Below are 57,671 nucleotides of genomic sequence, written 5' to 3' on the forward strand. Positions count from 1 at the left end.
TGCACTTGCCGCAACGCCACAATTTGATCTCGCAGTTGCGCAGCTTTTTCAAAATCTAATGCTGCACTCGCATTCTCCATGCTTGCAACAAGCGTATTAATTACCTCATGGTTTTTGCCGCGCAAAAAGAGTTTTGCCAATTGCACTTGCTGTTGGTATTCCGTATCACTAGGAATCGCCACACATGGTGCTAAGCAACGCTTTAACTGATGCTGCAAACATGGCCTACTGCGCGCACGATAATAGCTATCTTCACATTGTCGCACTGGAAATAGCTTCTGTAATAAACGCAAGCTCTCGCGCACTGCACTACCATTTGGAAATGGCCCAAAGTACTCCCCTTTTTCTCGGCGGGTACCACGATGATAAGCAATACGCGGATGCTCATGCGCAGAGATAAAAATATAAGGATATGATTTGTCGTCGCGCAGCAACACGTTGTATCGTGGACGATGCTTCTTAATAAAGGAGTTTTCTAGAATGAGCGCTTCAGCTTCAGAATTAGTAACCGTAACATCCATCTTAGCAATATGTTTTACCAATGCTTGAGTTTTTACTGAATCCACATTAGTACGAAAGTAGCTGCCAACTCGTTTCCGGAGGTCTTTAGCTTTACCCACGTAAATAACCTCACCGGCAGCATCAAACATGCGATAAACACCGGGCTGGTGAGTTAAATTATTGAGAAAATCTTGATAATTAAATACTGATTTCGCGCTCATATACCGGTAATTCTAGTAACCTAATTCGGCTGTTTCTGTTGCACTGCATAGCATGTTATTTGCTATTCATCAGTTCTACAACACGACTGCAATTAGGTTACCAGAAGCACGCAGTTTTGTCTGTTTGCTTTGCAAGCAAAACTTGAGAGTTATTGTTTAGTATGAGCTTGGATATTACTTGGTTTTATCGCCACCGATATCAGTACAGGCATTACCAACGCTAGCATCTGCAATGGTGATATAGTTACCTTGATTGGCGGCACTACTAGGCTGTGAGCCTAACTGATGTAGTGGGTTATTATGGATGTCATGGTTTAACAAGCCATATTTGTAGGCCAAGTGCGTAAGTTGAACATCGTTATCCACTTGTAACTTGCGATACAGACGGTAACGAAAAGTATTTACGGTTTTACGCGAAATAAATAACCGCGCGGCTATCGATGCCACAGTTAGCCCCGTACACACCAATTGAAAAATCTGCTGTTCACGGCGGCTTAAAGCACTTAATAATGGATGCTTTAATAGCGGCCCTTGATATCGCTTGGCAATATTCCGCAGCACTGGTGGCGTATAACTTTGGCCAAGTTGAATAAGCTTACAACCATGATTAACCTCTTCAATAGCTGCCTCATTCAACAAATAACCAGAAATGCTCGGTTCATTCATCTTATAGTCTAGAGCGTGATTTATTTTTTCACACCACAGCATAATACGTAATGCTGGATGCGATTTTTGGAGCTTTTTAATCAACGCCCGTGTTCCAGAGCCGCAAAAATCTTCCGCGAGAACCATGATTTTTGCTGTTTTTTGCTCAACCAATTTTTCTAGTTGGTTACGGCTATTCGCGCTATGCACGTGCCACTGCAGTAAACTCAACTCCTTCTCTAAACCCGCTTGGCGAATCCCTCTTGGTAACGCCACGATTACATCACTCATTTCCCGTGTCCTTTTGGTGAAATTATCATTATTTCAAATAGCTACATCCTAGAGCTATTCAATTGTGGTATTGAAAATGCCATCTTTTTTTAGCGGTTTTTCAAAGTAACGTCAATTCTAAATGGCAGAAAAATATAACAATTATGTAACTTTCATGCCGCTTACGTAATATTTAGCTATTACTATTGGTATATAATATAGAGCATAACCGCCACCTACCTATCGCCCTCGCCACACGAACGTAAGCAATAACGTAAAAAGGCCAACACAGTGATAATGTGTTGACCTTTGTTGAAATATTCCGCGCACGATTCAGCTGAGCAAGTATCAATAAATCCGCATTACCTGCGGCGTTACAATTAATGCGCTACTGCTGCTCTATCTTTTGCAAGATAGAGGTATACCGCGGGTAACACGAACAAGGTAAACAGCGTACCTATGGTCATGCCAGATGCGATAATAAGCCCCATTGCGTAGCGAGAAGCACCACCCGGGCCACTAGCGATTAACAATGGCAACATAGCCAGTACAGTAGCCGCTGTGGTCATTAAGATAGGGCGTAAGCGAATAGCAGCTGCGCTTTCAATTGCTTCGCGTTTACTTTTCCCCTCTTCCTGCAATTTATTAGCAAACTCTACAATGAGTATGCCATGTTTTGCGATTAGCCCGATCAGGGTTACCAAGCCAACTTGGGTGTATATATTCAACGAAGTAAATCCTAAACTTACGAAGATTAATGCGCCACAAATACTCATGGGCACCGTTACTAACACAATTAAAGAATCACGGAACGATTCAAATTGCGCGGCAAGCACAAGAAATATAACCACTAAGGCAAAGAAGAAGGTAATCACTAATTGCTGCCCTTCACTTTTAAACTGTCGTGATTGGCCGGCATAATCCACCACTACTTCCGGCGGTAAACGTTGTGCCGCTATTGAATCTAATACCGCTAACGCGTCACCAAGTGCTACGCCTGGGCGTGGGATACCAGAGATCTTAATCGCATTTAATTGCTGAAAGCGATTTAACTGCTGTGGTTGCACCGATTCCGTTAAGCTTACCAATGCAGCCAAAGGAACCAACTCGCCAGTTTGGTTGCGAGTATAAAAGTTTTCGAGTTGCTCAGCGCTAATTCGTTCGCTGCGTTGCACTTGCGGGATTACTCGATAAGAACGATTTTCAAGCGCAAACCTACCGGCATAAGCGCCCGCCAACATACTCGCTAAATCAGCAGAAACTTGGGCCATATCAACCCCCATTAATGCCGCTTTTTCACGATCGATATTTACCGATTGGCGTGGGCGATCTACGCGTAGATCTGAATCCAACATGATAAACCGGCCACTTGCCATACCTTCCCCAATAATTTCATCAGCTAGCTCCGCAAGCACCTGCATGGGCTGTGTGGAACTGATAATAAACTCCACGGGCAAGCCGCCGCCGGGGCTTGGCAAAGATGGTGGTATTAGCGCAAAGATATTAAGTCCTGGAATCTGTGAAATAAAGGGTTGGATATCCTCATCCAATACCTGCTGCGTAGTTCGAGTACGTTGATCCCACGGCGCAAAACCTATTCCCGTTCCTGCGCTGCCCGGGCCAAGCATACCGTTAATCACAAACGCCATATCAATTTCATCAACATCGCGCTGCAAATCAGCCATTTTTGCAGTGTTTTGTTCAATATAATCAAGTGTTGCATAACTATCGGCTTGGCTAATCATAAATACAAAGCCAAGATCTTCTTGCGGCTCTAATTCCGAGTTGCTGGTTATAAATAAGAAATAGCAGGATACCAATACTATAATGCCGAATACGGCAAATACCGATTTGGTTTCTAGGGCTCCGTGTAAGCGTCGTTGATAGCGATCGCGTAAGCCATTAAAGCGAGCATCCAACCATTGCTCTAAGCGCGGCCGTGCGCTGCCATCACGGCGCGATTGCAGCATGCGGGAACACATCATTGGCGATAAGGTAAGCGCTACTACTCCAGAAAGAATTACGGTACCAGCCAAGGTGAAGGCGAACTCAACAAATAGTGTGCCAGTGAGGCCCCCGATAAACCCAATCGGAATGAATACTGCCACCAGAGTGGTCGACATCACAATAATAGGCCCAGTGAGCTGCCGTGCACCCAGTAATGATGCCTCCATACGGCTCATCCCATCTTCGAGATGACGCTGAATGTTCTCGAGCATAATAATGGCATCGTCAACAACAATACCAATTGCCAGCACCATCGCCAGTAGGGTTAATAAATTAATCGAGAACCCTAACATCAGCATCATAACAAAGGTGCCGATTAACGATAGTGGAACTGCCACAGCAGGAATGATTACCGAGCGTAATGAGCCCAAAAATGCATAAATAACCGCAAGTACAATCACCAAAGCGAGTACGATGGTCATGATTACTTCATCGATGGCGTTCTCAATGTACTCGGTTGAATCATACGAGATGCTAGCACTTAAGCCATTCGGCAACTGCGGAATGATATCTTGATGCCAAACATCACGAACCTCTTGGATAACATCTAGTGCATTCGCATCAGGAGCTATTTCAACACCTATAAACGTGGCTTGATCACCGTTGTAGAACGCTGAATTATCATAGGATTCAGCACCAAGTTCTACCGTTGCAATATCTTCTAAACGTACCACTGCACCATTATCGGCGCGCACAATTAGAGAGCTAAACTCCTCTAAACTGCGCAGATCGGTGTCGGCGGTTAAATCAATAGCCACCCTACTCCCTTTAGTTCGCCCTACCGCAGAGAGCACATTATTAGCGCGCAAAGATCGCATTACATCCGAGCCAGTAAGGCCAAGTGCGGCCATACGCTCGGAATCCAGCCAGATTCGCATTGCGAAGGTTTGTGCGCCCAGAATTTCCGCGCGTTGCACACCTGCTATCGTAGAAAGCTGAGGCTCAACCACACGCACCAAATAATCGGTGATTTGATTGGCATCTAAGATTCCACTGTAAAACGACAGGTACATAGCGGCTACATCTGCACCTACCGATAAAGAAACTACTGGATCTTGCGCGTCTTCAGGCAATTCCGAGCGCAGCTTATTCACTTGGGCTGCTATTTGTGTGAGCGCATCATTAGGATCGTAATCTAGGCGCAAATAAGCAGTGATGGTGCTAATGCCAGCTCGCGAGGATGATTCAATATAATCGATGCCTTCGGCCGCAGCTATTTCTCGCTCTAATGGTGTGGTGATAAAACCTTGAATTAAATCCGCATCAGCACCGATATAGGTAGTAGAAACGGTAATAGCCGCGTTCTTAATTTCAGGGAATTGCCGCACATTTAAATCGAATGCGGCCCGAATACCTACCAATAAAATCAGTAAGCTAATTACCGTAGCTAATACCGGTTTGCGAATAAAGATATCGGTAAACTTCATACTACCTCTCCTTATTCGTTCACTGGACGTGGATTACGGTCTGCCGGGGGCTGCAAGCTTGGATCGTCATTGATTTTCACCACGGCGTTATTACGTAGTTTCAATAACCCTGAGCTGGCAACGCGGTCGCCTGCTTGAATGCCATCGGTTACTTCAATTAAATCGCCTTGCACCTGCCCGGTACGGATTAATTGTTGATTAGCAATCAGCTCGCCATCTTTTTCTTCCAGCAAGTACACAACATTACCGAAAGGATTAAACTGCACGGCTGTGCGCGGAATTACCAACACCTCACGCGGCGCATTAATCGCCAATTCAACGCGCGCAAACATACCTGGCTTCAGGCGGTTTTCGCTATTGCTAAAGGTTGCTTGTACCGCAACGGTACGAGTGGTATCGCTGATATCTGGAGAAATAGCGGTAATCTCACCACTAAATTCTTGCTCAGGGTAGGAATCTACCTGTGCTACCAGCGTTTGCTCTAAATTCAGCTGTCCTAAATAACGCTCCGCAAGGCTGAAGTTCAAAAAGATAGGTGCTTTCGATTGTAGGCTCACTAATTGTGTGCCCGGCGCTACGTATTCACCTAAATTTACCCTGCGTATTCCCAATGCTCCTGAGAAAGGCGCGCGAATTGTTTTTTGCTGCAACAATGCTTGTTGTGCTGCTAACGCAGCGCGAACTTGCGCTACTTCACTCTCAGCACGGGCGAGTTCCGAAGCAGATATACTTTCAGATTGCGCCAGCCTTTGTAAACGAGCAGCTTCTAACGTTGCAATATCCAACTGCGCTTGCAACCGCTCTAGCTCAGCAACATCGATATCCGTATCCAAACTAAATAGCACATCACCCTGTTGCACTTCATCGCCATTGGCAAAGTGAATTTCAGTGATCACTCCGGGTACCTGCACCGATAGCATAGTGCCATTTACAGCGGCAAAATTGCCAATGGTAGTAACTGATTCTCGCCAAGTTTGCTGTTCAACCTCAGCTGCAGTAATAGTTACTGTGGGTGCCGGCATATTATCGAAGAAATCGTTCATGAAATAATTGCCAACGGCCTTATAGCCGAAGATTAAGCCGAATACGATAATGCTAACTACGAGCATTAGTATCATTCGTTTAGTAGTAGAAGGTTGAGCTGCCATAAAGAATCCTTTGCAATTACTGCGGCAATCGAGTGCGAACATAGTGAAGGTTTAAATCACTAAAAATAGCTTCGTAGTATTACGATCAAGATATAACGTTGCTTAATTACGTAGCTTGTAAGAATAAGGTTTAATAAAAAGGAAAGATTACTTTCGTTTTCTCATGCTTGCTGTAGAAAGCGAAAAAGCCTGCATCATGCGATGCAGGCTTTTCGAATTTGGCGGAGAGGGAGGGATTCGAACCCCCGGTAGGGATGAACCTACGCCTGATTTCAAGTCAGGTGCATTAAACCGAGCTCTGCCACCTCTCCAAATTGTTTGCTTCAACAATTTACGCGTATGCAACGTTCGTTGCTGAAGACGAGGCGAATAATAAATACCTCACAGCGCCTTGTAAAGTAAAAAGTGGAAGAAATTTGTTTGTTTGCTGTAAAAATAGCCGAAGCGATCTATTTTTCAACAATTCCTTGTTCAATTGCAAATAATTTTCGCTAACAACGGCACTTCAATCCGATTTTAGTTGAAACCCTCCCCCATGAATAAGGTATAGTAGAACTAATTTAGCGGATTAAGCTCTAAGCAATAGAACAAACAACAAGTAACTGGAGAAGTTTAATATGAACAACCCAACTGTGAACACTGCGCGTAATACGGCCTCACTTGAGGTGAACAAAGTTTTACGTAACACATATTCACTACTAGCGCTTACGTTAGCCTTCAGTGCGATTGTTGCGGGTGTAAGTAGCATGCTTAACATGCCCTACCCGGGCATCTTGATTACTTTGGTAGGCTTTTATGGTTTGCTGTTTGCCATCCATAAAACCGCGAACAGCGGCTTAGGTTTAGTATTCACTTTCGCTCTTACCGGCTTCATGGGTTATACCTTGGGCCCCATTTTGAATATGGTTGTGGCAACCGGTGGCGCTGAAATCATTATGTTAGCAATGGGCGGTACAGCAGCGATATTCTTCGCGCTTTCAGCATATGTGTTAACCACTAAGAAAGATATGAGTTTCCTTGGCGGCATGATGATGGCGGGTTTTGTGGTGCTTGTGGTGAGTTTCATCGCCAACTTATTCCTACAGATACCAGCTCTTGGTTTAGCTGTTAGCGCCATGTTTATCTTGTTCTCTTCAGGTGCAATCCTGATGCAAACAAGTGCCATTGTGAATGGTGGTGAACGTAACTACATCTTGGCTACCATCACTATATTCGTTTCGTTGTACAATATCTTCTTGAGCTTAATTAACCTGTTAATGGCATTTACTCGCGATTAATACGTTGCTTTTAGTATCGGTACGCTATTAAGTACCACAGCAAAACGCCTCGCTCATTACTAGCGAGGCGTTTTTCGTTATACTAACGCTAGTTACTGCCATGGTTGTGCAGTGTTTAATTTTCGTGCAAGGTTATTTACCGATGGTTAATGTTGTGATTATGCAGCACGCAGGCCCCGATGATTATGCCAGTGGCCATGCGGCTATAGCAGCCGCTCAGGCACTGGTTGATTCTGGCGCCAAGGTACTACAGATCTTTTTTTATGGCCCTGGTGTGCTCTATGCTAGCCATCATTTGCATTTTCCTAGTGGCGTAAACAACCTGCAACAGCAATGGCTGGAGTTTGCAAGAACACAACATATCCCCCTGGTGGTTTGTAGTACGGTAGCCAACCAGTATGGTATTGAGCCAAGCGCTCCACCTTCGGGAAGTATGGCGGCTGGTTTTTCCAGTGGTGGGCTCACTGAGTTTATGGCAGCAATAAGCACCGCCGATACACTATTGCAGTTTCAGCCTTCATTCACGCAAGAAACAGAAGCGGCTCACGAGCTCTTACAACGCAATAGCCAAACTGCTAAAGACATCGCAAAAGAACCCGCTAGTGGTGCTTACGATGCCCTCTTGCTCTTTGAGTTTAATCATTCTCCATGGCAGGCTATTTCGCGCCATGGGTTAGATATGCTGCTCATGGCAGTAAGTTTGGATATTCCATGCCAAGCAATCTACAACAGCTCCGCATTAAGCCAACTGATATTGCCAACAGAACAAAGTGGGCACGATCCACTAAAGAGGATTGCCATGCTCTGTGATGTATTCGATTTTACCGAGTTTTATAGCGCTGTTAACGATATGGCTGCGGCTGGTATCAAGCAATACCGTGTGCCATTACAAGAAGCCTCTACGGAGCAAATTGCACAAATGAAAGCCAGTGCTAAACATCACATCATATTTTAAGGCCACAACATGATCGAATTTAATGGTGTGCAATACGCAACCGATAAATATGAGTATCTAGCAGATTTCGATGCCTGGAACCGCGAACTCGCAGAGCACATCGCTAGCTTAGAAAATATTGTACTTACCCCTGCCCATTGGGAAGTGGTGCACTTTGTGCGGAATTTCTATCAAGAATACGATACCAGCCCGGCAATGCGGGTATTGGTAAAAGCTGTAGCGAAATCGCTAGGGGAAGATAAGGGTAATAGCCGCTATTTATATACCTTGTTTCCGAAAGGCCCAGCAAAACAAGCTACGCGAATTGCCGGCTTACCAAAGCCTGCGAAATGTATTTAGCAAGAGAAATAAAAACGGCCCGATGTAATTGGGCCGTTATCGATATCTAGGTAGGTTGCAAGTGCTTAACTTTTGCTTGGAGTAAGCACCTCAACACCACCCATGTAAGGGCGTAATACTTCTGGTACCACTACGCTGCCATCGGCTTGTTGATAATTTTCTAATACCGCTACAAGTGTTCTGCCAACCGCTAAACCTGAACCATTTAATGTATGTAACAATTCTGGCTTCTTCGCCGCCTTACGGCGAAATCGTGCTTGCATACGGCGGGCTTGAAAATCGCCCATGTTCGAACAAGAACTAATTTCCCGATAGGTATTCTGCGCCGGCAACCACACTTCTAGATCATAAGTTTTACAGGCACCAAAGCCCATATCGCCTGTACATAGCAACACTTTGCGGTACGGTAAGTTGAGTAGCTGTAATACTTGTTCCGCATGGCCTGTAAGCTCTTCCAGTGCTTGCATTGAATCTTCCGGCTTCACCAATTGCACCAACTCAACTTTATCGAATTGATGTTGGCGAATTAAACCGCGTGTATCTCTACCATGGGAGCCCGCTTCACTGCGAAAACAAGGGGTATGCGCAGTAAGTTTAATTGGCAACTCAGCTTCATCATAAATTTCATCGCGGGCCATATTGGTTAATGGCACCTCTGCTGTTGGAATCAACGACAATGCAACTTGATCTTGGCTCTCACCATCAACGTGGAATAAATCTTTACCAAACTTCGGCAATTGGCCTGTACCGTGCAAACTATCATGATTCACTAAATACGGTACGTAGGTTTCCGCGTAACCATGTTGCTCGCTGTGTAAATCAAGCATAAATTGCGTTAGCGCGCGATGCATACGGGCAATACCGCCTTTCATTACCACAAACCGAGCACCGGTAAGCTTTGCTGCCATCGCAAAATCTAGACCGTTCTGTAGCCTTTCTGCGATATCTACGTGGTCTTTTGCGGTAAATTCAAACTGTGTAGGCTCGCCAAAAGTGCTTACTTCAACATTTTCCGTTTCATCTGCACCCAGCGGTACTTCAGCAACCGGGATATTCGGCACCCCAGCAATTATGGCCTGCAATTCGTGCTGTATCGATTGTAGTTCGCTTTTCGCTACTTCAAGCTGATCACCCAAAGATCCTACTTCAGCACGTAGTGGTTCGATATCTTCACCACGGGCTTTCGCTTGGCCAATCGATTTGGAGCGGGTATTGCGCTCGTTTTGTAGCGTTTCAGTGCGCACTTGCAGCTCTTTGCGGCGCACTTCTAGCGCCTGTAAGCTAGCAACATCTAATGTGAACCCGCGGCGCTCTAGTAAAGCGGCAGTTTCTTCGATTCCTTCACGAAAATGCTTCGCGTCTAACATGAATACATCTCTCTATTATCGAAAATAAAATAGCTAAAGTTTGCTATCACCAGCCCCAACGCAAAGCTACCCACTATATTTACTAATAGTGTTACTAATGGAAACTGCTGTGGTGCAAATAGTTCAGACAATCTTTCTATAGGCTGCAGAATACTACCACTCTCGCCGGCTAAAATCACGGTGATCAAAACTCTTATTACAGTTCCAAGAGCAACACCTGCGGCTACCGCAATAGTGAAGCGCAAGCCAAAAACGAGCTACTGCTCCAAGTACGCCACCGAGTGAGATCATTAGCCAAATCATTCTGATTTGCCCTGCCAACGATGCCAATTGCTTTCTGCATCCAAGGCATCTAGGCGCGCGAGCTTTTCTTTGATTTTGCCTTCCAACCCGCGTTCATGCGGTTGGTAGTAACGTTGCTGGGCAATTGCTTCGGGTAAATAAGATTCACCTGCTACATAGGCATTAGGGAAGTTATGCGCATATTGGTATTCTGCGCCAAAGCCTTCTTGCTCGTGTATTTTGGTAGGTGCATTACGCAAATGCTCAGGCACTGGATAGCTCGGCCCATCTTTAGCCAACGTCAGCATTTCTTTAAACGCGGTATACACGGCATTACTTTTTGCCGCTGATGCACAGTAAATTGCCGCTTGCGCAATTGCCCGTTCGCCCTCTGCTGAGCCAACACGATGGAATGTATCCCATGCATTCAATGCGATTTGCAATGCCCGCGGATCGGCATTGCCTATATCTTCGGAAGCAATCGCCAATAGGCGCCGAGCCACAATCAATGGATCGCCTCCGCCAGCTAGAATTCGGCAATACCAATACAGTGCACCATCGGGTGAAGAGCCTCGCACGGATTTATGAAACGCCGATAGCAAATCGTAATACAAATCACCCTTGTTATCGAATAATACACCCTTTTCGCCTACTGCATCGGCCAGCAGTTCCGCCGTTATAATTGCACCATCACTCACGAAATCTGCAGCAATCTCGATAGAATTCAGTAATCGCCGCGCATCGCCGGCAGCAACTGCTAGTAGATAGGCATGAGCATCTTCACTAAGGGAAAGATTACGCGCCCCTAACCCCCGTTCACTATCAGTTAGCGCTTGCGTTAGCACGGCGCTTAATTCAGCATCGGTGAGGGTTTGTAATCGATAGGTTCGTGCTCGTGAAAGCAGTGCATTATTTAAGGCGAAACCGGGGTTTTCGGTAGTGGCACCTACGAAAATGATGGTGCCATCTTCAATATGCGGTAAAAACGCATCTTGCTGGCTTTTATTAAACCGATGTACCTCATCTACAAACAACAAGGTTTTTTCTTGAAACAAGCTATCCGCTTGGCGTTTCTTTGCCGCATCAATGGCTTCACGAATGTCTTTCACTCCTGAGGTAACGGCGGAAACCCGTTCTACATGGGCATCAGCGATCGTTGCCATCAGCTCTGCTAAAGTTGTTTTGCCGGTACCTGGCGGACCCCAGAGAATCATAGAATGCAAATGCCCCTGCTCAAGGGCTTTGCGCAAGGGCTTCTGAGGTGCCAAAATATGTTGCTGGCCAATATATTCCGTTAATGTGCGCGGCCGCATACGGGCCGCTAAAGGCATCAGCTGGTTCAAGTACTACTCCCGTTGATCGTCTACATCTGTACCCGGGGGTATGTTAAAGGTAAATGTAGTAGCATTTAGCGGTTCATTTTTTTGCTGAATACTCAAATGGAACACGCTAACTTGGCCGTGGCCATCATCTAAGATTAACTGCTGCAATTCATCGTTATGAAAGGCCAAGAACAACTCTGATCCGGCTTGTTGCTGATCGCTAATTTGCCAATAGTGGCGAGCCTTGGCTGCGTTCTCCGCTGCATTCTCTGTTGCATTCTCCGCTGCATTCTCTGTTGCGGTAAGCTCACCCATTGAGAATGCTGAGGTTACATCTTCATGCTTACCCAAATCTGTAATAGTAAACCCTTGCCAATTTGCGGCCGAATCTAGCAATACCAGCAATGGATTGGCTTGCATGGCGTCGGCTTGGTTATATAGGGTTACTTGTTCGATAAACGGATTGTAGTACCAAAGCGTATCACCGTCGGCTATAAGCTCAGAAGCTTCCGGTTCATAAGTTACCCAGCGCAGTTTGGCTGGCCGCTCAAGTACAAAGCTACCGCTTAATTCTTGCAGTAACTCGCCATTATCATAAATTTCCTGAAAGAATGACCCACTCAAGCTTTGCATGCCACTTAATGTAGCCTGCAGTTGAGTTGCTGCATCATCTGCTGCAGATACATAGATGGCAGCGCTGCTGGTAAAACTAAATAGCGTTATACTGGTGGCTAATACAAGTTTCCGATACATCAAAATTCCCTCGGTGGTTTCGCTGCTAAAACTTCTCGGGCACCGTTATGCCCTGCTGAAGATACGACACCACTAAACTCCATTTGTTCTACTATGCGCGCAGCTCGATTGTAGCCAATACGGAATTTCCGCTGCACACTCGAAACCGATACTCGGCGAGTTTCCGTTACGAAGGCAACCGCTTCATCATATAATGGATCAGATTCAGCATCATCATCGCTGGTTTCTCCGGGTAATAACCCATCTTCACCTTGGTCGCCTTTTAGGATCTCTTCAACATAGTTCGGTTTACCGCGTTGCTTCCAATCCGCAACAACAGCATGCACCTCGTGATCATCTACAAATGCACCATGCACCCGTACTGGCACACCAGAGCCTGGGGGCATGTAGAGCATATCGCCCTGCCCCAATAAGTGCTCAGCCCCGCTCTGATCAAGAATTGTGCGGGAATCTATTTTTGAAGATACCTGAAACGAAATTCGGGTAGGTATATTCGCTTTAATTAATCCAGTGATTACGTCTACTGAGGGCCGCTGCGTTGCCAAAATCAAGTGGATTCCAGCCGCACGGGCCTTCTGGGCGATGCGGGCAATAAGCTCTTCTACTTTTTTGCCCACGATCATCATCATGTCGGCAAGTTCGTCTACCACCACCACGATATATGGCAGTTTACCTAGCTCTGGTGGGCGCTCATCCATAGAATCGCCTGGCTTCCAAATAGGATCCCGTAGTGGCTCGCCAGTTGCTATCGCTTCTTCAATCTTCTGGTTATAACCTTTTAGATTCCGCACACCCAGTGCAGACATCAGCTTATACCTACGTTCCATTTCCCCCACACACCAACGCAGCGCATTGGCAGCATCCTTCATGTCGGTAACTACTTCAGTAAGTAAGTGCGGAATACCATCGTAAACGGAAAGCTCAAGCATTTTCGGATCGATCATAATCATTCGCACATCATCGGGCTGCGATTTATATAGCATGCTCAGTATCATCACGTTGATACCTACTGATTTACCGGAGCCTGTAGTACCAGCAACTAATAGGTGCGGCATTTTCGCTAAATCAACGGTAACCGGCTTACCAGCAATATCCTTACCTAATACCATGCTCAACGGTGAGCTCGATTTGGTAAATCCTTCGCTTTCAATTACTTCACTTAAACGTACAATTTCACGACTCTTGTTGGGTAGCTCTAAGCCCACATAAGATTTACCAGGGATCACCTCTACAACGCGAACCGCAATAGCAGAAAGTGAACGCGCGATATCTTTGGCCAAATTGGAAATTTTACTAACTTTCACACCAGGCGCTAAATCGAGTTCAAAGCGCGTTACTACTGGGCCTGGCTGCACACCAGCAACTTGCACATCCACGCCGAAATCTTTTAGTACCGATTCAACCGTGCGGCTCACCTGATCCAACTCTTCTTGGCTAATCGGGTTTTGCGTGCGGTTAGCGCGGTCCAGCAGCCCAATAGCAGGTAACTCACTCACCCACTTCGGCTTGTTCTCATCGTTCTCTGTTACACTAGGTGCTTTCACTTCAGCCACACTTGCCGGATTGCTTTGCGCTGGCTTAGCGGCGGGCTTAGCAGCTACTGGAAACGGGGGATCGTCATTAAACTCATCGGCAGTATCGATATCGGCAAATAGCGCTTCATCCGATAAATCATCACCATGGGAAGAAAAGTTAGGTAAATCGTTTGGCTCATCTAGGCCTAACGCATCAACTCTTGTATCAGCCAAAGGTAAACTATCCCAGCTTTCGGATTCATCTTGCTCAGCACGAGAGTTGCCCGCGTTTGCGCTTTTCTGATCAGGTTTACGGCTGGTGAACAAGCCGCCAATGCGGGCAAAAACACCGGGCTTGCTCTCTTTTACTGTAGCTGGTTGTTCTGCCGATTGTGCTTTGAGTGCAGCTGCCCGTGCAGCTCTCGAATTACTTTTCTGGGTGCTTGCACTCTCATGAGTAGAGAAGCCTGAACGCACTTTATTCCAGCACCACACCACACTTACAATTGCCGACTCACCAATTTTATCAATTAATGCAATCCACGATAGGCCACTTACTAAGGTAATTCCGGTAAGCACAAAGGTAAGTAAAATTAATGAAGTTCCTGCTAAATTAAAGTATGGCAACATGGCACCGGTAATTACATCACCCAGCAGGCCACCCGGTGAGAAATCAAATACCGGCTCAATATTCAAGCTCGCTAAGCCAGTAGCTCCGAGCAAAAACAATAAAATCCCAACTAGGCGAAGCCCAAGGGTTAAATAATCTAAACTAAGTAAGCGGCGTGGGCGGTGAAATACAACATAGCCAAACCCTGCCACCACAAAAGGAATCGTGTAGGCTAGCGCGCCAAGCGCGAATAGCAGAATATCAGCAAACCAAGCGCCGATAGCGCCCGCCGCATTTTGAATATCCTGAGTATGGCCCGATTGTGACCACCCCGGATCTGCAGGACTAAACGTTAATAGCGAGGTAAGCAAGAAAATTGCTAGTGCCCCACACAAAATTAAGCCTGTTTCCAGTAGCCGCCTTACGCCTGTCATAATGCTCCGCTATATCAACTGTATAAATATAATTATTGTTTAAAGTAATCGCTGCCCACATCTGCCATGCAGTGCATTTACTATGCCGTAGCTACACCCAAAAGAGTACCAACTTCAGCCTTTTATAACTACTTTATTCTCTTGCTTTACTGCTTCCATCACAACATAAGTACGAGATTCGTTTACGCCCGGCATGTTTAGCAAGGTTTCCCCAAGCAGCTTTCGGTACGCCGCCATATCGGCAACGCGAGCCTTGAGCAAAAAATCAAAATCTCCAGAAACTAAGTGGCATTCGAGTATTTCATCGGTTCGCCGCGCTGCATCACTGAAATCGGCGAATACATCAGACGATGTTTTACTTAAGGTGATTTCCACAAATACCAGCAAAGGCGTACCCAGTTTATCGGGATCAATGCGAGCATGGTAGCCTCTTATTACGCCATTCTTTTCTAACTTACGAACGCGTTCCAAGCAAGGTGTAGGGCTTAGCCCCACTTCCTTGGCTAATTGTACATTGGAAATTCTGCCACGTTCTTGCAAGATGCGTAAAATTTTCCTATCGAGCCTGTCAATAGTGAGTTTATCGGTAGATTCCATAATTATCAGCACGTTTAACTAAATTTAACCTTAAAAATAGCATAATTATAATATTTTGCATCGTAAAAAAGTAGGTCACGCCGCATTAGGCTGCGCTATACTTTGCCGAAAATTTACTTCTTATTTTTTCTTACCGAGAAAATAAGAATCATCCGAGAGTTGAGGCATTTCATTATGTTGATTGGTGTACCAAAAGAAATTAAAAATCACGAATACCGCATTGGTTTAACCCCTGCTGCAGTTCGCGAATACGTTGAGCATGGCCATAGTGTAATCGTTGAGCGCGATGGTGGTGCTGCAATTGGTTTCACCAACGAGGATTATGAAGCCGCGGGTGCTCGTATTATCGATACCCCTGAAGAAATCTTTGCTAGCGCAGATATGATTGTGAAAGTGAAAGAGCCACAGCCGGGTGAATGCAAGCAGCTTCGTGAAGGGCAAATTTTATATACCTACCTGCATCTAGCACCAGATCCTGAGCAAACACGTTTATTGGCAGAAGCCGGCGTAACCGCTATCGCTTACGAAACCGTAACTGATAACCGCGGTGGTTTACCGCTGCTTGCACCAATGAGTGAAGTAGCGGGCCGCATGGCGGTGCAAGCCGGCGCCCATAACCTCGAGAAAGTAAATGGTGGCAGCGGTACGCTACTCGGCGGTGTGCCGGGCGTTGCTCCAGGCAAAGTACTTATCATTGGTGGCGGTGTAGTAGGTACACAAGCAGCTAAAATGGCTATTGGCCTAGGTGCAGATGTAACGATTCTGGATCGTTCATTACCACGCTTGCGCGAACTCGATGATATTTTCATGGGCCGAGTGAAAACAGTGTACTCCACTGTAGATGCGATAGACGCATACTCTCGTGAAGCTGATTTAGTGGTGGGCGCCGTATTAATTCCAGGTGCAGCAGCACCGAAGTTATTAACACGTGAACACATCAAGAATATGAAGCCAGGTTCAGTATTAGTAGATGTTGCCATCGATCAAGGCGGCTGTTTTGCAACGTCGAAAGCTACCACGCATCAAGATCCTACCTATGTTATTGATGATGTAGTGCATTACTGCGTAGCCAATATGCCAGGTGGTGTAGCTCGTACTTCTACAATGGCACTCAACAATGCCACCCTGCCGTACGGTATCGCGCTAGCCAATAAAGGCCTGCAAGCATTAGCGAACGATGCAAACCTGCGCAACGGTCTGAATATGCACAAAGGCTACATCACGTATAAAGCGGTTCATGATGATCTTGGCAAGCAATTAAACCTTGAGTACCTAGATCCTCTAAAAGCAATTGAAATCTAAATCGCAAACCTTTGCGTAAAGTGCTCTGGCGGGGGTTGCGTGCTAGCAACAGCAGTAAGCGTTACGCATTAGTTACATTAAACAAGAGCCGGTTTTAAACCGGCTCTTTACGCTTTAATCGCAACTGCCTACAATAGCCTCAATTGTTACAAAGCATATTTTGATTTGTTTATTTTTCTGATAATAAAAACAGCGGAGTTGTATTCATGGCTGAAGTGAAGCACTGCAAACTATTAATTTTGGGTTCTGGCCCTGCCGGCTATACTGCTGCAGTTTACGCAGCACGTGCCAATTTGAACCCAGTATTAGTAACGGGTATGCAGCAAGGTGGTCAACTTACCACTACTACCGAAGTGGAAAACTGGCCCGGCGATCCAGAAGGTTTAACTGGCCCCGATTTAATGGTGCGCATGCAGCAACACGCTGAGCGTTTCAATACCGAAATCGTTTTTGATCATATTAATAGTGTGCAACTAACCGAACGCCCATTTCGTTTAAAGGGTGATTCTGCAGAATACACTGCTGATGCATTAGTTATTGCCACTGGCGCATCTGCTAAATACCTTGGTTTGCCCTCTGAAGATGCCTTTAAAGGGCGTGGCGTAAGTGCTTGCGCTACCTGTGATGGGTTCTTCTACCGTGGCCAAAAGGTATGTGTAGTTGGCGGAGGTAACACAGCCGTAGAAGAAGCATTATATCTTTCGAACATCGCTGAAGAAGTGCATGTAATTCACCGCCGTGATACCTTCCGCGCCGAAAAAATCCTCGTTGATCGCTTAATGGCGAAAGCGAAAACAGGTAACGTGATCCTGCATTTACACCAAACCCTTGATGAAGTGTTGGGTGATCAAATGGGTGTTACCGGCATTCGTATCGAAGATGTGCGCAACGGTGAGAAATCAGAGCTTGCACTGCAAGGTGTGTTTATTGCTATCGGCCATAAACCAAACACCGATATGTTCGTTGGCCAACTCGATATGGAGAACGGCTATTTAAAAGTGCATTCTGGTTTAAATGGCAACGCCACGCAAACCTCAATTCCTGGTGTATTCGCAGCGGGTGATGTAAGCGACCATATCTACCGCCAAGCCATTACCTCAGCCGGTACCGGTTGTATGGCTGCACTAGATGCTGAGCGCTTCCTAGATGCCCTAGACAGCAACTAAATCGCTCTGAATAGCCGCTATGTGCAAAACATAGCGGCTTTTTTTATAGCTACCGATTTGCAACTACAATGGTCAAAAGTAACGCACACCCCTTCCCTTGCCGAGATATGCCATGAGTTTTCTCAGTGATTTAGATCATACATCCGCTACCGCGGCATTCCCGCCGGTTACTCAGGCGTTGCCAGAGCCAGATGGTTTACTTGCTGTAGGTGGTTGCTTATCTGTGCCACGCTTAATAAACGCTTACCAAAGTGGCATATTCCCTTGGTTTAGCAGTAACGATCCGATTTTGTGGTGGTCGCCGAGTGAACGGGCGGTAATATTTCCCAATCAGTTACACATTAGCAAAAGTTTAGCGAAATTCATCCGCAAAAAGCCTTATCGTATTACCCTGAATATGGTCTTTAGCAGTGTAATAAAGCAATGCGCCACTATTCCACGTGGAGATCCAAGTAATGGGGTGTGGATTACTGCAGATATGATTCGCGCATATGAACAACTGCATCGAGCAGGCCATGCCCATTCTATCGAGATATGGCATGATGATCAGTTGGTGGGTGGTTTATATGGGGTACTGGTAGGTACAGTGTTCTGTGGTGAAAGTATGTTTAGTAAAGCCGATAATGCATCGAAAATTGCCCTGGTAGCCATTCGCGATTACTTAGTACCCTATGGGTTAACATTAATTGATTGTCAGATTCCCAACCCGCATTTAGCTTCTCTTGGGGCTGTAACACTACCGCGCAAAAAATTTATTGGCCTGCTAAAATCAGGGTTAAATGGCCTTGAAGGCATGAGTGTTAAGGGATCTACAACACTAATAGGTGCGCAATATATGCTTGCGCGAGAATTGAATTAACTAGCTATTGGCTTTTACGGTTAAAAAGCGGTAAAATTCCCGCGCTTTAAAACAGCTACCGTAGCCAGACCAAAGAGAATACAGAGGATTTAATGGCGAAAGAAGACAGCATTGAAATGCAAGGTACCATTTTAGATACTTTGCCAAATACTATGTTCCGCGTTGAACTAGAAAACGGGCACGTAGTAACTGCGCATATTTCTGGGAAAATGCGTAAGAACTATATTCGTATCTTGACCGGCGATAAAGTAACCGTTCAGCTTACCCCTTACGATTTATCAAAAGGCCGTATCGTTTTCCGTTCACGATAAGTACAGCCTGAAGATACTTGCACAAAGTATCTGTTACCAAGATTAGCAAAAAAAACGCAGTGCCTTCGTTATGAAGGCACTGCTTCGTTTGCGTTGTCGTATGAAAAAGTAAGCTCGTCTTTTGCAGCGTTCAAGGCAACGCGAACATTGCCACCTTGGCTTAATTGGCCGAATAGAATTTCATTCGCCAAAGGCTTCTTCAGGTGTTCTTGAATAATGCGGGTCATTGGCCGCGCGCCCATGGCTTTATCATAACCCTTATCTGCCAACCAGCCCATTGCCGCAGGCTCTACTTCTAAAGACACGCCTTTCTTATCCAACTGCGCTTGTAACTCACAGATGAACTTATCAACTACCTGCAATATTACTTCGGTGCTTAAGTGATTAAACCAAATAATACCATCAAGACGATTGCGGAATTCAGGCGTAAACAGCTTATTAATCTCCGACATCGCATCAAACTTATGGTCTTGTTGCTGGAAACCAATCGATGTACGCTCCGTTTCGCGAACACCCGCATTGGTGGTCATTACCAATACCACGTTGCGGAAATCGGCTTTACGGCCGTTATTATCCGTTAGTGTACCGTTATCCATTACCTGCAATAGAATATTGAAAATATCGCTATGGGCTTTTTCAATTTCATCAAGCAATACAACGCTGTAAGGGTTCTTAATAACCGCTTCCGTTAACAAACCACCTTGCTCATAGCCTACATAGCCAGGCGGTGCGCCAATCAAACGGCTAACCGCATGACGCTCCATATACTCAGACATATCGAAGCGCAGCAACTCTACGCCCATTCCCTTCGCTAACTGTTGGGTTACTTCGGTTTTACCAACGCCCGTGGGGCCCGCAAACAAGAATGAACCCACCGGCTGATGCTCGCCACCAAGGCCTGAACGAGATAAACGAATTGCCGCCACTAAACTATCAATCGCGAGGTCTTGCCCAAACACCACCATTTTCAGATTGCGATCCAGTTGCTTGAGCATACTTTGATCATTGCGAGACACTGATTGCGCCGGCACTCGAGCGATTTTTGCGATAATCGCTTCAATATCACCTACGCCCACCGTTTTCTTGCGCTTAGAAGGCGGCAACAGGCGTTGGCTAGCACCAGCCTCATCCAACACATCAATCGCTTTATCTGGTAAATGGCGTTCATTAATGTATTTTGCGCTCAGTTCTGCCGCAGCCCGAATTGCCGGTTGCGTGTAACGAATGCCATGGTGTTGCTCATATTTTTCTCGCAAGCCCATCAAGATCCGCGTTGTATCCTCAACTGAAGGCTCTACAACATCAATTTTTTGGAATCGTCGCACTAGCGCTCGGTCTTTCTCAAAAATATTTTTATATTCTTGGTATGTAGTTGAACCAATACACTTCAATTCACCGCCAGAAAGCAGTGGTTTTAACAAATTCGATGCATCCATTACCCCACCCGACGCTGCACCAGCGCCTACAATGGTATGAATTTCATCGATAAATAATATCGCATTTTCTTGCTTACCCAATTCTTTAAGTAAAGCTTTGAAACGTTTTTCAAAATCACCGCGATATTTCGTGCCCGCTAAAAGCCCACCCATATCGAGGCTATAAATCACCGCACCAGCAATTACTTCCGGAACCTGTTTCTCAACAATCTTCCAAGCTAAACCTTCCGCAATCGCGGTTTTACCAACGCCTGCTTCGCCCACCAGCAGTGGATTATTTTTACGGCGGCGGCATAACACTTGAATGCACCGCTCAAGCTCATCATCTCGGCCAATAAGCGGATCAATTTTACCCGCTTCAGCGCGGGTATTTAAATTCACACAAAAACGCGCTAAAAAGCCTTGTTCTTGTTCATCGGTAGCTGCTGCTATTTTCTCTTGGGCGGCGGAGCCTTCCTCTTCAGTTCGAGAAATCCCATGAGAGATAAAGTTCACCACATCGAGGCGCGTAACCTCATGTTTATTAAGTAAATAAACCGCTTGTGATTCTTGCTCACTAAAAATAGCTACCAGTACGTTCGCGCCGGTAACCTCTGAGTTTCCAGACGATTGCACGTGAAATACCGCCCGTTGCAATACACGCTGAAAACCAAGCGTTGGCTGAGTTTCCCCGCTCTCTTCTAAGGGGAATTTGGGCGTACTGCGATCGATGTAGCCAAGTAATTCGCTCTTGAGCGCTGCGAAATTAATGCCACAGGCTCGCAGTGCTTCCGATGCCTCTGGATTTTCTAATAAAGCTACAAGCAGGTGTTCCACCGTCATTAGCTCATGCTGATGCTCCCGAGCAAGCCGGAATGCATCATTCAACGATATTTCGAGCGCTTTGTTCAGCATACTGCTCTCCTTACTTCACAAACCATCAATAACTACACCTGCTCCATCGTACATAATAATGGGTGATCATTCTCACGGGCATACTGATTAACCTGAACCACCTTCGTTTCGGCAATCTCGGCCGAATAAATTCCACACACTGCTTTACCAACTTCATGTACTTGTAACATTACTTGCGTAGCCGCTTCTTGGTTCATACGAAAATAAGTTACTAGTACTTCAATCACGAAATCCATTGGCGTGTAATCATCATTGTTTAACATTACCTGATACATAGAAGGAGGTTGCAGCTCAAGTTTGCTGCCTTCTTCCAAATGGTGCTCAGGAATTGAATCACTATATTTACTCATATCGAAAATCATCTACACCTTAAATATAGCCAGAATTTTGACATACGGTTAGGTTTGATGTGATAAATTTAGTTAAAAAAATGTAATAAAATATCTCAACAATACTTGACTATTTTTTACTCTTATCTAAATTAACACATGGTACTGTTTATTTTTCTTTTCAAGGGCAGCACCGAGCACAATAAATCATAACTATTCACGTGCTCAAACACACTACAACAACACATTATACGCAAGAAGGAAGTAGAAGTATGGCTACCGGTAAAGTCAAATGGTTCAATAACTCCAAAGGTTTTGGTTTTATCGAATCCGAAGATCGCAGTGGTGATATCTTTGCCCACTACTCCACAATCCAAATGGAGGGGTACCGCACCCTGAAAGCCGGCCAAGAGGTCGATTTTGAACTTGAAGAAGGTCCGAAAGGCCTACATGCGGTGCAAATCGTACCTCACAATGGTGAACCAAAAGTATAACTGCACTTCTTTAATCTTCAGAATGTTCAACGAAAAGGGCCAGCTCTGCAATGTTGGCCCTTTTTACTTTCCGCTCCGTTAATCATTCATTCCGTAGTAACGACGAAGTTGATCGCGAAGATTCGGCGGAGTTCCTACAATGGTAAGCGTATCCGTTTGCGCATCGTAGTTCACTCGGTTACCCAACATATTCTGATCAAACCCTATACTTAGCCCGCCGCCTTGGCCTTGAAACTTCACTAATTGCCGTAAACTGGTTTTATCAGCTGGAAAACTTTCTGGAACATCCATACCTTTATTTTGGCTAAATGCCTTAATTGAGGGCGCGCCTTGATCTTGCAAACGCTGATCAAGTTCATTAAATTGCACTTGTTCGCCCTGCTGCCATTGCTCACCACAATACTCATACACACTTTTACGTACGTCATTGGCATTGTCATCTGATAATTCAGCTTCTTTAACGAACGCCTGAACCGTATCTATCAGATGTTTAGTGCTGGCTTTCGAGTTTACTCGTTCTGCACAACCCAAGAAATCTAGAAAAAACTCGGCAGTTTTCCTACCAGTTCGCCCCTTAATAAAAGAAACGTAGTAAAGATCATCAGCTTGCGCTTGAAACTCAGTTAGGTTGATGCGCGCTGCAAGTTGAATTTTAGAAACATCTAATTGTGGTGATTTGTGCACACTTAAATCCGGCTGCACCATTACCCCATCTCTTACAGGAAGAAAGCTCACCAACAGAATACGATCGGTATTTTGTTGGTAATCCGCTAAGAGCAGAAAGCCAGGTTCGGCAAAAGAGTAGCGTGAGAGCTCCGCTTGCAATAGCTTTGCAACCTGTTGCGAAAAGGCCACGAAATCATTCTCGTTCGCTAACCAGTTTGTAAGCAACTGCGGAAATTCAGGCTCTGGAATGGTTTCTCCTGCTTCGCGCGCTGCGGCATAAAAGGGGTCTTCTGCAGACACGAAACTAGCGTAGCCTTTACCAGGTTTAGCGTTGTACACTTCACTAAGCTCTGCAAGTAAGGCACTTACTTCAGCTTCACTGTGCAATGCTTCCGGAGAAAACCGCAAACCAAACTCGCCCTGCCGATCTTGATAAACTTGATGAACAATACTCGCGCTTACTTTCAATGCCATACTTCTCTCGCTATGCAACTATCTGATTTATGTTAAACTTACGCTATTCTATCATGGAGCCGGAGTGTTCATCATGCCGATTGTTTCAAAATACGCCCAAGACCGCCAAGAGCGGTTAATTGATGACATATTACAAGTTTTTGCTGACGATAAATCACCCAACGATCTTGCGTTGATGACACTTGGCAATGTGGTAACTCACATTTTGTACGAGCATGTAGCGGAAGATAAGCGGGCCAGTATTGCCCGTCAGTTTGGTGAAATTCTGCTACAATCCGTAGCGAATGCTGGGCAAAACAGCAGCCAGCAACCAACTAAGAAGCAATAATAAAACTATTCTATGGGAAAATATAAACAGCGGGATCGCATCGCTCAGTTAGTAAGCTGGGGACATTGGTTCACTTTTGCGAACATCATTCTATGTTTGCTAATCGGTGTGTTTTATCTGGAAACCGCGTTGCCCGCACAAACATCAATTGCTGCTGGTTACTTAATGGTGAGTTGGCTTGGCCATTTCGCATTTCTGCCGTTTGTGTTTTTCATTGTACTTATTTTCCCACTCTGCTTACTTGTGCCCTACTCTCGTATACTTCGCGGTTACGCAGCAATTATCGCCTCGATTGGTATTTTCGCGCTAATTCTGGATGCGCTGTTCTTCCGCCAATATGGCTTTCACTTGAATACGTATTCGCTTACCCAGCTAGCCGCCGATGCTGAGGAATGGTTTGCTGGGGGCAGCTTTGTCATGTTACTGCTACTTATGCTCGGGTTCTTAGTGATCTTGGGTATAGAACTCATTCTGGCAAACTTAACTTGGAAGCGGCATCCGCAACTACAAGCAAAGCGAATAGGCAAAATTTCTGCAGGGGTATTTATCGTGGCATTCATTATCAGCCACAGCAGCCACATTTGGGCTGATGCCACCCTGTATTCACCCATTACCCAGCAAGATGATTTGTTTCCAGCATCCTACCCCACCACGGCAAAATCGTTGATGACCCGCCATGGTTGGATATCCGTAGAGCGCTTCCAATCTAGCCACGATCGCCTTACCGGTTCGCAACAACTTGCGGTGCGCTATCCTACCAGCCCATTGTTGTGTAGCAAAGAATCAGTTGAGCATGGCGTAAGCGTAATAACCTTTACCACCCTCTCTGCTGAATCGTTAGCGCGTTTAAACGCTGAGATTCCTGCATTAACCCAACACGCGCAGCAACACTTAGGCCACCGCAGCGTATCGGACGCAAGCTACAACCTGCTATTTGGTACTCCGGATGTATATATTGAAAGCATTCGTTACCAGAACCTACAGCCAGCCTATTTTAACGTTTTAAATGATTTCGCGGTAACGCCAAACCTGTTTGCTAGCGCGCATTTTGATTCATCCGAGTTGCCTAATTCACTACAAAGCAAAGTACAGCCATGGCAACCATCGCGTTTGCACGGTAATAACTTGCAGATCATTTTTGCCGCCGAAAATGATATCGATAGTGCAATTACGTATCTACAAAACATACCCACCAACCAACGCGTAATCATCACTGGTTTAGTTGCGAATTCTGGGCTTAATAACGTTCTAATGCCGCAAGCAGAGCATCTACAAGTTCCGCTACTGAGTATGAACATGGTTCTCGTACCACGAACATTATCTGCGTTAGAAGATATTATGCCCACGGCACTAAGTAGCTACATGAATTGTGCCGATGATTTTCGTAGCTTTACAAATGGCGTAAATCTAAAAGAAACTACGCGCGAGTTTCCGCGAGTACTGAGTATTAAACCGTATTTATATATATTCGAAGCAAACCAAACTACTGTAATCGACCAAAATGGCGAAATGCAGCTGTTTTCCGTAGATGGCGAACTCATGCCTGGCGCAGTTCCCCCCACGCCAGTATTCATTAATAGTTTGCGGGAATTACAGCGCTTTGGTGGTTAACGATAATTCTGTTAGTCACCTCATAGCAGAAAAACAACAGCCCACTGCATTAAATTGGTACAAAAATTAACAAACCACAGTAGTGCTTTGTTTAATTAATCAGCAACTATACGGAAAACATCGATTATTACTTGCCATTTACGTGGCGAGAGGTAACATACGGGGCTCGGTCGGCGTGTGGCGCAGCTTGGTAGCGCACTGTCATGGGGTGTCAGGGGTCGGAGGTTCAAATCCTCTCACGCCGACCAATAAAAAAACCTGCTTAAAAGCAGGTTTTTTTGTGTCTGGAACTTAGCCGAAATAAGGTGCCGAAAAAAACTAACCGTTAGCACTAGCTGCAACAATAACCTCCGCAACACGATGAATAACGCTTGCGGAAACATCAAGGTGAGTAACTAGGCGCATACGCTTACTGCTGGGCACCAAAATGCCCTGCTCTTTGCAGCGTTTCGCTACCGTAGCAGCAACTTCGGCACTAGCAAAATCGAGATACACCATGTTGGTTTGTGGTGGTTGCACGGTAACCGTGCGCATACCTTGCGCGGTAAAACCTGCCTGTAATGCGTTCGCCAATTCGATTGCGCGCAGATGATCATCTGCCAACCGTTGAATATTGTGATCGAGCGCATAATCTAATCCCGCAGCCACAATTCCAGCTTGGCGCATACCGCCGCCCAGCATTTTGCGCCAACGCCGCGCGATACGTACCGTATCTGCATCAGCTACGAGCATAGAACCAATCGGAGCGCCTAAGCCCTTCGACAAACACACAGACACGCTATCAAATGGAGCTGCCATTTCAATTAATGGTTGCTTTGTCGCAACATGAGCATTAAATAGCCGAGCCCCATCTAAGTGCAAACGCAAACCATGAGTGTTGGCAAATTCTCGAGCAGCGGTAAAAAACTGCGCCGGTATCACCTTTCCTGTATGGGTATTTTCTAACGCTAATAAGCGAGTAATTGGAAAATGCGGGTCATCAGCTTTCACTTTTGTTGCTAACACCGCTAAATCGAGCGATCCATCACTTAATACGGGCACGGTTTGCGGCACGATGCCACCGAGTACTGCAGCGCCTCCGGCCTCATAGCGATAGGTGTGATACTCCTCACCTACTAGATACTCTTCGCCACGTTGGCATTGGCTCAGCAACGCTAATAAATTACTTTGCGTACCACTAGTACATAATAATGCTGCCTGTTTGCCAAATAACCCCGCAACCCGAGCCTCTAGCGCGTTTACGGAAGGATCTTCACCATACACATCATCGCCAGTAGCAGCCGCAGCCATAGCCGCGCGCATGGCGGCTGATGGCTGAGTTACTGTATCACTGCGTAAATCAATTGTGGTCACTGTTTTTATCCAACTTAAGGCTTACCAAATCTTCACGCGCACATCGTCATCCCGGTGCATTGGATCGCCTGGTTGCACATCAAATGCTTCATAGAATTCGGGCATATTCGAGAGCGGCCCAAGAACACGGTATTTACCAGGAGAATGCGGGCCCACTACAACTTGTCTACGCAACGCTTCATCTCGGAACTTGATGCGCCAAATTTGTCCCCAACCGATAAAGAAACGCTGTTCAGCTGTGTAACCGTCAATAACTGGCCCTTCCTCGCCATTTAACGAATTGCGGTAGCCACGCAACGCTACGTTTAAACCACCTAAATCAGCGATGTTCTCACCCAAGCTCAATGCACCTTGAAGATGCAAATCATCAATTGGATTAAAAGCACTGAATTGCTCAATCATTAATTGCGCGCGTTCACGGAATTGCTCTTCATCTACTTCACTCCACCAATCCCGTAAATTGCCGGAGCCATCTGAGCGACGCCCTTGGTCATCAAAGCCATGGGTTATTTCATGACCAATTACTGCACCAATCGCACCATAGTTAATGGCATCATCAGCGTTAACATCAAAAAATGGTGGCTGCAAAATAGCTGCTGGGAACACTATCTCGTTCATCGTTGAACGGTAATACGCGTTCACGGTTTGTGGTGTCATACCCCAATCGTATGGGTCTACTTCAGAACCTAAACGCGCCAGCATGCGCTCGTATTCACAATTAGCAGAGCGGCGCATGTTGCCAAACAAATCATCTGCTGCAATGGTAAGGCATTCATAATCGCGCCATTTATCTGGGTAACCAATTTTTGTGGTAAAGGTAGCTAATTTCGCGTGCGCTTCGGCTTTGGTTGCATCGGTCATCCACTCCAGATCATCGATTGCTTCGCCGAATGCTAGCAGGATGTTATCAACCATTTCCGCCATACGCTCTTTCGATTCGGCCTGAAAGTGCTCTGCTACATATTCTTCGCCCACCATGAACCCAAGCAAACTTTCTACGGTACTTACCGCCCGGCGTTCCCGCGAACGCTCTTCTTCTAGCCCTTGCAGTACGCGGCCATAGAAATCAAAGCTTGCTTCCGCAAATTTGCTACTTAAAATGCCTGCAGCGCTGCGTAAAGTATGGAACTGCAAGTATGTTTGCCAATCCGCGAGCGATATCTCAGCCTGCATTTTTGCAAACGCCTGCATGTAATCAGGCTGGCGAACTACTAGTTCATCCACTGCTAAATCCGCAGCACTAAGTAACGCGCTCCAATTGAACTCTGGCGCCAATTCTTGTAACTCAGCAACGCTCATTTTGTTGTAAGAAGCTACCCGATCACGATTCTGGATTCTGCTCCAATGTGCGCCCGCAATCTTTGTTTCAATAGCTAAGATAGTGGCTGCAGCTTCACTCCCATTATCCCATTCTGCCGCATTCCATAAGCGCTCAATAAATTCTACATACTGGCCGCGTAAGGTTTGGTTGCGTTCATCATCCGCTAAGTAATAATCGCGATCTGGCAGGCCCAACCCAGATTGGCTGATGCTAGTAATGTATTCTTCCGAATTCATTTGATCCTGGCCTACACCTAAATTCACTGGTGTGGCTGCTCGATAGCGCTGATTGTAACCCCAAAAATCAGCCAAATCGGCATGGGTTTGCAAACTAGCGATACGCTCAAAATCTGCTGTTAGTGGCGAAATACCGAGTTCTTCAACACGATCTTCATTCATGTACGAACGAAATAAATCACCAATCTTTTGTACATTCGAATTCGCTTCACCCGATGTTTCGGCGGCGGCAAGTACGATTGCAAGTACCTGTTCTTCAGCGCGTTCGCGCAGCTCATCAAAACTTCCCCACCGGGCTCTATCACTTGGAATTTCAGTGCGCTCTAACCACTGGCCATTTACATAGCGAAAAAAGTTATCTTGTGGCCGTACGCTGGTTTCCAAGTTATTGAGCGATACACCTGAACTTAGCTGCTGCTCAACTTGCTGCTCTGCGTCTGATAAAGATTGGTTTGTTTGCGGTACTTCCGAACAAGCCGCTAAACCTAGCGCCATAGCCACGCCGAATGCCAAGGATGAAATTTTACGCATGATCAATTCCTGTGTGTTAAGCGATGCACAAACTGTGCTCATAATATGAAATCGTTATGAGCAGTGTTGAACAATACATGAGTAAAGTAAATTAGTGCTCGGTTAACCGAGATAAGCATGCGATGAACAGCACTAGCTATTCACTTTGGCCTAATTGCTGCGCTGCTTTTACGCGTTTATCACTGCGTAGTTTTAAAAATATACTGGTTAAATTAGACACATTGAACAACACGCCGAAAGGGCTTAGCACGATCAGTGAATACATCAGCATCAACGATTCTGCCACGATAAACCAGCGGCGAATGGTGGTAGCACTTTTTAAAACAATAGAGCCTACGGTAAAGATCATTGCGGCGGTGTATGCAATAAATAAATACACCTCGTTTTTAAGTACAAACCATTCCCATAAGCAGAACACGATATTCAACAGAATGAATACCAGTAAAACCGATACCGATTGATAACGCAGTGCAACAATGTTGCGCACCGCGCCAATGGCTAACCCGATACCTGCGGCCATTGCCCCAAGTAAAAAGAAATGCAGGCTTAAGAACGCCAACGCAAAGGCTGTTACCAAGCGGTAGCGATAAACCGTTTCTTGCCGATAGCCGATAAAGTTGATAACCAGCGCTAAAGCGCCAAAAACATGTACTGCATGATCTATAGCAAAATCATCCATAGCAAAATCATCCATGTGGAAACAACAAACTAAAGTAATTCAAGCTAAAACCAAGCCAATGCCGTGGGCTTAGTTATTGCTCATGTGCGCCGGAAATTGGTGCAACTGAAAATCATAATCAGCAAGTAATCCGGTGGCCGTTTCAAAATAAACCGTTAACGATATCATTTGCGTATCGCCTGGATTGCTATTTGGCTGTTTGGCCTCACCAACATAGGTGTAATTATACCATTGAAAATCGCCACTTTCGCCTTGCGCTGCAGGCCTTCCCCACCACTCATGAAGATGGTGTAAACGGGTTCTACTAGCCACAAGTACCGAACTGATGTTGTTATCATTTAACTCTGCTAACGCAGGCACACTTGAGCTGCTTGTTTGTTGTGAAGTACTCGCACAGGCACTTAACATGAGCATACATGCTATTGCCAACAATATGAGCCGGGCGTGCTCAGCCCATTTAATCCGAGTGTTTACCATGCTTCGAAGCCCTCTAAGTTACTTTCACAGTCTTCTTGTAGCAGCCAATCACCTTCGCTAATACCCCACTCGGCAAATTTACCAAGGTTTACCTCAAGCGCATACAAGAATGGCTTTGCCGCTGGGTAACTAGGGCATCGCTGGCGCCAATAACTCTCACACGGTTGCATTTGTTGAATATCAAGAATTTCACCTTTGTTACTAACATAGGCAATATCCAGAGGAATAAGTGTTCTAAACATCCAGAAACTGCGTTGCCCTATGTGCGGGTATACAAACAACATACCACTGTTTTCTGCTAGGCTTTCCCGCATCATCAAACCGGTAGCGCGCTGCTCAGCTGTTAATGCCAGCTCGGCCTGCACTATTTGTTGCTCTGTGGTATGTGGCTCTGTGGTTTGTGGCTCTGTGTTGTTTTGGCTGCGCAAACATAATGCCTGCGTTGCCAACTGCTGCGGCACAGTACTTGCATGAGTACTTGCATAAGTACTTGCATAAGTGCTTGCATAAGTGCTTACAGTTAATACACTGGTTGCGGCGGGTAACACTGCAGTTGCCGCGCCAGCGGCGCTAGTGATACCAAGCAGTGCCCCCGCTAAATACAACCTAACCTTGGTGGTTACGTACATGTTCATTGTAGCCTCGCAATAATGCTTGCCAATCATGCTCTCGCCAATAAAAATCTCGCTGTTGCGCTTGTTCTTTGCGCAACGAACGTTTTAACCGTTTTAGGTTCCGTTCTTGCCAAGCGCCTGGCGGGCGCATATCACAGCGATCGAAATCAATAAGCCAGATCTTGGTGTCTTGCTCGCTCAGTACCGATGCAGTTGCTCCCTTTACTGTAGCATGCTGCAGCAAAATATTGTGGCAGTTTAAATCGCTATGCTGCACACCTGCCAGCTGAAATGCTGCAATGGTTGCGCCAATGGCGTGCCATACCCGCTCAGCAACTGGCGCCCTGCTAAGAGCTGAGAATAAATCTTGGCTATTAGCGATGCGCTCTATCAATATGTCAGCGCGATACCACAAACCAATTTGGTATACTTTTGCCGCCACAGGCTTAGGCACCGGCAGGCCTAGTGCATGCATAGAGCCTAGCAAATTAAACTCGGCAATACTGCGCGTGTTCTCCATGCCGGTATACAAGAACTGGTCACGGATAAACTTCCCCGGTAAGCCGCCGCGGTAATAATGCCGCAACACAAATTCGCGCTGGCCATCCGTTACAAACCATACGGTATTTCTACCCTTACTCTGGCCAACTATGGCTTCACGTTGTTGCCAAAACTGCGGGTTTAACCAATCCTGCTCTGCGCCAACTGCAGGTGGTTCTAATACCCTAATATACTGGTGATTATGCTCGTAATTGGTTATCTCTTGCATCACTTAAGCACGCCCTAATAATTGTTGAATGCGCACTTGCAAGCGCTGTGTTGCGCCCCGATGCTCAGCAAAAATCCGTTGCGCGCTAGCACCCAAGCGTTGCGCCGTTTCTATGGTAGTGAGCAAGCCAATTAACGTATCCGCTAAGGTATCACTAGAGTTTACCCAACGCACCGCTTGCCGCTTATCAAGTTGATCATAAACTTCGGCAAAGTTAAATATATGGCGGCCACTAAGTAACGGCTTGCCGAAAGCGATGGCTTCCAATGGGTTATGGCCACCACGTTCAATTAAACTACCGCCAATAAAAGTAATATTGGCAATACCATACCAAAGCAGTAGCTCGCCCATGGAATCACCCAGCAATACTTGTGTAGCATTAGTAACTGGCCGCCCTGTGCTGCGCCGCACGGTAGTTAAGCCCTCATTTTCAAGTAATGTGTATACCTTATTAAAACGCTCTTGATGGCGCGGCACCAATATCAGTAACGCATTGGGCTTCACTTTTAATACTTTCTTAAACGCAGCAATTATTTGCTCTTCTTCACCGGCATGCGTGCTTCCAGCGGTAATAATAGGCCGAGAACCTAAGAGCTCTTGATAATGCTCAATCTCGTTTTGTACTTCTGTGCTTACCACCACATCAAACTTTAAATTGCCGGCAACATCAATTACTCGCTCGCGCACACCAATATTGGCAAAACGTTCCGCCGCCACTTCCGATTGCACACCACAATAATTTAATGCCGCCCAGGCCCGTTCGAATAGCCAATTCATGCGGGTATAGCCGCTGGCAGATTGTTTCGACATGCGGCCATTTACCAGTGCCACAGGAATTCCAAGCGCGCGCGCAAACAACACTAAATTCGGCCACAGTTCGGTTTCAAGAATAACAATCGCACTCGGTTGTAAAGCTTTTAAGAAGCGCTTTACCGCACTTGGGGTATCGAAAGGAATATAGGCATGATAGATCGCATCGCCGTAGGTTTTCTGAATCAGCTCAGATGCGGTTGGGGTCATGCACGTTATCGCCACAGGCCGACCACCCTCGTCATTCACGAAGCGGTCTAAAAGTGGCTTAGCGGCCATAAACTCACCCACAGATACGCAATGGAATACGATAGCACCGCGCCATTTCATAGCAATCTCTTGCTGGCAAAAACGTTCCTGCATGCGGGCACGATAGGCCGTATTCTTGCGACCCTGCCACCATAAATAAAATACCACCAGTGGCATCATCATATACAACAACACGCTGTATAAGCGCACACCAAAATAACGATTATCGGGTAACCCCTGAGCTAACATACTTATCCTCCGCTGAAACGTGGCTATCTTGCCAGAATTTACACACATTTGGCTAACTACAATCGGGTTTTTATTCACTCTGAGCAGCGCAACATATATAGTTTACGCATGGCTAACGAATTACGAACACAAACTATGGGTAATAAAGTGCGCTCACGGAAGAATCTTTCACTTTTAAAAAAACTCAACATTACCGCGATTGGCGGCGGCCATGGCTTGGGTAGGCTGATGTCAACACTCAGCTTTTTAGATAAACGTTTGGTTGGCATCGTAGCAACTACCGATAACGGTGGCTCTACCGGCAAGCTGCGTGAGCATCAACAATGCATTGCTTGGGGCGATATTCGTAACTGCATGTCACAACTTGCTGATCAGCCGCTTGCCAAAGAGCTACTGAACTACCGCTTTAATGGCGAATCTAGCCTTGATGGCCACAGTTTCGGCAATCTTTTGTTATATACCCTTGATGCTATATCTGCACGCCCACTCGATGGCATTCAGCTATTAAGCCGCTTATTAAAAGTGCGCAATCGCGTGCTGCCGATGTCGGAAACACCTACAGATTTGATTGCTGAGCTCGATAACAACCTGCAGTGCTTCGGTGAAATCCGCATCGATGAGCTCATGCAAATGCCAAAACAACTAAGCCTTTCTCCGCAAGTACAGGGTACGCCAGAAGCGCTAACTCATATTGCCCGCAGTGATCTCATTATTCTTGGCCCTGGTAGTTTCCTTACTTCAGTACTACCACCGCTGTTGGTCGGTGATATCGCCCGTGCTATCGAAAAATCACCTGCAAAAGTGATTTTTATTGATAATCTGGTTGCTGAACAAAGCCCTGCGGGTGCATTACCACTGCATGAAAAGTTACGTTGGCTAGAAAACCAGCTTGGTTATCTTCCCATTGATTTAGTAATCAGCCCCAGTGCCAGCCATGCGCACCCTATTCCCACAATACAAAGTGTTGCTGCAGATTCCGAAGTGGCGCATCGGCACGATATGGATAGTTTATTAATAGCAATTGAGCAGGCTGCTGAAGCACTGCTCACAGCAAAACCTGTGGCAACGAATGAGCAGCCGGAACCCAGCCCCTATTCGTTACCGTAATCACAATTACAATAAATAAAGGCATTCGCTATGAAACCCTTGGTTTTTACTCTATCAGCTATAGCCCTCTCCGTTAGCAGTTCATTCTTCTCGCCCCTAGCCGCCGCAACAGCAGCGCAAAGCGCTCAATCGGCCGAGCAGCAAGCACCAACTGTGCCAGAGTGGCCGCAAGCGAGATATCAAAATACGCCAACTGTAGAAGATGTGTTGGGTTACCCTGCAGGTGCGCGAATTTCTAGCCCAGCGCAAATTAGCGAGTACTTTCAAGCGTTAGCGGAAGCACACCCCGATCAAATTAAACTGTTTGAGTACGGCGAAACCTGGCAAGGGCGGCCACTTTTTTATGCCGCTATTGGTAACGCCGAAAATATCGCTAAGCTTAATGAAATCGAAGCGGGAATGCGCCAACTAGCCGATCCTCGCACGATTACCGCACGCCAAGCTCAGCAACTAGTAGAATCACTCCCAGCCTCTGTTTGGATAGCGAGCAGCGTACATGGCAATGAAATATCGCCTGCCGAATCGTCTATGGTTACCGCATGGCATTTATTAAGCAGCACCGATGAACGTACTGTTTCGATGCTCAACAACACCATTGTGTACCTCGATCCGTTGCAAAATCCGGATGGCCGAGAGCGCTTTGTTAGCCGCTATTACGCAACCGTTGGCCTAGAACCAGCTGCCGATCGTCTTTCGGCAGAGCATAATGAACCTTGGCCAAACGGCCGTACCAACCATTATCTATTTGATATGAATCGCGATTGGATAGCGCTCACGCAACCGGAAACACAAGGCCGCATTGCTGCCCTGCTACAAACCTATCCACTCATATTTATCGATTCTCATGAAATGGGTGGCGATCTTAGCTATTACTTCACCCCGGAAGCGCACCCATACAACCCTTTTATTACCACGGAACAGCGTAAGGGTTTGAATTGGGTTGGTGAAAATAACGCTCTTTGGTTTGATACTTTTGGTTTTGATTATTTCACTCGTGAAATTTTTGATGCTTTTTATCCAGGTTACGGTGCAAGCTGGCCACTCTACCATGGTAGCCTCTCGGCAACCTATGAAATGGGTTCAGCCCGCGGCCATCATTTCCGTACCCGCGAAGGCGAAGTATTAACTTACGCCGATGGTGTTCAGCAGAACTTCGTGGCGTTTATGGCTACTATTGAAACAGCTTCGCAACGCCGGCAAGATTTATTGCAGCGCTTTTACGAGTATCGCCAACAGGGCATTGATGCCGGTGGCCGTGGTGCCGTGCGCAGTTATATCTTCCCGAATATGCGTGATATTGCCGGTAACCGCAAACTTATGGCGTTACTTAGTGAGCAAGGTATTGAGGTAGGCCAAGCGCAAGATAACTTCCGTGCCTGTGGCAATCGCTACAGCGAAGGTGCCTATGTAGTGCAGGCCTCACAGCCAGCTTACCACCTAATTCGCACTCTACTTGATACCAATGTACCTATGGACGAAGAGTTTTTAGCCGAGCAAGAGCGTTTACGGGCAAATAACCTACCCGACCAAATTTACGATGTAACGGCTTGGTCGTTGCCGCTCATGTTTAACCTTGATATGGATGTGTGTAATCAGCAGCCGCGTGTTGCCACTACAGCTGTTACTGATGAGCGTATTGTAGCAGGCAGTGTTATAAATGCAGATGCTGAATTTGGTTATGCTGTTGCTTGGGGCGATATGAATGCTGGTCGCTTGCTTACCGCGGCGTTGCGCGAAGGCTTATTGGTTCGTAGTGCTGATATGGCGTTTACCCATGCAAGCGGCCGAGAATATCCGGCTGGCAGCTTGGTGATTCCGCGTGCCGGCAATCCGGATAATCTCACTGCAACACTACAGAAGCTCGCTGCAACCACCGGTGCCACAGTAGAAGGCTTAGCCAATAGTTGGATGCGCGATGGGCCCAACGTTGGCTCTGTGAATATGAAGCGCATGCATGCGCCTAATATCGCCTTACTTTGGGATCAACCCACCAATGTATTGAGCGCTGGTAGCACCCGTTTTGTAATTGAGCGCGAGTTCAATTATCCGGTTACTGCAATTCGTTCCGCTCAGGCGGCTAGTGCCGATTTAAGCCATTACCAAGTGCTAATCCTACCCGCCACCACTGGTGCTGGTTATGAACAGTGGCTTGGCGAACGCGGCCGCGAAAACATTCGCCAGTGGGTTGAGCGCGGTGGTGTATTGATTACCCTAGGTAACGCAACTCGCTTTGCCGTTGCCGGAGAGCAGCCACTATTGAGCAGCTCGCTGGAAAAGAAGGCGCAGGTGAGCGATTTAGTGCCGCTCGCAGAACAAGGCCGCACCGATGGCGTGATTATCGATAACGATGATGAGCATCAACGCCATATTCGTAACCCCAATGCCAACCCAGATTGGGTTTCTGGCATTATTGCCCGCGCTAGCGTAGATCAAGAGCACTGGCTTACCGCTGGAATTCATGAGCAACTTCACGCCATGTTTATCGGTAATGATATCTACACGCCGTTACGCATTAATCATGGCAGGAATGTAGTGAACTATAAAGGGGCAGATGAGGTTTTAGCAAGCGGCTATATTTGGGCCGAGAATCGTGAACAAATCGCCCACAAGCCAGTACTGATGGTGCAGCCACATGGCCGCGGCATGGTGGTAAGCTTTACCCAAGAGCCTAACTTCCGCGCCTACTTAGATGGTATGCACATGCTGTTTATGAATTCTATTTTCCGTAGTGCTGCACATGCAACACCATTACGCTAATTAATACTGGAGTTATGATTTTAATGAACCGAACAATCTCCTTAAACTCGATCAGTGCTGCGCTCTTTAGTGCGGCACTGCTGAGTACCGCTGCATTAAGCACAGCAGTGTTAAGTAGCACACTTATTAGTGGAGCTGCACTTGCAAACGACAACACACCACGCCTAGTTACCGCAGAAGATTACTACCGCATGGTTGATCTTGGTGATGTGCAAATCAGTGCCGATGGCCAATCTGTAGCCTTTGTAAAAACCACCGTGGGAGAAGATAAGCGCAGCCGTAACAGTACTATTTGGGTACATCGCAACAACGAACCAGTGCTCCAATTTACCCGTGAAAAAAGTGATTTTAGCCCAGTTTTTACTAACGATGGTAAGCAGTTATTGTTTTTATCTGGCCGTGATAGTGGCACAGCACTCTATTCAATATCCCTTTCCGGCGGCGAAGCGCAAGAACTGTTGCGCTTACAACAAGGTTCTATTAGCTCGGTAAGCATTCATCCAAATGATCAAGAATTATTGCTTACCGTGCGGGTTGATCCTGAGGTGGAAAATCCGCTCGAAAAAGCTGCAGAAAGTGATGATAAACCGGATATTTCGGTGATTACGAATGCTGTATATAAACGCCAAGGCGGCTACCTCAATGAAGATCGCACCGGCTTATGGCGCTACAACCTAGCCGAGAAAACATTGGCTACAATTACTGGCAATAGCAAATGGCACGAGGGTAGCGCCAGTTACTCGCCAAATGGGGAATGTATTGCTTTTGCCAGCAACCGGCATCCAGAAGCAGATGAAGGCTACTTTGCTTCATCTGTATTTGTACGCTGTGGTAATGATGAGCGAGAACTAGCAACACCAATTGGCCATGCTGGCACCCCCGTATGGACCTCCAACAGCAGCCTCGTGTATGTATACCGCGAAAGTAGTTATGCAGCGCCCAATTTACATCATTACGATCTCAGCATTGATGCCTACCAAGTAGTTGCAGAAGCCATGAACCATAGCCCAGCACAACTGCAGTTTGCTGATAATAAGCTCTGGTTTACTACCGATGATCGCGGTAGTCGCACGCTATACAACGTGGATTTAGATCGCGGTGGCTATCAATACGTATCTGGGCGCGGTTGGAGTAAAGGCAGCTTTGCCATCGCCAACAACGGCGCTATGGCATGGGTAGAGCACAATGAAATAACCCTGCCACGGTTAGTTTATGCAGCAGCAAGTAATGATGAAGGCATCGTAATCACAGATTTTAACGATGCCCTACAAAGTGAGCTTGATTTAGCAGCATATGAAGTATTCCAAACCGAAAATGAGCGTGGCGATATTCTCGATGTTTTCATGTTGCGGCCACCCTTGGTAGTACAAGGTGAGCGCTATCCGGTGATTTTGAATATTAAAGGCGGCCCAGGCGGTATGTGGGGGCATCAGTGGTTTCATGAAATGCAATTGATGCGCGCTCGCGGCTATGCTGTAGTATTTGTAAACTACCGCGGTAGCAGCGGTTATGGGCAAGATTTTGCCGAGCAAGTGCGGCTGGATTATGGCGGTGCCGATTTCCGCGATAACATCGCTGCATTAGATGCAGCATTTAACCACTACAACTGGCTTGATGAAGACCAACAGTTTATTACTGGCGGCAGCCATGGTGGTTTTTTAACCAATTGGGCAACTACGCAAACCAATCGCTTTCGTGCGGCAGTAACGCAACGCAGTGTAAGCAACTGGATCTCTGAAGCAGGCACGCAAACGTTCCCACCCTTAGCAATGATCGAAGAATTCGGTGGCAGTATCTGGGATAACTATGCTTATTATTGGGGCCGTTCACCGCTCAAATATGCTTACCGCGTAAGAACCCCCACTCTGATTATTCATAGTAATCACGATCACATTACGCCAATTGGCCAAGGTGAAGAATGGTTCTTTGCGTTAAAGGCGAATAACGTTCCAGTTGAGTTGGTTGTATTTGATCGTGAGGGCCATGGCTTAAGCCGCGGTGGCAAGCCAATCAATTTGGTTGAGCGTTTAAATAGAATTGTCGCTTGGTTTGATCGCTACAAGCATCAATAAATCGCGTTGCATGAATCCCCGTAAAATCCCTTAATGCTCCAGCATTAGGGGATTTTACTGATGTGCAGGTAGGTGCTATTTATCACTGCCAATGCGGCTAGCAACAGCACCCTTTTGATCTTTGTATTTAGCATCTGCTCGGCGGCTATAGGGCCGCTCGCAGGGCTCACTTAGTAATTCAAAGCTTAAAGCGCCTATTTTCATACCAGGGCGTAACGCCAGCGGCAGCTTACCGCTGTTGAAAAACTCCAATACAATCTGGCCACTCCAGCCTGGATCAATGCGATGCGCGGTAACATGCACCATCAAACCTAAACGCGCTAACGATGAACGGCCATCGAGCCACCCCACCATGTGGGCTGGCAAGGTAACCGCTTCTTGAGTTACCGCCAGCGCAAATTCGCCTGGGTGGATAAAAAAAGCATCGCCATTGGCTAAGCGTATTTCTTCACTCATTACCCGTTGAATAGCCGCATCAATCTCTGCGCGAGGCCCACTAATATCGATATAGGGTGCTGCATGATCTTGCAAAACCCGGAAACTTTCACCCAAGTGAATATCTACGGTAACTCCACTAATATCTTCACTTAACGGAGCGGGTTCAATAGCGATAACACCATCCGCTAAGTACTTCTCAATCTGTGCATCTGTAAGCCGCATGCGCCTTCCCTAAATGAGTTTTTATTACCTTAGTTAAATAAAATATCACACTAAACCCCGCTAAACCTCTTTAAAAATAGGCTTATGCGTTGCGTTGTTTGTTTTATCCTGCTCATGAATGAGTTCCCAAGCATTAGCTACTATATGCTGCGCTGTAGTGGCCACAATGGCATTTAAGCTGTGTTCAGGCTCGCTTATCTGCAGCGGTTTACCAAGGTCTAAACTCTCGCGCAGCGCAGTTGTAAGTGGCCAATGCCCCACCATAGGCACCTGATATTCGGCTGCAAGCGTAGCGCCGCCATCAGAGCCAAAGATAGCATCGTGATGCCCGCAATTCGAACAAGCAAAATAGCTCATGTTTTCAATTATCCCCACTACCGGCACATCCACTTTGCGGAACATCGCAATGCCTTTTTCGGCATCTGCTATAGCAATGTTTTGCGGCGTTGTAACAACAACTGCAGCGGTAATTGGAAAGTTCTGCGAGAGGGTAAGCTGAATATCACCTGTTCCCGGCGGTAAATCAACAATCAAATAATCCAGCGCAGACCACTGGGTGTCAAACAACAATTGCTCTATCGCCCTCGAGGCCATGGGCCCGCGCCAAATTGCTGCGGCTTTGGTATCCACTAAGTAACCGAGCGAATTCCCTTCTATACCCCAACAATTAACAGGCAACATTTTTCGATTTGGGGTGAAGGTTAGCTTTTCACTTACATTGCCCAGCATGGTTGGTAAAGATGGGCCATAAATATCACCATCAAGAATACCCACCCGGGCTCCCTCAGCTTTGAGAGCGGCAGCAATACTTAAGCTCACTGCAGATTTACCTACACCGCCTTTACCAGAGGCTACCGCGATAACATTCTTAATGGGTGGTGCGGTTGAACCTTGCGGCAGTTTGGCCGCTTTAGCCGGCAGGGCTGCAATATCCAGCTCTACCTGCCACTGATATTGGTTTAATTTCGGGCTACTTGCAATCAAGGCCAAAGCGGCCGATCTTGCTGCAAATGGCAGGCGCAACGTTATCTGCCGATCCGCCACAGTAAGCCATTCCGGTAAAAATCCATGCGAGAAAATATCGCTGCGTAATTTACTGCATATCTCGGGTATTTCCTGCGCCATTTACACCACCCCAGTTGAACTAGCACCGCACCAGTACAATGCGCCATAGTGCCACTATACTGCGTTTCTTACATTATAAAGTAATCATAAAGATTTATGTTTCCCAACGCTACCGTAAGTAATGAAAAGCGGCTGTATTTCGGGTACTATAGAGCTCTTTTTTGAACGCAGCTGAATAGAGATTTCTGATGGCAGAACAAATGGCACCCAGCACCTCCAAAGCACCACGCCGAATTTTAGTTACCAATGCCCTTCCCTATGCCAATGGCCCGATCCATATTGGCCACTTGCTGGGCTATATACAGGCCGACATTTGGGTTCGCTTTCAGCGCTTAATTGGCAACGAATGTCATTTCGTGTGTGCCGATGATGCTCACGGCACGCCGATCATGCTAAAAGCCCAGCAGTTGGGTATTGCCCCAGAAGTAATGATTGAGCAAATGAATGCTGCGCATCAGCAAGATTTCGCCGATTTCGCGGTATCGTTTGATAATTATCATTCCACTCATAGTCCAGAGAATAAAGAGCTCGCCACGCTTATCTACAAGCGCTTACGTGCAGCTGGCTATATTCATAATCGCGTAATTGAGCAATTGTACGATCCCGAAAAAGAGATGTTCTTGCCAGATCGCTTTGTAAAAGGTACCTGCCCAGATTGTGGCGCCGAGGACCAATACGGTGATAACTGCGATGTGTGCGGCGCAACCTACTCGCCTACCGATTTAAAGAACCCACGCTCTGCCGTTTCAGGCGCAGTTCCAGAGCTCCGTGAATCGGAACATTACTTTTTCGATTTACCAGCCTTTGGCGATATGTTGCAGGCATGGACAACCTCTGGTTCATTGCAATCAGAAATGGCCAATAAACTGAATGAGTGGTTTGAACAAGGCCTGCAGCAATGGGATATTAGCCGCGATAAACCCTATTTTGGCTTCGAAATTCCAGATGCACCGGGCAAATACTTCTACGTATGGCTAGATGCGCCAATTGGCTACATGAGTAGCTTCAAAAATTACTGCGAAAAACATGGCAATTTAGAGTTCAACGATTTTTGGAATGTTGATAGTGATGCCGAGCTGTATCACTTTATCGGTAAAGATATTATTTACTTTCATAGCCTATTTTGGCCAGCCATGCTAAAAGGAGCCGATTTCCGCCAACCTACTAGCGTATGGGCGCACGGCTTTATTACCGTGAACGGCACGAAGATGTCTAAATCGAAAGGCACCTTCATTATGGCGCGCACCTATTTAGAGCACCTTGATCCAGAATACCTGCGCTACTACTTTGCCACTAAGCTCTCTAGCCGCATTGACGATCTGGATTTGAACCTCACTGATTTTGCCCAACGGGTAAATTCAGATTTAGTAGGTAAAGTAGTGAATATTGCTAGCCGCTGTGCCGGCTTCATCAGTAAGAAATATGCCGGTATGCTTTCTGAGCACATCGCTGAACCTGAAATGCTCGCGGAGTTCCAGGCCGCTGGCGAGAGTATCGCTGCAGCCTACGAGCAACGTGAGTTTGGTAAAGCAATGCGGGAAGTAATGAAATTGGCTGATCGGGCCAACGAATATATTGCGGTGCAAGAACCGTGGCAGCTCGCAAAGCAAGAAGGTAAAGAACAAGAGGTGCAAGATGTATGCTCTATGGGGATTCACTTGTTCCGTTTATTGATGATTTATCTAACGCCTGTGGTGCCGAAACTTTCGGCAGATGCACAGCTATTCCTAAACGATAATTTTAGCTGGGAAAGTGCGCAAATCACACTTACCGGCCATAAAATCAATAAATTCAAAGCGCTAATGCAGCGCGTACCAACCGAGAAAATTGAAAGTATGCTAGAAGCTTCCAAAGATAGCAGCGCAGCCAACACCGCGCCTGCTGCTCCAGCCGCTGTGAACAGCAACGAAAGTGCCGCCAGTGAATTCGAACCGATTGCCAGCGAAATTGAATTTGATGATTTTGCTAAGGTAGATCTGCGGGTTGCCAAAATAGTAAACGCCGAACATGTTGAAGGTGCAGATAAACTGATTAAGCTTACGCTTGATATAGGCACTGAACAGCGGCAAGTATTTGCGGGCATTAAATCCGCATATAATCCGGCAGATTTAATTGGCCAGCTTACGGTAATGGTAGCCAATCTAAAACCACGTAAAATGCGCTTTGGTATGAGCGAGGGCATGGTGTTAGCTGCAGGCCCTGGCGGCAAAGAAATTTATATCCTTAACCCACATAATGGCGCACAACCTGGCCAACGAGTAATGTAATGGCAGATCAAATTATTATTAAAACTGGCCGCGAGAAATCGCTACGCCGCCGTCATCCTTGGGTATTTAGTGGTGCAATCCACAAAGTACTGGGCGAACCAGAGCTTGGCGCCAGCGTTGAGGTGGTAAACGACAAAGGCCAGTTTTTAGGAACGGCAGCCTATTCGCCGCATTCGCAAATTCGCGCACGGGTTTGGAGTTTCGATCAAAACACTCCAATTGATCGGGAATTTTTTAAACAACGCATCACCACAGCGCAAGCACTTCGGGATGTACTTATCGCTCCACACACCAACGCGTATCGTTTGGTAGCAGGCGAATCTGATGGTTTGCCTGGTGTTACCATTGATCGGTATGCTGATTACTTGGTGTGCCAGCTAATGAGCGCTGGCGCAATGTACCATCAAGGTACCATTTTCTCCTTACTGGAAGAGTTATATCCGAGCTGCAATGTATACGAACGCTCAGATATCGATGTACGCCAAAAAGAAGGCTTAAAACTCGCTACCGGGCCTCGCGTTGGTGCTGCACCGATCGAAATGGTGGTTATTGAAGAGAATGGCTTGAAGATAGCTGTAGATATTATTAACGGCCATAAAACAGGTTATTACCTAGATCAGCGGGATGCGCGTGCAGCAATTCGCCCTTATGTGAAGAACAAAAAAGTACTAAATTGCTTCTCTTACACTGGCGGTTTTGGCCTTTACGCTGCAGCAGCTGGTGCCGCGGAAGTGGTAAACGTAGATGTATCGCAACCTGCGTTAGATATTTCTCTGCACAACTTAGCCTTAAATGGCTTGCAAGATGCACCAGTGCAACATGTAAAAGCCGATGTATTTGAGCAGTTACGCAAATATGCCGAAAGTGGCGAAAAGTTTGATGTAATCGTGTTGGATCCGCCTAAGTTTGTGGATTCCAAGGCGAGCTTAAATCGCGCTTGCCGCGGCTACAAAGATATCAATCGTTTAGCCGCGCACATACTGGCACCAGGCGGCGTTCTATTCACCTTTTCTTGCTCAGGCTTACTAAGTAATGAGTTGTTCCAAAAGGTAGTGGCAGATGCCTGCTTAGATGCCAATCGCGATTTACAAATTATTGATCGCACCCAACAAACTGCAGATCACCCAGTGCATATTCACTATCCAGAAGGTTGGTATTTGAAAGGCTTAATTTTACGCGCTATGGATTAGCACGCAGATAAAGCCAGCTGTAAAAATATAGTGGAATTACTAAAATAGAGTAATTACTAAAACGGCCATTGAGCAGAACTCAATGGCCGTTTTTTCATCTCTTAATCAGCAACGGTTAAGCTTCAACCGGGTTATGTTTAATACGCTCTTGGTATGGTGGCCAACCTAGTGGTTTGCCGGCAAGCATATGCACATGAATATGATAAACCGTTTGCCCACCGAACTCATTGCAGTTCATTACTAAGCGATAGCCTTCCTTTGCATAGCCATTCTGCCGAGCAATTTCGCCGGCTACCCAATACAAATGCCCTACTAGCTCGCGTTGTTTTTGGGTAATATCGTTTACCGTAGCAATTGCCTGCTTTGGAATAATTAACACGTGAAAAGGCGCTTGTGGATTAATATCTTTGAACGCCAAGGCTGAATCATCTTCATACACAATATCCGCTGGGATTTCGCGGTTAATAATCTTACTAAATATAGTGTCACTCATTATAAATCCTCCCTATTCAGCTATAGTTCCTAGCCTGGTTAAAAACGGAACTTTTGCAAGATTTCTATAACAGCTAGTGCAAATCACCTTTTGCTGCGCCTTCACGGCGCGGATCTGCGCCACCCTCTAAGCGATTCTCCGTTTGCCCCTTACGTAAGGTAATACCATGCAAACCGCTATTCAGCGCACGTACTTCCACATTATGCCCACGCGCATCTAATAACTCTTGATAACCTACTATAGCCGTTCCTGCTTCTAAGCTCGTAACCCCGTTCATATTTGTGATGCGCGGCATATCAATGGCTTCTTGCATATTCATATTCCAATCTAGCAGCCCGATCATGGTTTGGGTAACATAGTTAATGATCCGCGGGCCACCGGGAGAGCCTACTACATGTAACAATTCGCCCTGTTCATCAAATACAATAGCAGGTGCCATTGAGCTTCGTGGCCGTTTACCTGGTTCCACACGATTTGCCACGAGTACCCCATCTACCTCAGGCACGAGAGAAAAATCAGTGAGCTGGTTGTTCAGCAAAAATCCTCGCACCATCACTGAGGAGCCAAAGCCCATTTCAATAGTGGTTGTCATCGATACTGCATTGCCATATTGATCGATAATACTAATATGGCTGGTATTCTGGAATTCTGGCGATTGATCGTCGGCACGTAATAACTGTGCAATAGTGCCCGCTTCCGCGTGCCCCATATCAATCCCACCAATAAGTGTAGCGCGTTCCGCAATATATTCTGGTGCCAGTAACGCCAACATCGGTACTTCTACAAAATCCTCATCGGCAATGTAGCGGTTGCGATCTGCAAAGGCTAAGCGTGATGCTTGCGTGAAAAAGTGCAGGGCCTCTTCACTATTCGGCTGCAGAGTGTTCAATTCAAATGGTTCGAGTAGTGCCATAGTTTGCACCATGGTTATGCCACCGGAGCTGGGCGGCCCCATACTGCAAATAGTGTACACTCGATAACGGCCGCATACTGGATCACGCAATACCGGTTGATACTGCTGTAAATCACTCAAGGCAAGCACCCCCGGCTGAATCGCAGCATTTTGTACGGCAGCCACAATATCTTCAGCAATATCCCCCGTATACAGCGCATCTGCTCCCTGCTCTGCCATGGTTCGCAACGTTGCCGCCAGCTCTGGGTTAGTTAACAAATCACCGGGTTGCAGGGGTTTGCCATTTGGAAAAAAGTAATCTCGTGCCACCGGCATCTTCGCTAAGCCAGGATTAATTTCCATCTCAATCAGCTGTGCTAACCGCGGTGATACTGCAAAGCCCCGCTCTGCTTGCGCTATGCTTTCATTGAATAATCGTTGCCAAGGCAAACGGCCCCATTCTTGATGAGCGAGTTCAAGCCCGCGCATCACCCCTGGTGTACCCACCGAGCGCCCACCAACCACAGCTTCAATCCAGCGCGGTGCATTGCCATCTACATCAAGAAATAATTCAGAAGTGGCCGCCATAGGCGCAGTTTCTCGTGCATCTATGGTATGTAGCTGCTTATCATCGTTATCCCAGTAAATGATAAAGGCACCGCCACCAATACCAGAAGATTGTGGCTCTACCAAAGTAAGCATAGCCTGAACTGCTATCGCTGCATCAATCGCGGTACCACCATCACGCAAAATCGCCAAGCCGGCATCAACAGCTAGCGGGTTAGCAGCAGAAATCATGTATTCATTCGCATAGCTAATTTCATTAACCGTGCGGCCTGTTTCTGCCTCTGGATCAAAGGCTTGCCGTTCTACTTGTTGAGTTGCCGGCGCACAGGCAATTACCATGCTAATACTCAATGCTACTACGCTTAACTTATTCAGAAGCCGCATTTATTGTTCTCCTTTTGTGGTTTCTATGCTTTAAACGTATCATAAGCATCATACGTTTATAGCGCAACGCAACTCGGCGGTCTAGCAGGTTGTTTGCTTTACACAAATCAATCATTGAGTTTATTTATGCAGAAATCAGATTCAACATTACAACCGAGCCTAAGCTATCGATTGCGCTTTTTAATTGCCCCCTTCGTGATAATCGCAGTGATGCTCACCGTTTTCTTACTGCCAGGTATAGAACCGTGGTTAGTACTTACTGAAAATGGCGTGCTTAGCCAACCTTGGCGAATTTTCACAACGCATCTGGTGCATTTAAATAGCGCTCATTTAGCTGTGAATTGTATCGCCTTGCTCGCTATCGCGGTCATTTTTCGCAATCATGTTAAGGGCCGATTACTGATTAATGTAATGCTCATTAGCGCCCTTGCCGCCACATTGATACCGGTGCTATTGGCCCAAGATTATGCATTTGTTGGCTTATCTGGCGTATTACATGGCGTTGTTGTGTACGGTGGCTTACTGATCATGCGCACGCAACGGCCTGTAGGCGTTACTATCTTGCTGATCGTGATTGTGAAGTTAGTTATCGATCTTATGCTCGCAGACACACAAAATGAGTGGCTAGGAGCAGAGGTTGCTTACTTGTGCCATGTAGGTGGGGCCATTGGCGGTGCGCTAGCCGTGCCTGGCTTACGTCGTAAACCTATCGAGGTTATCAAAACAAAACATTAGTAAATGGCACCGCAGCCTTACCTTTTATAAAAACTCGTATGCATATGTTGGATAAAAAAGGCCGCTCAATAGAGCGGCCTGTTGCGGAGTATTCACCCGAAACTAATTCAGGTTTGTTTCAAACAGTTTATGAATTCGGCGATATTCATCTAGCCAGCTTGATGGTTGTACAAACCCATGTGGCTCAACTGGAAAGATTGCCGTTTCGAAGTTCTCTTTTTCCAACTCAATTAAGCGCTGTACTAGGCGAACCGAATCTTGGAAGAACACGTTATCATCAACCATCGGTGCGTTGATTAACAGCGCATCTTCTAAACCTTCCGCGAAATAAATTGGCGAACTACGGCGATAAGCGATCATATCGTCTTGCGGCAAGTTCAAGATATTTGAGGTATAACCTGTGTTGTAGTGCGCCCAATCGGTAACTGGACGTAATGCAGCACCCGCTTTAAATAAACCAGGCTCTTTAAATAGTGCCATGAAGGTTAAGAAGCCACCATAAGAACCGCCATACGTACCCACACGCTCTACATCAACGTTGCGGTGCTCACCCATCCAGCTCACTACATCCACTAAATCTTCAACTTCAGGTGTACCCATTTGCCGATACACGGCTGTACGCCAATCACGGCCGTAGCCTGCAGAACCACGGAAATCGAGATCCAGCACCACATAGCCTAAATCGGTAAGTTTACTGTGATACATAAACTCACGGAAATAGTTAGACCAGCCCGCATGCGCATTCTGTAAATAACCCGCACCATGAATAAACACTACCGCAGGATAGCCTTCAGCACGATTTGCATCGTAATCTTTTGGCAGATACACACGGCTGTAGATTGGATCATCTACATGCGATGAAGGCACAGCTACAATTTCAGGCTCAGCCCATGGCATTTCCTGAAATTCACGGCTTACTGTTTCCGTTAAGCGAGTGGCTTGCGCGCCACTGGCAATTTCTTTCACATACAGTTCGTTCGGTTGTAATGCACTAGAATGCGTAAGCAATAAACGCGTTTCGTTCGGGCTTAACTGATAATTGGTAATACCGTTCATATCCGTTAATTGCTCGATATCGCCGCCATTTACCGATATTCGGAAAATGTCATAAATCCCTGGATGTTTCACGTTTGCTTGAAAGTAGAACGTGTCACCCGAATTGTTCAGTTTTACGTTATCTACTAAGTAACGGCCAGAGGTAAGTTGTTGCACATTGCCGCTATCTAAGTTCTTGATATATAAATGTGAATAGTTGCTTTCTTCAGATAAATACCAAAGCGCATTTTGCCGCGGCATCCAGTTGAAGGCATTAAAATCACGGTTAATCCATGCTTCATCATGCAAGCGGTGTTGGCTTACTAAATCTTGGGTGTTGAAATCAACCGTAGCAATCCAACGATCTTTATTGTCCCAAGCGCGCAACATTACTGCTACCGCAGAACCATCTTGATTCCAAACAATGTTGCCTTCCGGCGCAGACCAGCCAGAAATCACACCAATGGCTCGCGGCGTGCGCTTACTTTCATATGTTTTGCCTTCAGCCGCATAATTTTCAGCGCGCACACTGGCCAACACATCCTCATCAAAGCCTGGCAAACTCTCATAACTTAGTTCGCTCTTTTCACCAGTTGCTACATCAATTAGATACAGCGTATGGTGCACTGGCTTTGCATCGGCCACTCTACGGCGTACATTTTGATTCTCAATCCGGCCAGTTTCAGTAACATAACGCGGCATTAAATCGCTATCGCCACGCCAGCTTTGTGGCTCAGTAACCGCAACTATTGCGCGCTTACCATTTGGGGAAAGGCTCGCCTCAGCTACATTTAAGTTGCGGCCTAAATACACTGCTTGTGGAGCAGCCGCAGGGCTAGCAGCAGCTAATGCTTGCAGATCATCAAAACGCTCTTGCCGCTGCTGGCGTTGAATGCGGTTGTATTCGATGAGATCAATTTCTTCACGGGCCAAGATATCGCTGGGATCCTGCACTGCAGTTGGCGCGTCTTGAGTTTGCAAGGAAAGCAATAACTCAGTAAAACCATTACCCAAATCCATAGCATAAAAATCATTGCCAACTCGATAGCTTAACCGGCCATCAGTTAAGAATTGTAACGAATTCTTATTTTGCGTATCACGGGTAAGCTGGCGAACTGAGCCATCAGCTAAGTTTTTCACAAAAATATTACGTTGAAATACATACGCTAGCTGAGTACGGTTCTGATTGTGCACGCCATTCTGATATGCACGGGTATGTAATTCATTTAATGCTACTTGCGAACCGTTTCCACCAGCTGTAAGTGGACGTTCGAAGAGATCACGTTGCGGGCTGCCCTCGCGTTTACGGCTAAACAACACACTGCGGCTATCCCAAGACCAGTAGGCACCCTCTGGAGCTCGCCCAAGCCAATCAGGATCTGCCATGATTTGTGTCATCTTAAACACTGAATCACGATATTCTGCAGGCGCTTGAACATGCCGCGTAGGTTGCTGCTCAACGTACTCAGCGCTCGCTTGTTGCGGTGCTTCGGAGCTCGCACAAGCAACACTAAACAACGCAGCAGTAATTGCTACCGTAAGTTTTCTCTTCATCCTATTTTTCCTTATCATCGTTATTCTTGATTGCTAACTTAGCGGCTGCAATTGGCAGCCCTCACAAAATAGCGAAACACGCTCCATTAAAGCAAAAAAGCTCGAGAATGATAAGTCATCTCGAGCTTTTATCAGCTATCTCAACCAAATCTTGCGTTGAACATCACATGTTTGCATCAGGCTGCTGTTCTGGCGCCGCTGCAATAAATGCTGGATGCTCTGCCAAACGCTCAGCAATCTCTTTAAGCCGCGGGTAAGCTGTTAAATCAACACCAAAACGTTTCGCGTTATATACCTGAGGTACTAAACAAATATCGGCCAACGTAATGCTGTCACCCACACAGTACTTACCTGCAGTAGTTGCTAACCGTTGCTCGAACGCTGCAAACGCCGCTGCGATCCAATGTTCAATCCACGCTTGTTTAGCACTATCCGGTTGCCCTTGCGTGCCAGTTAAATACTGTAAAATGCGCAAATTGGTAATGGGCTGCAAATCGGCAGCCATATCCAATGCCAATGTCCGCACCTGAGCAGCCTTTAACGGATTCGCGGGCAATAGCGGGTGCTCTGGAAAGCACGCATCAAGATACTCAATAATTGCCAATGATTGATTCAAGCGTACCGTTGCACCACTTTCCGAATCAGTAAGCTCCAGTGTTGGTACTAGTTGCGCAGGATTAAGCTGCGCGTACTCAATACCTTTCTGCTCTCCGCCATTCTTCAGTAAATGTACCGGCACATAATCATACGCGATGCCTTTTAAGGCGAGTGCAATCCGTACTCGATAGCTTGCCGATGAACGCCAATAACCATACAACTGCATTACTATGGCCCTTTGTATTCAATCACTTGCTGATCAATCGCACCAAAAATGCTATTGCCTTCATGATCTAGCATTTCCATGTGAATAGTATCGCCAAACTTCATGAATGAAGTAGCGGGTTTGCCATCGCGAATGGTTTCTATCATGCGCACTTCGGCGATGCAGCTGTAACCCACACCACCTTCGGCAACAGCACTACCATGCTCGGTATCCTGTTTATTGGAAACCGTACCCGAACCAATAATGGTGCCGGCCGATAATGGCCGCGTCATTGCCGCATGCTGAATAAGGCGATCGAAATTAAAGGTCATATCCTCGCCAGCATTCGGATAGCCAAATAATTCGCCATTGTACGTTGAGCGCAATGGTAAATGTACTTTGCCATTCTGCCATGCATCCCCTAGTTCATCTGGGGTTACCGCCACAGGAGAAAATGCAGAACTTGGCTTTGAGTTAAAGAAACCAAACCCTTTGCCCAGCTCGTTTGGTATTAATCCACGTAACGACACATCGTTTACTAGCATTAACAAACGAATGTGCTCACGTGCTTCGCTTGCTTGCACACCCATTGGCACATCGCCGGTTACTATGGCAATTTCACCCTCAAAATCAATACCCCAGCTTTCTGAAGCCAAAGGAATATCTTCTCGAGGGCCAATAAAGGCATCGGAACCACCTTGATACATCAGCGGATCTTCCCAAAAACTAGGTGGCATTTCTGCACCACGAGCTTTGCGTACTAATTCCACATGGTTAACATAGGCACTGCCATCCGCCCATTGATAAGCGCGCGGCAGAGGGCTAGCACATTCTTTCTCGTTGAACGCGAAATCATCACTCAGTTTATCGTTATTCAGAGCGATATATACTTCTTGCAGCTGCGGCGCTACTGCAGCCCAATTATCCACTGCAGATTGCAATGTAGTGGCGATTTCAGGTACAGCTACAGCTCGGGCTAAATCGCGGCTTACCACCACTAACTTGCCATCTCGTGAACCATCACGGTAGGTTGCAAATTTCATTATTTCTTCTCCTGCCAGCTCATTACATAATCAGGATTCTCAACCGAATGAGCGCTTTGCCCTACTTCCAAGGCATCCCGAGTATCGAGCATAACGGCTACTTCATCTGTGAATTTTTTCTTGTACTCACGCCCAGCCTGAAATGCTTTCGGGTGGGGCCCATGAGTAAAGCCTGCGGGGTGGAAGGTTACCATACCTTTATCAATGTTATCGCGGCTAAAGAAATCACCCGCGTGATAAAACAGCACCTCATCATAATCATCATTGTTGTGATAGAAGGGTACTTTTAACGCACCAGGGTCACTTTCAATCGGCCGCGGCACAAAAGTACACACCACAAAGCGTTCAGCAACAAAGGTAGTATGTGCTGAAGGTGGCAAATGATAGCGGTGGCTCATAAGTGGGCGAATATCGCGCCAATTAATACGCATGGGCGCTAAATCGCCATGCCAACCCACCGCATCCAGCGGATTATAAGGAAAGGTAACAACAGAAACTTGGCCATGGCGTTTCACTTCAACCTGCCAACTCTCTTCGCTATATTGTGCTTTAAACGCTGCATCAATATCAGGCACATCCAAACATGCCGGATCAAAAATCGCGTGATTCCCCACCAAGCCTTTCTCGGGCAGTTGATAAGAGCCATTGGTGGCTTCAATCATCAGCAATTGCATCGGCTCAGTTACTTCAATGCGCCAGTTCGTAGAACGTGGAATTACCACGTAATCGCCATCACGCAAAGTTAAATGGCCGTAATCGCAAAATAGTTCGCCTGCACCCTCATGAATAAATAGCAAATCATCGCCATCTCCATTGCGGGCAAGATTTTGCATGGATTCAGCCAAATGCCAAATACGGAATTTACAGTGGGCGTTGAACAATAGGTTTTCCGCCAACCAAGGCGATTTAGTATCTAACCCTGCAAGTTGGTTGAAATCAAAGCAGCGTGGCCTTAACGGCCCTTCCCAACTGCTCCAACCGGTGGGTGCATGAGTATGATGAAAATGTGTAGCTGGACCAAAAAAACCACTACGCCCAGCTTCACGTTCATAAATCGCCTCTTCCGGAAAATCTGCATGGGCTTGGCGTGAAGCCGTGCCCATCAGTTTTGGAAAAGAAACGGGTTTACGCATCGCTTAATACTCCCCGGCGAATTTGATCTTCTTCAATCGATTCAAACAGCGCCTTAAAGTTACCTTCACCGAAGCCTTCGTTACCTTTACGTTGGATAATCTCGAAGAACACCGGCCCGATTACTGTTTTCGTGAAAATTTGTAGCAAGATGCCATCTTTCATAGGCGCGCCATCAATCAGAATACGCAGATCGCGCAGCTCATCAAGGTTTTCTTCATGGCCTACCACACGCTCATTCACCTTATCGTAATATGTATCTGGCGTGGTCATAAATTCCATACCGCGCTCTCGCAACGTGCGCACGGTGGTGTAAATATCATCTGAACTTAAGGCAATGTGCTGAATACCTTCGCCATTGTAATCTTTCAGGTATTCCTCAATTTGCGATTTATCATCATGTGATTCGTTAATTGGAATACGAATTTTGCCACACGGAGAGGTCATGGCACGGCTTAACAAGCCTGTAAGCTTACCTTCGATATCAAAATAACGTACTTCTCGGAAGTTACCGATACGCTCGTAGAACCCTGCCCATACATCCATATTACCGCGGAATACATTGTGGGTAAGGTGATCAACATAATCCATACCCACAGCAAAATCATTCATGCTCTCTTCCCAGTTCTCATAGAACTTGAAATCCACATCATAAATGCTTTGTTTGCCGTAGCGATCTACAAAGTACAGTGCGCTTTCACCAATGCCATAAACCGCGGGAATATTAAGTTCCATGGCGCCCACGTCTGCTTTAAATTCTTTCGCACCATTTTCTAGTGCGTGCGCCATCGCAACGTTCGCATCACTTACACGAAACGCCATTCCACATACGCTAGGGCCGTGTTCACGAGCAAAGGCTTCAGCATGCGAAGAAGGCTGGCCATTCACAATGAAGTTGATGTCGTTTTGCTTATATAACCAAACGTCTTTACGGCGATGTTTCGCCACTTCAGTAAAGCCAAGTTGAGTGAATAACTGTTTTAACGCATCAATGCCCTTCGCATCCGCCGCTGTATACTCTACAAATTCAAATCCGTCAGTGCCCAATGGGTTGATATTACTCATTCTTGCAATCCTCGTGTGTTGTTATGTACATATAAAAACATTAACAACTGTTGTACCGCGTTTGTTTCTATTAAGGCTAGGTACTCAAAAAGGATTAGTACACCATCATAAGTACCTGCATCGTATCGTTTAGTTTACACACGGCTTGAGCCCTAGGTAAAAAAGCCGCTTTGTAAACTTAAGATTACAAAGCGGCCTTGTAGTGTTCTGAAATGTTGCCAGTTGCTCGTAATAATTACCGCTTTACGAGCGTTTACGCTGTTTGCCAATGCCATAATCACGCAGTTTATTAGCAATTGCAGTATGGCTTAAGCCAAGCTTGCGGGCTAATTGCCGGGTGCTTGGGTAGCTCGGATACAAGCGCCGCAATAAAGTGCTCTCAAAACGCTTTACGGCATCTTCTAAGCTACCTTCTTGCAGATCGATGTTGAGTTGATCTGGCATTGCCGGCATTTCCGGTAAATGAATATCGCTTGGTTCCAGAGCATCGCGCTCTAGCATTGATAAGGAACGAAATAAGGTGTTTTCTAACTGCCGTACGTTGCCAGGCCAGCTATACTGCTGCAGATATTCCCTACAGGAAAGCGCAATCCTTACTGGCGGCCGTTGCAATTGCGCGCAAAACTTTTGAATGAAGTGATCTGCTAGCAATGTTACATCGCCCTTACGTTCTCGTAGCGGCGGTACCTGTAGTGAAAGTACATTTAAACGATAGTATAAATCTTCTCGGAACGTTCCTGCTTCTACGCGCTCCAGTAAATCGCCGCGTGCCAAGCAAATTAAGCGAATATCAACATTCACCATTTGTTCTTCGCCGATGCGGCGAAAACTTCCATCTTCTAAAAAGCGCAATAGTTTTGCTTGCAGCTCAGGCGACATATCGCCAACCGAATCAAGTAATACCGTGCCGCCATTTGCCTGCTCAAAAATCCCTTTTTTGCCTTGTGGGTGGTGGCTAAACACATCAGCGCCATAACCGAACAATTCACTCTCAGCCACCATATCTGGTAAGGCACCGCAATTCACTGCCAAAAATGGTAATTGGCCGCGATTACCCGCTTGGTGACACGCCCGAGCAATAAGTTCTTTACCAACACCCGTTTCCCCCTCAATTAGCAGCGGCACATCTAATTGCGCCATACGTTCAGCATCCTTAAGCAAACGTTTGATACTGGCATGCTGGGTTAGAATCTGCGTAAAGGGCGAATCGGCATCCGGCTGGCCTAGGCGAGTTGGTAAAGGTTCTGATTGGCAATGAATTACCGCGCCGGCAAAGCTAGGCTCACCATCCGCATCATTTACCCATATTGGGGATAAATTACCGCGATAATTTGCAGAGCCTAATTGTAAGTATTCGGTACGGTTATCGGTAGGCTGTTTCTCTAACCAACGCAGAATATTCATACCACCAATTAGCTCATTTACTTGAGTTCCACGCAGTTTTTCTTTATCCGCATCAAGTAAAGCAGCCGCAGAGCTATTGATTACATCAACACGGCCTTTACCATCTACAGAAATTACCGGGTTGGGCAAGGTACTCAACAATAAGTTGAATTCGTAATGCTCACGCTCGGTTGGCATATACGCAATCGTTTTTACATCTTGCACATTCGGAATACGGCGAATTTTCGCCATCAATAACTGAAATTCAGCAAACTCAAGGCTTGGAAAGCGAACAAAGATTTTTCCTACCGGATCAACTTCTATGCCTTTTAGGTCGATCTCATTTTCCCGCAAAATAGTAAGTACGTCTTGGCACAAACCTAATCGATCATTACAAGTAATTTCCAAACGCATGGGAATTGGCGAAGCCACCTCATAGAAAATGTAAACATAATTATACAGTGCTTAATACAAAAAAGCAGTACTATCGGTAAGCGATAGTACTGCAGTTATCGTGTTTTTAGGGCGGTTAATCGCGCCTTAAATGCCGCCGAAAATACCCAGAATTACTTAGCAATCCTGTAACGCATCCGTTTTCGCCGCCATAATAAAATCATTCTTGTGTAAACCACCAATCGCATGGCTCCACCAAGTTACCGTTACCTTGCCCCACTCCAAAAATATTCCTGGATGATGAAATTCAGCTTCGGCTAATTCTGCAAGTTTATTGGTAAACGCTAATGCTAACTTAAAGTTCTTAAATTTGTAAACGCGTTCAAGTTGCATTACACCATCACGCACTACAGGAGCCCAATCTGGAATCTCACGGATTAGTTCAGCTAACTCCGCATCCGATACTTTCGGGGCGCCAGCTTGGCACGCTTCACATTGCATTTCTTTTAAATCAGACATCTACTTTTCCTGTATTCACTTAGGTTCTTAATTAATTCGTGTTCTATTTATTACCTATGCCGCATCTTTCGGCGGAAACTTCGGTTCAAATAAACCGAGCTCCATCGCTTCATGCACCAAAGCCATAATATCCATATCGGCGATTTCAAAAAGCTCATCTACATGTTCAATGGTGTAGTATATCGGCTGCATAATATCAATACGATACGGCGTGCGCAGCGCATCAAGCGGAGTTAACGGCTGCCGCTCAGGCGTATTACTTTCCAAGGCATAACGTGTTTCACCAGGCGAAGATAATATGCCGCCACCGTAGATACGCAAGCCTTCTTTGGTTTTCAACAAACCAAACTCTACCGTAAACCAATACAAACGCGCCAAATACACGCGTTCTTTTGGTGTAGCTGCATAGCCTAATTTGCCGTATTGATGGGTAAAATGCGCAAATGCTGGGTTGGTTAACAATGGGCAATGGCCGAAAATCTCATGAAAAACATCAGGCTCTTGCAAGTAATCAAACTCTTCGCGTGTGCGAATAAAAGTAGCCACCGGGAATTCTTTGTTAGCTAGTAACCGAAAAAACTCATCAAACGGGATCAATGCTGGCACTCGTGCAACTTGCCAGCCCGTTGTTTCGGCTAACACTTTGTTAATTTCATACAGTTGTGGAATCCGATCCATTGGCATGTCTAGCAAACGTAAGCCTTCCATATACTCATCACAAGCCTTGCCGGGAATAATTTCCAGCTGCCGCGCTACTAAATCATGCCAAATCTGGTTCTCTTCTTCAGACCAATTAATATGGCCGTTCGCATCAGGCTCTTTCGATACATATTGGCTTGTTTTTTTTGCCATTGTCGCCTCCTCGTTGTTCGCCATTTCTTATTACTTTTGCTAGCAAATTTGCTGCTATTTTCGCTAGTAAATCCGCTGCTAAATTTGCTGCGCTTTCGCAAAACTCTGCGAGAGATCATGAATAATATCGTCTACGTGCTCCAGCCCTACAGAGAGCCGAATTAAACCATCACTAATGCCTGCTCTATCCCGATCTTCCGGTGTTAACGGTGAATGCGTCATGGAAGCCGGATGTTGAATTAAGCTTTCTGCATCGCCTAAACTTACTGCTATTTTTATCATTTCAAGGCCGTTCAAGAATGCAACCCCAGCTTGATATCCTGAGCGTAGTTCAAAGGCAATTATCGCTCCAGCATTACGCATTTGTGCACCAATTAAATGATGGCCTGGATGGTCTTTAAAGCCGGGGTAGTACACTTTTTCTACTGCCGGCTGCGCCTGTAAAAAATCAGCAACGATTGCAGCAGTCGCGCAATGTTTTTCCATACGAATCGCCAAGGTTTTTAGACCACGGGTGATTAACCACGCGTCATGCGGCGATATTGTTGCTCCCATGTCTTTTAGTGTAGTCATCTTAATTAACTGGATATCCTCTCGGCTTCCAGTAATTAATCCGGCTACCACATCACCATGGCCATTCAAGTATTTCGTGGCACTATGCACCACAATATCGGCACCAAAGTTACCTGGTTGCTGTAACAGCGGTGTCATAAAGGTGTTATCAACAATCAACCGCACATCAGGTTGCTGTTGGCATAGCGCGCCCACCATTGCTAAATCAATAATACGCAGATGCGGATTGGCTGGTGTTTCTAAAA

The 57,671-nt window shown here is 46.2% G+C and carries 48 protein-coding genes and 2 tRNA genes (2 of these 50 cut by a window edge); 17 read left to right on the forward strand and 33 right to left on the reverse strand.

The window, feature by feature from the left end; translation table 11 throughout:
- The 5 genes from uvrC to ACNA7P_RS01005 all read right to left on the reverse strand — a co-directional run.
- A protein-coding gene (gene uvrC / locus ACNA7P_RS00985; RefSeq protein WP_416256734.1) for an excinuclease ABC subunit UvrC crosses the window boundary here: on the reverse strand, positions 1-722 show its 5' portion. 1,105 nt of this gene lie to the left of the window's left edge; 722 of the gene's 1,827 nt are visible here — the first part of the coding sequence; the start codon lies at positions 720-722; its stop codon lies off the left edge, out of view.
- A gap of 174 nt (positions 723-896) precedes the next feature.
- Positions 897-1,658, reverse strand: coding sequence for a LuxR C-terminal-related transcriptional regulator (locus ACNA7P_RS00990; RefSeq protein WP_416256735.1), 762 nt, complete (start codon positions 1,656-1,658; stop codon positions 897-899).
- Positions 1,659-2,017: 359 nt separating this feature from the next.
- Positions 2,018-5,071, reverse strand: a complete 3,054-nt coding sequence (locus ACNA7P_RS00995; RefSeq protein WP_416256736.1) for an efflux RND transporter permease subunit — start codon at positions 5,069-5,071, stop codon at positions 2,018-2,020.
- An 11-nt stretch (positions 5,072-5,082) separates the two neighbouring features.
- Complete coding sequence (locus ACNA7P_RS01000) at positions 5,083-6,219, reverse strand: efflux RND transporter periplasmic adaptor subunit (RefSeq protein ID WP_416256737.1); 1,137 nt, start codon at positions 6,217-6,219, stop codon at positions 5,083-5,085.
- 219 nt (positions 6,220-6,438) lie between these two features.
- Positions 6,439-6,530 (reverse strand) — tRNA-Ser (locus ACNA7P_RS01005).
- Positions 6,531-6,836: 306 nt separating this feature from the next.
- On the opposite strand from ACNA7P_RS01005, the gene ACNA7P_RS01010 reads away from it, so the two are divergent.
- The 3 genes from ACNA7P_RS01010 (at position 6,837) to ACNA7P_RS01020 (ending at position 8,790) form a co-directional block, all read left to right on the forward strand.
- Positions 6,837-7,496, forward strand: a complete 660-nt coding sequence (locus ACNA7P_RS01010) for a Bax inhibitor-1/YccA family protein (RefSeq protein ID WP_416256738.1) — start codon at positions 6,837-6,839, stop codon at positions 7,494-7,496.
- A gap of 142 nt (positions 7,497-7,638) precedes the next feature.
- The gene (locus tag ACNA7P_RS01015) at positions 7,639-8,451 is read left to right on the forward strand and encodes a DsrE/DsrF/TusD sulfur relay family protein (RefSeq protein ID WP_416256739.1); all 813 of its coding nucleotides are present in this window, start codon (positions 7,639-7,641) and stop codon (positions 8,449-8,451) included.
- A gap of 9 nt (positions 8,452-8,460) precedes the next feature.
- Positions 8,461-8,790, forward strand: coding sequence for a TusE/DsrC/DsvC family sulfur relay protein (locus tag ACNA7P_RS01020; RefSeq protein ID WP_416256740.1), 330 nt, complete (start codon positions 8,461-8,463; stop codon positions 8,788-8,790).
- A gap of 65 nt (positions 8,791-8,855) precedes the next feature.
- Here ACNA7P_RS01020 and serS read toward each other — a convergent pair whose 3' ends face one another.
- From serS to lrp, 5 genes are all read right to left on the reverse strand, one after another.
- Entirely contained in the window at positions 8,856-10,157 is a 1,302-nt protein-coding gene (gene serS, locus ACNA7P_RS01025; RefSeq protein ID WP_416256741.1) for a serine--tRNA ligase, read from the reverse strand.
- A gap of 299 nt (positions 10,158-10,456) precedes the next feature.
- A complete protein-coding gene (locus ACNA7P_RS01030) occupies positions 10,457-11,770 on the reverse strand; it encodes a replication-associated recombination protein A (protein WP_416256783.1) in 1,314 nt (437 codons plus the stop codon).
- 15 nt (positions 11,771-11,785) lie between these two features.
- Complete coding sequence (lolA, locus tag ACNA7P_RS01035) at positions 11,786-12,514, reverse strand: outer membrane lipoprotein chaperone LolA (RefSeq protein WP_416256742.1); 729 nt, start codon at positions 12,512-12,514, stop codon at positions 11,786-11,788.
- Positions 12,514-15,072, reverse strand: coding sequence for a DNA translocase FtsK (locus ACNA7P_RS01040; RefSeq protein WP_416256743.1), 2,559 nt, complete (start codon positions 15,070-15,072; stop codon positions 12,514-12,516). Before ACNA7P_RS01040 ends, lolA begins: the two co-directional genes overlap by 1 nt.
- A 114-nt stretch (positions 15,073-15,186) precedes the next feature.
- On the reverse strand, positions 15,187-15,669 hold the full coding sequence (gene lrp, locus ACNA7P_RS01045; protein ID WP_416256744.1) for a leucine-responsive transcriptional regulator Lrp: 483 nt from the start codon (positions 15,667-15,669) through the stop codon (positions 15,187-15,189).
- 174 nt (positions 15,670-15,843) lie between these two features.
- Between lrp and ald the strand changes: the two genes are divergently transcribed.
- From ald to infA, 4 genes are all read left to right on the forward strand, one after another.
- Positions 15,844-16,971, forward strand: a complete 1,128-nt coding sequence (gene ald, locus ACNA7P_RS01050; RefSeq protein ID WP_416256745.1) for an alanine dehydrogenase — start codon at positions 15,844-15,846, stop codon at positions 16,969-16,971.
- 206 nt (positions 16,972-17,177) lie between these two features.
- A complete protein-coding gene (gene trxB, locus ACNA7P_RS01055; RefSeq protein ID WP_416256746.1) occupies positions 17,178-18,137 on the forward strand; it encodes a thioredoxin-disulfide reductase in 960 nt (319 codons plus the stop codon).
- A gap of 112 nt (positions 18,138-18,249) precedes the next feature.
- Positions 18,250-18,996 carry a leucyl/phenylalanyl-tRNA--protein transferase gene (gene aat, locus ACNA7P_RS01060; protein ID WP_416256747.1) on the forward strand — a complete coding sequence of 249 codons (747 nt, stop codon included), beginning with the start codon at positions 18,250-18,252 and terminating at the stop codon, positions 18,994-18,996.
- A gap of 92 nt (positions 18,997-19,088) precedes the next feature.
- On the forward strand, positions 19,089-19,307 hold the full coding sequence (gene infA / locus ACNA7P_RS01065; protein ID WP_194755702.1) for a translation initiation factor IF-1: 219 nt from the start codon (positions 19,089-19,091) through the stop codon (positions 19,305-19,307).
- Positions 19,308-19,375: 68 nt separating this feature from the next.
- Here infA and clpA read toward each other — a convergent pair whose 3' ends face one another.
- Entirely contained in the window at positions 19,376-21,637 is a 2,262-nt protein-coding gene (gene clpA / locus ACNA7P_RS01070; protein WP_416256748.1) for an ATP-dependent Clp protease ATP-binding subunit ClpA, read from the reverse strand.
- A gap of 32 nt (positions 21,638-21,669) precedes the next feature.
- Positions 21,670-21,987: an ATP-dependent Clp protease adapter ClpS gene (gene clpS, locus ACNA7P_RS01075; RefSeq protein ID WP_416256749.1), complete on the reverse strand. Its 318-nt coding sequence runs from the start codon at positions 21,985-21,987 to the stop codon at positions 21,670-21,672.
- Between the two features lie 251 nt (positions 21,988-22,238).
- Between clpS and cspD the strand changes: the two genes are divergently transcribed.
- Positions 22,239-22,460: a cold shock domain-containing protein CspD gene (cspD, locus tag ACNA7P_RS01080; protein WP_416256750.1), complete on the forward strand. Its 222-nt coding sequence runs from the start codon at positions 22,239-22,241 to the stop codon at positions 22,458-22,460.
- 78 nt (positions 22,461-22,538) lie between these two features.
- Here the strand turns inward: cspD and yejK are convergent, their stop codons facing one another.
- Positions 22,539-23,600, reverse strand: a complete 1,062-nt coding sequence (yejK, locus tag ACNA7P_RS01085) for a nucleoid-associated protein YejK (protein WP_416256751.1) — start codon at positions 23,598-23,600, stop codon at positions 22,539-22,541.
- Between the two features lie 73 nt (positions 23,601-23,673).
- Between yejK and ACNA7P_RS01090 the strand changes: the two genes are divergently transcribed.
- The 3 genes from ACNA7P_RS01090 (at position 23,674) to ACNA7P_RS01100 (ending at position 25,787) form a co-directional block, all read left to right on the forward strand.
- On the forward strand, positions 23,674-23,928 hold the full coding sequence (locus ACNA7P_RS01090; protein ID WP_416256752.1) for a DUF1414 domain-containing protein: 255 nt from the start codon (positions 23,674-23,676) through the stop codon (positions 23,926-23,928).
- Between the two features lie 12 nt (positions 23,929-23,940).
- Positions 23,941-25,539, forward strand: coding sequence for a DUF3413 domain-containing protein (locus tag ACNA7P_RS01095; RefSeq protein ID WP_416256753.1), 1,599 nt, complete (start codon positions 23,941-23,943; stop codon positions 25,537-25,539).
- Positions 25,540-25,710: 171 nt separating this feature from the next.
- Positions 25,711-25,787 (forward strand) — tRNA-Pro (locus tag ACNA7P_RS01100).
- Positions 25,788-25,857: 70 nt separating this feature from the next.
- On the opposite strand, the gene ltaE is transcribed toward ACNA7P_RS01100, so the two are convergent.
- From ltaE to waaA, 7 genes are all read right to left on the reverse strand, one after another.
- A complete protein-coding gene (gene ltaE / locus ACNA7P_RS01105) occupies positions 25,858-26,892 on the reverse strand; it encodes a low-specificity L-threonine aldolase (RefSeq protein ID WP_416256754.1) in 1,035 nt (344 codons plus the stop codon).
- 21 nt (positions 26,893-26,913) lie between these two features.
- Positions 26,914-28,980: a M13 family metallopeptidase gene (locus tag ACNA7P_RS01110; RefSeq protein ID WP_416256755.1), complete on the reverse strand. Its 2,067-nt coding sequence runs from the start codon at positions 28,978-28,980 to the stop codon at positions 26,914-26,916.
- A gap of 136 nt (positions 28,981-29,116) precedes the next feature.
- The gene (locus ACNA7P_RS01115; RefSeq protein ID WP_416256756.1) at positions 29,117-29,659 is read right to left on the reverse strand and encodes a YgjV family protein; all 543 of its coding nucleotides are present in this window, start codon (positions 29,657-29,659) and stop codon (positions 29,117-29,119) included.
- A gap of 69 nt (positions 29,660-29,728) precedes the next feature.
- A complete protein-coding gene (locus ACNA7P_RS01120; protein ID WP_416256757.1) occupies positions 29,729-30,073 on the reverse strand; it encodes a hypothetical protein in 345 nt (114 codons plus the stop codon).
- A gap of 56 nt (positions 30,074-30,129) precedes the next feature.
- The gene (locus ACNA7P_RS01125) at positions 30,130-30,771 is read right to left on the reverse strand and encodes a DUF192 domain-containing protein (RefSeq protein WP_416256758.1); all 642 of its coding nucleotides are present in this window, start codon (positions 30,769-30,771) and stop codon (positions 30,130-30,132) included.
- Positions 30,743-31,519 carry a 3-deoxy-D-manno-octulosonic acid kinase gene (locus ACNA7P_RS01130; RefSeq protein WP_416256784.1) on the reverse strand — a complete coding sequence of 259 codons (777 nt, stop codon included), beginning with the start codon at positions 31,517-31,519 and terminating at the stop codon, positions 30,743-30,745. Before ACNA7P_RS01130 ends, ACNA7P_RS01125 begins: the two co-directional genes overlap by 29 nt.
- 3 nt (positions 31,520-31,522) lie before the next feature.
- The gene (gene waaA / locus ACNA7P_RS01135) at positions 31,523-32,827 is read right to left on the reverse strand and encodes a lipid IV(A) 3-deoxy-D-manno-octulosonic acid transferase (RefSeq protein WP_416256759.1); all 1,305 of its coding nucleotides are present in this window, start codon (positions 32,825-32,827) and stop codon (positions 31,523-31,525) included.
- A gap of 108 nt (positions 32,828-32,935) precedes the next feature.
- Between waaA and ACNA7P_RS01140 the strand changes: the two genes are divergently transcribed.
- From ACNA7P_RS01140 to ACNA7P_RS01150, 3 genes are read left to right on the forward strand one after another with little or no spacing between them, the layout of a single operon-like run.
- Positions 32,936-33,934: a gluconeogenesis factor YvcK family protein gene (locus tag ACNA7P_RS01140; protein ID WP_416256760.1), complete on the forward strand. Its 999-nt coding sequence runs from the start codon at positions 32,936-32,938 to the stop codon at positions 33,932-33,934.
- 30 nt (positions 33,935-33,964) lie between these two features.
- Positions 33,965-36,691 (forward strand): M14 family zinc carboxypeptidase, encoded by a 2,727-nt coding sequence (locus ACNA7P_RS01145; protein ID WP_416256761.1) that lies wholly within the window; start codon positions 33,965-33,967, stop codon positions 36,689-36,691.
- A 23-nt stretch (positions 36,692-36,714) separates the two neighbouring features.
- Positions 36,715-38,763 carry a S9 family peptidase gene (locus tag ACNA7P_RS01150; protein ID WP_416256762.1) on the forward strand — a complete coding sequence of 683 codons (2,049 nt, stop codon included), beginning with the start codon at positions 36,715-36,717 and terminating at the stop codon, positions 38,761-38,763.
- Between the two features lie 75 nt (positions 38,764-38,838).
- On the opposite strand, the gene dcd is transcribed toward ACNA7P_RS01150, so the two are convergent.
- Both dcd and apbC read right to left on the reverse strand, forming a co-directional pair.
- Positions 38,839-39,423, reverse strand: a complete 585-nt coding sequence (dcd, locus tag ACNA7P_RS01155; protein WP_416256763.1) for a dCTP deaminase — start codon at positions 39,421-39,423, stop codon at positions 38,839-38,841.
- Positions 39,424-39,483: 60 nt separating this feature from the next.
- Positions 39,484-40,548, reverse strand: a complete 1,065-nt coding sequence (apbC, locus tag ACNA7P_RS01160) for an iron-sulfur cluster carrier protein ApbC (RefSeq protein ID WP_416256764.1) — start codon at positions 40,546-40,548, stop codon at positions 39,484-39,486.
- Between the two features lie 188 nt (positions 40,549-40,736).
- Between apbC and metG the strand changes: the two genes are divergently transcribed.
- Both metG and ACNA7P_RS01170 read left to right on the forward strand, forming a co-directional pair.
- Entirely contained in the window at positions 40,737-42,815 is a 2,079-nt protein-coding gene (gene metG, locus ACNA7P_RS01165; RefSeq protein ID WP_416256765.1) for a methionine--tRNA ligase, read from the forward strand.
- Entirely contained in the window at positions 42,815-44,005 is a 1,191-nt protein-coding gene (locus ACNA7P_RS01170; protein ID WP_416256766.1) for a class I SAM-dependent methyltransferase, read from the forward strand. Before metG ends, ACNA7P_RS01170 begins: the two co-directional genes overlap by 1 nt.
- Before the next feature lie 115 nt (positions 44,006-44,120).
- Here ACNA7P_RS01170 and ACNA7P_RS01175 read toward each other — a convergent pair whose 3' ends face one another.
- Positions 44,121-44,498, reverse strand: a complete 378-nt coding sequence (locus ACNA7P_RS01175; RefSeq protein WP_416256767.1) for a histidine triad nucleotide-binding protein — start codon at positions 44,496-44,498, stop codon at positions 44,121-44,123.
- 73 nt (positions 44,499-44,571) lie between these two features.
- On the reverse strand, positions 44,572-46,341 hold the full coding sequence (ggt, locus tag ACNA7P_RS01180) for a gamma-glutamyltransferase (protein WP_416256768.1): 1,770 nt from the start codon (positions 46,339-46,341) through the stop codon (positions 44,572-44,574).
- Between the two features lie 126 nt (positions 46,342-46,467).
- Here ggt and rrtA point away from each other — a divergent pair, with 126 nt between their 5' ends.
- On the forward strand, positions 46,468-47,076 hold the full coding sequence (rrtA, locus tag ACNA7P_RS01185; protein WP_416256769.1) for a rhombosortase: 609 nt from the start codon (positions 46,468-46,470) through the stop codon (positions 47,074-47,076).
- A 102-nt stretch (positions 47,077-47,178) separates the two neighbouring features.
- On the opposite strand, the gene ACNA7P_RS01190 is transcribed toward rrtA, so the two are convergent.
- The 9 genes from ACNA7P_RS01190 to megL form a co-directional block, all read right to left on the reverse strand.
- Positions 47,179-49,665 carry a prolyl oligopeptidase family serine peptidase gene (locus ACNA7P_RS01190; protein WP_416256770.1) on the reverse strand — a complete coding sequence of 829 codons (2,487 nt, stop codon included), beginning with the start codon at positions 49,663-49,665 and terminating at the stop codon, positions 47,179-47,181.
- A gap of 163 nt (positions 49,666-49,828) precedes the next feature.
- Positions 49,829-50,488 carry a maleylacetoacetate isomerase gene (gene maiA, locus ACNA7P_RS01195; RefSeq protein ID WP_416256771.1) on the reverse strand — a complete coding sequence of 220 codons (660 nt, stop codon included), beginning with the start codon at positions 50,486-50,488 and terminating at the stop codon, positions 49,829-49,831.
- Between the two features lie 2 nt (positions 50,489-50,490).
- Positions 50,491-51,510 (reverse strand): fumarylacetoacetate hydrolase family protein, encoded by a 1,020-nt coding sequence (locus tag ACNA7P_RS01200; protein ID WP_416256772.1) that lies wholly within the window; start codon positions 51,508-51,510, stop codon positions 50,491-50,493.
- A complete protein-coding gene (locus ACNA7P_RS01205; protein WP_416256773.1) occupies positions 51,510-52,643 on the reverse strand; it encodes a homogentisate 1,2-dioxygenase in 1,134 nt (377 codons plus the stop codon). The genes ACNA7P_RS01200 and ACNA7P_RS01205 overlap by 1 nt, the downstream gene beginning before the upstream one ends.
- Positions 52,636-53,706 carry a 4-hydroxyphenylpyruvate dioxygenase gene (gene hppD, locus ACNA7P_RS01210; RefSeq protein WP_416256774.1) on the reverse strand — a complete coding sequence of 357 codons (1,071 nt, stop codon included), beginning with the start codon at positions 53,704-53,706 and terminating at the stop codon, positions 52,636-52,638. Before hppD ends, ACNA7P_RS01205 begins: the two co-directional genes overlap by 8 nt.
- Positions 53,707-53,949: 243 nt before the next feature.
- Positions 53,950-55,503 carry a transcriptional regulator TyrR gene (tyrR, locus tag ACNA7P_RS01215; RefSeq protein ID WP_416256775.1) on the reverse strand — a complete coding sequence of 518 codons (1,554 nt, stop codon included), beginning with the start codon at positions 55,501-55,503 and terminating at the stop codon, positions 53,950-53,952.
- A 156-nt stretch (positions 55,504-55,659) separates the two neighbouring features.
- The gene (locus tag ACNA7P_RS01220) at positions 55,660-56,001 is read right to left on the reverse strand and encodes a 4a-hydroxytetrahydrobiopterin dehydratase (RefSeq protein ID WP_416256776.1); all 342 of its coding nucleotides are present in this window, start codon (positions 55,999-56,001) and stop codon (positions 55,660-55,662) included.
- Between the two features lie 54 nt (positions 56,002-56,055).
- On the reverse strand, positions 56,056-56,853 hold the full coding sequence (gene phhA, locus ACNA7P_RS01225) for a phenylalanine 4-monooxygenase (protein ID WP_416256777.1): 798 nt from the start codon (positions 56,851-56,853) through the stop codon (positions 56,056-56,058).
- Positions 56,854-56,931: 78 nt separating this feature from the next.
- Positions 56,932-57,671, reverse strand: partial view of a methionine gamma-lyase gene (megL, locus tag ACNA7P_RS01230; protein ID WP_416256778.1) — the 3' portion only. The gene runs 460 nt beyond the window's last position; 740 of the gene's 1,200 nt are visible here — the last part of the coding sequence; its start codon lies beyond the right edge, outside the window — the gene reads right to left on this strand; the stop codon is at positions 56,932-56,934.

This window comes from Aliidiomarina sp. (assembly GCF_047920995.1).
GTDB lineage: Bacteria > Pseudomonadota > Gammaproteobacteria > Enterobacterales > Alteromonadaceae > Aliidiomarina.

What these genes read in the sequence shown, in the direction of transcription:
- ACNA7P_RS00990 (WP_416256735.1), bottom strand. Translation starts at nt 1,658, where the DNA reads ATGAGTGATGTAATCGTGGCGTTACCAAGAGGGATTCGCCAAGCGGGT.
- ACNA7P_RS00995 (WP_416256736.1), bottom strand. Translation starts at nt 5,071, where the DNA reads ATGAAGTTTACCGATATCTTTATTCGCAAACCGGTATTAGCTACGGTA.
- ACNA7P_RS01000 (WP_416256737.1), bottom strand. Translation starts at nt 6,219, where the DNA reads ATGGCAGCTCAACCTTCTACTACTAAACGAATGATACTAATGCTCGTA.
- ACNA7P_RS01010 (WP_416256738.1), top strand. Translation starts at nt 6,837, where the DNA reads ATGAACAACCCAACTGTGAACACTGCGCGTAATACGGCCTCACTTGAG.
- ACNA7P_RS01015 (WP_416256739.1), top strand. Translation starts at nt 7,639, where the DNA reads ATGGTTAATGTTGTGATTATGCAGCACGCAGGCCCCGATGATTATGCC.
- ACNA7P_RS01020 (WP_416256740.1), top strand. Translation starts at nt 8,461, where the DNA reads ATGATCGAATTTAATGGTGTGCAATACGCAACCGATAAATATGAGTAT.
- serS (WP_416256741.1), bottom strand. Translation starts at nt 10,157, where the DNA reads ATGTTAGACGCGAAGCATTTTCGTGAAGGAATCGAAGAAACTGCCGCT.
- ACNA7P_RS01030 (WP_416256783.1), bottom strand. Translation starts at nt 11,770, where the DNA reads ATGCCTTTAGCGGCCCGTATGCGGCCGCGCACATTAACGGAATATATT.
- lolA (WP_416256742.1), bottom strand. Translation starts at nt 12,514, where the DNA reads ATGTATCGGAAACTTGTATTAGCCACCAGTATAACGCTATTTAGTTTT.
- ACNA7P_RS01040 (WP_416256743.1), bottom strand. Translation starts at nt 15,072, where the DNA reads ATGACAGGCGTAAGGCGGCTACTGGAAACAGGCTTAATTTTGTGTGGG.
- lrp (WP_416256744.1), bottom strand. Translation starts at nt 15,669, where the DNA reads ATGGAATCTACCGATAAACTCACTATTGACAGGCTCGATAGGAAAATT.
- ald (WP_416256745.1), top strand. Translation starts at nt 15,844, where the DNA reads ATGTTGATTGGTGTACCAAAAGAAATTAAAAATCACGAATACCGCATT.
- trxB (WP_416256746.1), top strand. Translation starts at nt 17,178, where the DNA reads ATGGCTGAAGTGAAGCACTGCAAACTATTAATTTTGGGTTCTGGCCCT.
- aat (WP_416256747.1), top strand. Translation starts at nt 18,250, where the DNA reads ATGAGTTTTCTCAGTGATTTAGATCATACATCCGCTACCGCGGCATTC.
- infA (WP_194755702.1), top strand. Translation starts at nt 19,089, where the DNA reads ATGGCGAAAGAAGACAGCATTGAAATGCAAGGTACCATTTTAGATACT.
- clpA (WP_416256748.1), bottom strand. Translation starts at nt 21,637, where the DNA reads ATGCTGAACAAAGCGCTCGAAATATCGTTGAATGATGCATTCCGGCTT.
- clpS (WP_416256749.1), bottom strand. Translation starts at nt 21,987, where the DNA reads ATGAGTAAATATAGTGATTCAATTCCTGAGCACCATTTGGAAGAAGGC.
- cspD (WP_416256750.1), top strand. Translation starts at nt 22,239, where the DNA reads ATGGCTACCGGTAAAGTCAAATGGTTCAATAACTCCAAAGGTTTTGGT.
- yejK (WP_416256751.1), bottom strand. Translation starts at nt 23,600, where the DNA reads ATGGCATTGAAAGTAAGCGCGAGTATTGTTCATCAAGTTTATCAAGAT.
- ACNA7P_RS01090 (WP_416256752.1), top strand. Translation starts at nt 23,674, where the DNA reads ATGCCGATTGTTTCAAAATACGCCCAAGACCGCCAAGAGCGGTTAATT.
- ACNA7P_RS01095 (WP_416256753.1), top strand. Translation starts at nt 23,941, where the DNA reads ATGGGAAAATATAAACAGCGGGATCGCATCGCTCAGTTAGTAAGCTGG.
- ACNA7P_RS01110 (WP_416256755.1), bottom strand. Translation starts at nt 28,980, where the DNA reads ATGCGTAAAATTTCATCCTTGGCATTCGGCGTGGCTATGGCGCTAGGT.
- ACNA7P_RS01115 (WP_416256756.1), bottom strand. Translation starts at nt 29,659, where the DNA reads ATGGATGATTTTGCTATAGATCATGCAGTACATGTTTTTGGCGCTTTA.
- ACNA7P_RS01120 (WP_416256757.1), bottom strand. Translation starts at nt 30,073, where the DNA reads ATGCTCATGTTAAGTGCCTGTGCGAGTACTTCACAACAAACAAGCAGC.
- ACNA7P_RS01125 (WP_416256758.1), bottom strand. Translation starts at nt 30,771, where the DNA reads ATGAACATGTACGTAACCACCAAGGTTAGGTTGTATTTAGCGGGGGCA.
- ACNA7P_RS01130 (WP_416256784.1), bottom strand. Translation starts at nt 31,519, where the DNA reads ATGCAAGAGATAACCAATTACGAGCATAATCACCAGTATATTAGGGTA.
- waaA (WP_416256759.1), bottom strand. Translation starts at nt 32,827, where the DNA reads ATGTTAGCTCAGGGGTTACCCGATAATCGTTATTTTGGTGTGCGCTTA.
- ACNA7P_RS01140 (WP_416256760.1), top strand. Translation starts at nt 32,936, where the DNA reads ATGGCTAACGAATTACGAACACAAACTATGGGTAATAAAGTGCGCTCA.
- ACNA7P_RS01145 (WP_416256761.1), top strand. Translation starts at nt 33,965, where the DNA reads ATGAAACCCTTGGTTTTTACTCTATCAGCTATAGCCCTCTCCGTTAGC.
- ACNA7P_RS01150 (WP_416256762.1), top strand. Translation starts at nt 36,715, where the DNA reads ATGAACCGAACAATCTCCTTAAACTCGATCAGTGCTGCGCTCTTTAGT.
- dcd (WP_416256763.1), bottom strand. Translation starts at nt 39,423, where the DNA reads ATGCGGCTTACAGATGCACAGATTGAGAAGTACTTAGCGGATGGTGTT.
- apbC (WP_416256764.1), bottom strand. Translation starts at nt 40,548, where the DNA reads ATGGCGCAGGAAATACCCGAGATATGCAGTAAATTACGCAGCGATATT.
- metG (WP_416256765.1), top strand. Translation starts at nt 40,737, where the DNA reads ATGGCAGAACAAATGGCACCCAGCACCTCCAAAGCACCACGCCGAATT.
- ACNA7P_RS01170 (WP_416256766.1), top strand. Translation starts at nt 42,815, where the DNA reads ATGGCAGATCAAATTATTATTAAAACTGGCCGCGAGAAATCGCTACGC.
- ACNA7P_RS01175 (WP_416256767.1), bottom strand. Translation starts at nt 44,498, where the DNA reads ATGAGTGACACTATATTTAGTAAGATTATTAACCGCGAAATCCCAGCG.
- ggt (WP_416256768.1), bottom strand. Translation starts at nt 46,341, where the DNA reads ATGCGGCTTCTGAATAAGTTAAGCGTAGTAGCATTGAGTATTAGCATG.
- rrtA (WP_416256769.1), top strand. Translation starts at nt 46,468, where the DNA reads ATGCAGAAATCAGATTCAACATTACAACCGAGCCTAAGCTATCGATTG.
- ACNA7P_RS01190 (WP_416256770.1), bottom strand. Translation starts at nt 49,665, where the DNA reads ATGAAGAGAAAACTTACGGTAGCAATTACTGCTGCGTTGTTTAGTGTT.
- maiA (WP_416256771.1), bottom strand. Translation starts at nt 50,488, where the DNA reads ATGCAGTTGTATGGTTATTGGCGTTCATCGGCAAGCTATCGAGTACGG.
- ACNA7P_RS01200 (WP_416256772.1), bottom strand. Translation starts at nt 51,510, where the DNA reads ATGAAATTTGCAACCTACCGTGATGGTTCACGAGATGGCAAGTTAGTG.
- ACNA7P_RS01205 (WP_416256773.1), bottom strand. Translation starts at nt 52,643, where the DNA reads ATGCGTAAACCCGTTTCTTTTCCAAAACTGATGGGCACGGCTTCACGC.
- hppD (WP_416256774.1), bottom strand. Translation starts at nt 53,706, where the DNA reads ATGAGTAATATCAACCCATTGGGCACTGACGGATTTGAATTTGTAGAG.
- tyrR (WP_416256775.1), bottom strand. Translation starts at nt 55,503, where the DNA reads ATGCGTTTGGAAATTACTTGTAATGATCGATTAGGTTTGTGCCAAGAC.
- ACNA7P_RS01220 (WP_416256776.1), bottom strand. Translation starts at nt 56,001, where the DNA reads ATGTCTGATTTAAAAGAAATGCAATGTGAAGCGTGCCAAGCTGGCGCC.
- phhA (WP_416256777.1), bottom strand. Translation starts at nt 56,853, where the DNA reads ATGGCAAAAAAAACAAGCCAATATGTATCGAAAGAGCCTGATGCGAAC.